The sequence below is a fragment of the Actinomycetospora soli genome (assembly GCF_021026295.1).
Classification (GTDB): domain Bacteria; phylum Actinomycetota; class Actinomycetes; order Mycobacteriales; family Pseudonocardiaceae; genus Actinomycetospora; species Actinomycetospora soli.
Genome location: NZ_JAJNDA010000008.1, coordinates 113478 through 170471, shown reverse-complemented (window position 1 = coordinate 170471; position 56994 = coordinate 113478). Strand labels below are relative to the sequence as shown.

54 protein-coding genes (2 of these 54 running past the window's edge) are annotated in these 56994 nt (G+C 73.8%); 31 read left to right on the top strand and 23 right to left on the bottom strand.

From position 1 onward, the window contains the following. The 3 genes in view from LN037_RS15205 to LN037_RS15195 are tightly spaced (at most 32 nt apart) and all read left to right on the top strand, a layout consistent with a single transcriptional unit that may run on beyond the window. Window positions 1–6 carry the end of a phosphatase PAP2 family protein gene (locus tag LN037_RS15205; protein ID WP_372460459.1) on the top strand. The gene continues 549 nt to the left of window position 1, outside the view, so only the last 6 of its 555 coding nucleotides appear in the window; its start codon lies beyond the left edge, outside the window; the stop codon is at window positions 4–6. Next, entirely contained in the window at window positions 3–1046 is a 1044-nt protein-coding gene (locus LN037_RS15200) for a decaprenyl-phosphate phosphoribosyltransferase (RefSeq protein ID WP_230754033.1), read from the top strand. Before LN037_RS15205 ends, LN037_RS15200 begins: the two co-directional genes overlap by 4 nt. A 32-nt stretch (window positions 1047–1078) precedes the next feature. Beyond that, on the top strand, window positions 1079–1579 hold the full coding sequence (locus LN037_RS15195) for a GtrA family protein (protein ID WP_230754031.1): 501 nt from the start codon (window positions 1079–1081) through the stop codon (window positions 1577–1579). On the opposite strand, the gene LN037_RS33640 is transcribed toward LN037_RS15195, so the two are convergent. The 4 genes from LN037_RS33640 to LN037_RS15175 all read right to left on the bottom strand — a co-directional run bounded on the left by LN037_RS33640 (window position 1539) and on the right by LN037_RS15175 (window position 4790). Beyond that, entirely contained in the window at window positions 1539–2006 is a 468-nt protein-coding gene (locus LN037_RS33640; protein ID WP_230754029.1) for an FHA domain-containing protein, read from the bottom strand. The genes LN037_RS15195 and LN037_RS33640 overlap by 41 nt on opposite strands. Continuing rightward, on the bottom strand, window positions 2003–3238 hold the full coding sequence (locus tag LN037_RS32610; RefSeq protein ID WP_230754028.1) for a PP2C family protein-serine/threonine phosphatase: 1236 nt from the start codon (window positions 3236–3238) through the stop codon (window positions 2003–2005). The genes LN037_RS33640 and LN037_RS32610 overlap by 4 nt, the downstream gene beginning before the upstream one ends. Further along, window positions 3235–4272, bottom strand: coding sequence for a protein kinase domain-containing protein (locus tag LN037_RS15180; RefSeq protein WP_230754026.1), 1038 nt, complete (start codon window positions 4270–4272; stop codon window positions 3235–3237). Before LN037_RS15180 ends, LN037_RS32610 begins: the two co-directional genes overlap by 4 nt. Window positions 4273–4352: 80 nt before the next feature. Further along, window positions 4353–4790, bottom strand: a complete 438-nt coding sequence (locus LN037_RS15175) for a VOC family protein (protein WP_230754024.1) — start codon at window positions 4788–4790, stop codon at window positions 4353–4355. A gap of 188 nt (window positions 4791–4978) precedes the next feature. Between LN037_RS15175 and LN037_RS15170 the strand changes: the two genes are divergently transcribed. From LN037_RS15170 to LN037_RS15160, 3 genes are all read left to right on the top strand, one after another. After that, window positions 4979–6970: a heparin lyase I family protein gene (locus LN037_RS15170; RefSeq protein ID WP_230754022.1), complete on the top strand. Its 1992-nt coding sequence runs from the start codon at window positions 4979–4981 to the stop codon at window positions 6968–6970. Between the two features lie 132 nt (window positions 6971–7102). Next, entirely contained in the window at window positions 7103–7471 is a 369-nt protein-coding gene (locus tag LN037_RS15165; protein ID WP_230754020.1) for a hypothetical protein, read from the top strand. Between the two features lie 52 nt (window positions 7472–7523). After that, window positions 7524–7901 carry a hypothetical protein gene (locus LN037_RS15160; RefSeq protein WP_230754018.1) on the top strand — a complete coding sequence of 126 codons (378 nt, stop codon included), beginning with the start codon at window positions 7524–7526 and terminating at the stop codon, window positions 7899–7901. A 38-nt stretch (window positions 7902–7939) separates the two neighbouring features. Here the strand turns inward: LN037_RS15160 and LN037_RS15155 are convergent, their stop codons facing one another. The 4 genes from LN037_RS15155 to LN037_RS15140 form a co-directional block, all read right to left on the bottom strand. Further along, window positions 7940–8791, bottom strand: coding sequence for a polysaccharide lyase family 20 protein (locus tag LN037_RS15155; protein ID WP_230754016.1), 852 nt, complete (start codon window positions 8789–8791; stop codon window positions 7940–7942). After that, window positions 8788–10404 carry a peptide chain release factor 3 gene (locus tag LN037_RS15150; RefSeq protein WP_230754014.1) on the bottom strand — a complete coding sequence of 539 codons (1617 nt, stop codon included), beginning with the start codon at window positions 10402–10404 and terminating at the stop codon, window positions 8788–8790. The genes LN037_RS15155 and LN037_RS15150 overlap by 4 nt, the downstream gene beginning before the upstream one ends. A gap of 271 nt (window positions 10405–10675) precedes the next feature. Further along, window positions 10676–11638, bottom strand: coding sequence for a TIGR03557 family F420-dependent LLM class oxidoreductase (locus LN037_RS15145; protein ID WP_230754012.1), 963 nt, complete (start codon window positions 11636–11638; stop codon window positions 10676–10678). Between the two features lie 19 nt (window positions 11639–11657). Beyond that, the gene (locus LN037_RS15140) at window positions 11658–11939 is read right to left on the bottom strand and encodes a PASTA domain-containing protein (protein WP_230754010.1); all 282 of its coding nucleotides are present in this window, start codon (window positions 11937–11939) and stop codon (window positions 11658–11660) included. A gap of 178 nt (window positions 11940–12117) precedes the next feature. On the opposite strand from LN037_RS15140, the gene LN037_RS15135 reads away from it, so the two are divergent. The 3 genes from LN037_RS15135 to LN037_RS15125 all read left to right on the top strand — a co-directional run bounded on the left by LN037_RS15135 (window position 12118) and on the right by LN037_RS15125 (window position 15513). Beyond that, entirely contained in the window at window positions 12118–13611 is a 1494-nt protein-coding gene (locus LN037_RS15135; protein WP_230754007.1) for an alpha/beta hydrolase, read from the top strand. A 199-nt stretch (window positions 13612–13810) separates the two neighbouring features. Then, window positions 13811–15082 carry a Na+/H+ antiporter NhaA gene (nhaA, locus tag LN037_RS15130; protein ID WP_372460458.1) on the top strand — a complete coding sequence of 424 codons (1272 nt, stop codon included), beginning with the start codon at window positions 13811–13813 and terminating at the stop codon, window positions 15080–15082. Beyond that, entirely contained in the window at window positions 15079–15513 is a 435-nt protein-coding gene (locus tag LN037_RS15125; RefSeq protein WP_230754006.1) for an Asp23/Gls24 family envelope stress response protein, read from the top strand. Before nhaA ends, LN037_RS15125 begins: the two co-directional genes overlap by 4 nt. On the opposite strand, the gene LN037_RS15120 is transcribed toward LN037_RS15125, so the two are convergent. Beyond that, window positions 15514–15678 (bottom strand): hypothetical protein, encoded by a 165-nt coding sequence (locus tag LN037_RS15120; protein ID WP_230754004.1) that lies wholly within the window; start codon window positions 15676–15678, stop codon window positions 15514–15516. 216 nt (window positions 15679–15894) lie between these two features. On the opposite strand from LN037_RS15120, the gene LN037_RS15115 reads away from it, so the two are divergent. Further along, window positions 15895–17094, top strand: coding sequence for a lipopolysaccharide biosynthesis protein (locus tag LN037_RS15115; RefSeq protein WP_230754002.1), 1200 nt, complete (start codon window positions 15895–15897; stop codon window positions 17092–17094). Continuing rightward, on the top strand, window positions 17091–17801 hold the full coding sequence (locus tag LN037_RS15110; RefSeq protein ID WP_230754000.1) for a class I SAM-dependent methyltransferase: 711 nt from the start codon (window positions 17091–17093) through the stop codon (window positions 17799–17801). The genes LN037_RS15115 and LN037_RS15110 overlap by 4 nt, the downstream gene beginning before the upstream one ends. Window position 17802: 1 nt before the next feature. Here LN037_RS15110 and LN037_RS15105 read toward each other — a convergent pair whose 3' ends face one another. Continuing rightward, window positions 17803–21291 (bottom strand): arabinosyltransferase domain-containing protein, encoded by a 3489-nt coding sequence (locus LN037_RS15105; protein WP_230753998.1) that lies wholly within the window; start codon window positions 21289–21291, stop codon window positions 17803–17805. A 206-nt stretch (window positions 21292–21497) separates the two neighbouring features. Here LN037_RS15105 and LN037_RS15100 point away from each other — a divergent pair, with 206 nt between their 5' ends. The 6 genes from LN037_RS15100 to LN037_RS15075 all read left to right on the top strand — a co-directional run bounded on the left by LN037_RS15100 (window position 21498) and on the right by LN037_RS15075 (window position 27181). Beyond that, window positions 21498–23198 carry a hypothetical protein gene (locus LN037_RS15100; protein ID WP_230753996.1) on the top strand — a complete coding sequence of 567 codons (1701 nt, stop codon included), beginning with the start codon at window positions 21498–21500 and terminating at the stop codon, window positions 23196–23198. A gap of 227 nt (window positions 23199–23425) precedes the next feature. Then, a complete protein-coding gene (locus tag LN037_RS15095) occupies window positions 23426–24532 on the top strand; it encodes a glycosyltransferase family 4 protein (RefSeq protein ID WP_230753994.1) in 1107 nt (368 codons plus the stop codon). A 25-nt stretch (window positions 24533–24557) separates the two neighbouring features. Then, window positions 24558–25283 (top strand): class I SAM-dependent methyltransferase, encoded by a 726-nt coding sequence (locus LN037_RS15090; protein ID WP_230753993.1) that lies wholly within the window; start codon window positions 24558–24560, stop codon window positions 25281–25283. 77 nt (window positions 25284–25360) lie between these two features. Further along, window positions 25361–25960, top strand: a complete 600-nt coding sequence (locus LN037_RS15085) for a class I SAM-dependent methyltransferase (protein WP_230753991.1) — start codon at window positions 25361–25363, stop codon at window positions 25958–25960. Next, window positions 25957–26736, top strand: a complete 780-nt coding sequence (locus LN037_RS15080) for a glycosyltransferase family 2 protein (RefSeq protein WP_230753988.1) — start codon at window positions 25957–25959, stop codon at window positions 26734–26736. Before LN037_RS15085 ends, LN037_RS15080 begins: the two co-directional genes overlap by 4 nt. A 1-nt stretch (window position 26737) precedes the next feature. Then, entirely contained in the window at window positions 26738–27181 is a 444-nt protein-coding gene (locus LN037_RS15075; protein ID WP_230753986.1) for a DUF2304 domain-containing protein, read from the top strand. Here LN037_RS15075 and LN037_RS33635 read toward each other — a convergent pair. The 3 genes from LN037_RS33635 to LN037_RS15060 are packed head-to-tail and all read right to left on the bottom strand — an operon-like array spanning window position 27110 to window position 31349. Then, on the bottom strand, window positions 27110–28123 hold the full coding sequence (locus LN037_RS33635) for a glycosyltransferase family 2 protein (RefSeq protein ID WP_230753984.1): 1014 nt from the start codon (window positions 28121–28123) through the stop codon (window positions 27110–27112). The genes LN037_RS15075 and LN037_RS33635 overlap by 72 nt on opposite strands. Then, window positions 28120–29376, bottom strand: a complete 1257-nt coding sequence (locus LN037_RS33630; protein WP_230753982.1) for a hypothetical protein — start codon at window positions 29374–29376, stop codon at window positions 28120–28122. Before LN037_RS33630 ends, LN037_RS33635 begins: the two co-directional genes overlap by 4 nt. Further along, the gene (locus tag LN037_RS15060) at window positions 29373–31349 is read right to left on the bottom strand and encodes a DUF6541 family protein (RefSeq protein WP_230753980.1); all 1977 of its coding nucleotides are present in this window, start codon (window positions 31347–31349) and stop codon (window positions 29373–29375) included. Before LN037_RS15060 ends, LN037_RS33630 begins: the two co-directional genes overlap by 4 nt. Window positions 31350–31574: 225 nt before the next feature. Between LN037_RS15060 and LN037_RS15055 the strand changes: the two genes are divergently transcribed. Continuing rightward, a complete protein-coding gene (locus LN037_RS15055; RefSeq protein WP_308286152.1) occupies window positions 31575–33422 on the top strand; it encodes an arabinofuranosyltransferase in 1848 nt (615 codons plus the stop codon). 54 nt (window positions 33423–33476) lie between these two features. Here the strand turns inward: LN037_RS15055 and LN037_RS15050 are convergent, their stop codons facing one another. From LN037_RS15050 to LN037_RS15040, 3 genes are all read right to left on the bottom strand, one after another. Next, entirely contained in the window at window positions 33477–35063 is a 1587-nt protein-coding gene (locus LN037_RS15050) for a hypothetical protein (RefSeq protein WP_230753976.1), read from the bottom strand. A 90-nt stretch (window positions 35064–35153) separates the two neighbouring features. Further along, window positions 35154–37031, bottom strand: a complete 1878-nt coding sequence (locus LN037_RS15045) for a glycosyltransferase (protein ID WP_230753974.1) — start codon at window positions 37029–37031, stop codon at window positions 35154–35156. 52 nt (window positions 37032–37083) lie between these two features. Next, window positions 37084–37920 (bottom strand): class I SAM-dependent methyltransferase, encoded by an 837-nt coding sequence (locus tag LN037_RS15040; protein ID WP_230753973.1) that lies wholly within the window; start codon window positions 37918–37920, stop codon window positions 37084–37086. 184 nt (window positions 37921–38104) lie between these two features. Between LN037_RS15040 and LN037_RS15035 the strand changes: the two genes are divergently transcribed. Genes LN037_RS15035 through LN037_RS15025 form a run of 3 tightly spaced genes read left to right on the top strand, consistent with a single transcriptional unit; the run spans window position 38105 to window position 40417 of the window. Further along, window positions 38105–39550, top strand: coding sequence for a class I SAM-dependent methyltransferase (locus tag LN037_RS15035; RefSeq protein ID WP_230753970.1), 1446 nt, complete (start codon window positions 38105–38107; stop codon window positions 39548–39550). Continuing rightward, a complete protein-coding gene (locus LN037_RS15030) occupies window positions 39547–39903 on the top strand; it encodes a DUF6752 domain-containing protein (protein WP_230753968.1) in 357 nt (118 codons plus the stop codon). Before LN037_RS15035 ends, LN037_RS15030 begins: the two co-directional genes overlap by 4 nt. A gap of 49 nt (window positions 39904–39952) precedes the next feature. Then, window positions 39953–40417 (top strand): hypothetical protein, encoded by a 465-nt coding sequence (locus tag LN037_RS15025; RefSeq protein ID WP_230753966.1) that lies wholly within the window; start codon window positions 39953–39955, stop codon window positions 40415–40417. Here the strand turns inward: LN037_RS15025 and LN037_RS15020 are convergent. Continuing rightward, complete coding sequence (locus LN037_RS15020) at window positions 40377–40988, bottom strand: hypothetical protein (protein WP_230753964.1); 612 nt, start codon at window positions 40986–40988, stop codon at window positions 40377–40379. The genes LN037_RS15025 and LN037_RS15020 overlap by 41 nt on opposite strands. 180 nt (window positions 40989–41168) lie before the next feature. Here LN037_RS15020 and LN037_RS15015 point away from each other — a divergent pair, with 180 nt between their 5' ends. Beyond that, window positions 41169–42461, top strand: coding sequence for a heparin lyase I family protein (locus tag LN037_RS15015; protein ID WP_230753963.1), 1293 nt, complete (start codon window positions 41169–41171; stop codon window positions 42459–42461). Here the strand turns inward: LN037_RS15015 and LN037_RS15010 are convergent. Further along, window positions 42458–43024 carry a TIGR03086 family metal-binding protein gene (locus LN037_RS15010; protein ID WP_230753961.1) on the bottom strand — a complete coding sequence of 189 codons (567 nt, stop codon included), beginning with the start codon at window positions 43022–43024 and terminating at the stop codon, window positions 42458–42460. The genes LN037_RS15015 and LN037_RS15010 overlap by 4 nt on opposite strands. Window positions 43025–43221: 197 nt before the next feature. Here LN037_RS15010 and LN037_RS15005 point away from each other — a divergent pair, with 197 nt between their 5' ends. Then, window positions 43222–44610 carry a heparin lyase I family protein gene (locus LN037_RS15005; protein WP_230753959.1) on the top strand — a complete coding sequence of 463 codons (1389 nt, stop codon included), beginning with the start codon at window positions 43222–43224 and terminating at the stop codon, window positions 44608–44610. 16 nt (window positions 44611–44626) lie between these two features. Here the strand turns inward: LN037_RS15005 and LN037_RS15000 are convergent, their stop codons facing one another. Further along, entirely contained in the window at window positions 44627–45070 is a 444-nt protein-coding gene (locus tag LN037_RS15000; RefSeq protein ID WP_255694184.1) for an SRPBCC family protein, read from the bottom strand. A gap of 43 nt (window positions 45071–45113) precedes the next feature. On the opposite strand from LN037_RS15000, the gene glf reads away from it, so the two are divergent. The 4 genes from glf to LN037_RS14980 are packed head-to-tail and all read left to right on the top strand — an operon-like array spanning window position 45114 to window position 49124. Continuing rightward, window positions 45114–46307: a UDP-galactopyranose mutase gene (gene glf / locus LN037_RS14995; RefSeq protein WP_230753955.1), complete on the top strand. Its 1194-nt coding sequence runs from the start codon at window positions 45114–45116 to the stop codon at window positions 46305–46307. 3 nt (window positions 46308–46310) lie between these two features. Beyond that, window positions 46311–47177, top strand: a complete 867-nt coding sequence (locus LN037_RS14990) for a DMT family transporter (protein WP_230753953.1) — start codon at window positions 46311–46313, stop codon at window positions 47175–47177. Further along, entirely contained in the window at window positions 47174–48373 is a 1200-nt protein-coding gene (locus tag LN037_RS33625) for an alpha/beta hydrolase (protein WP_230753951.1), read from the top strand. The genes LN037_RS14990 and LN037_RS33625 overlap by 4 nt, the downstream gene beginning before the upstream one ends. A 25-nt stretch (window positions 48374–48398) precedes the next feature. Beyond that, window positions 48399–49124 (top strand): hypothetical protein, encoded by a 726-nt coding sequence (locus tag LN037_RS14980; RefSeq protein ID WP_230753949.1) that lies wholly within the window; start codon window positions 48399–48401, stop codon window positions 49122–49124. Between the two features lie 18 nt (window positions 49125–49142). Here the strand turns inward: LN037_RS14980 and LN037_RS14975 are convergent, their stop codons facing one another. Continuing rightward, window positions 49143–50618, bottom strand: coding sequence for a hypothetical protein (locus tag LN037_RS14975; RefSeq protein ID WP_230753947.1), 1476 nt, complete (start codon window positions 50616–50618; stop codon window positions 49143–49145). Window positions 50619–50746: 128 nt separating this feature from the next. Here LN037_RS14975 and LN037_RS14970 point away from each other — a divergent pair, with 128 nt between their 5' ends. Then, on the top strand, window positions 50747–52750 hold the full coding sequence (locus LN037_RS14970) for a glycosyltransferase (protein WP_230753946.1): 2004 nt from the start codon (window positions 50747–50749) through the stop codon (window positions 52748–52750). Here LN037_RS14970 and LN037_RS14965 read toward each other — a convergent pair. Further along, the gene (locus tag LN037_RS14965; RefSeq protein WP_230753944.1) at window positions 52747–53214 is read right to left on the bottom strand and encodes a hypothetical protein; all 468 of its coding nucleotides are present in this window, start codon (window positions 53212–53214) and stop codon (window positions 52747–52749) included. The two genes, LN037_RS14970 and LN037_RS14965, sit on opposite strands and share 4 nt — an antisense overlap. Before the next feature lie 109 nt (window positions 53215–53323). On the opposite strand from LN037_RS14965, the gene LN037_RS14960 reads away from it, so the two are divergent. Next, window positions 53324–54004, top strand: coding sequence for a hypothetical protein (locus tag LN037_RS14960; protein WP_230753942.1), 681 nt, complete (start codon window positions 53324–53326; stop codon window positions 54002–54004). Window positions 54005–54116: 112 nt separating this feature from the next. On the opposite strand, the gene LN037_RS14955 is transcribed toward LN037_RS14960, so the two are convergent. After that, on the bottom strand, window positions 54117–55460 hold the full coding sequence (locus LN037_RS14955; protein WP_230753940.1) for an MFS transporter: 1344 nt from the start codon (window positions 55458–55460) through the stop codon (window positions 54117–54119). Window positions 55461–55822: 362 nt separating this feature from the next. Between LN037_RS14955 and LN037_RS14950 the strand changes: the two genes are divergently transcribed. Together LN037_RS14950 and mscL are read left to right on the top strand one after the other, a co-directional pair. Then, entirely contained in the window at window positions 55823–56131 is a 309-nt protein-coding gene (locus tag LN037_RS14950; protein WP_372460462.1) for a hypothetical protein, read from the top strand. Between the two features lie 151 nt (window positions 56132–56282). Continuing rightward, complete coding sequence (gene mscL, locus LN037_RS14945) at window positions 56283–56720, top strand: large conductance mechanosensitive channel protein MscL (RefSeq protein ID WP_230753936.1); 438 nt, start codon at window positions 56283–56285, stop codon at window positions 56718–56720. A gap of 59 nt (window positions 56721–56779) precedes the next feature. Here mscL and LN037_RS14940 read toward each other — a convergent pair whose 3' ends face one another. Next, window positions 56780–56994, bottom strand: the end of a protein-coding gene (locus LN037_RS14940; protein WP_230753934.1) for a DUF8728 domain-containing protein. 2011 nt of this gene lie beyond the right edge of the window; 215 of the gene's 2226 nt are visible here — the last part of the coding sequence; its start codon lies off the right edge, out of view — the gene reads right to left on this strand; its stop codon occupies window positions 56780–56782.

Sequence of the window (56994 nt, the reverse complement as noted above, 5' to 3'; positions counted from 1 at the left end):
CGATGACCACCTCGCAGGACACCCAGCGCAGCGGAGCGGGTCCCGACGAGCCCGAGGAGGCCGTCGAGGCCGTCCTCGAGGAGAACCGCGAGCCCGAGGACGCGCCGGAGGACACCGCCGTCCCGGTCCGGCGCACCGGCCCGCTGGCGATGCCGCTGGGGCTGCTCAAGACGATGCGGCCCAAGCAGTGGGTCAAGAACGTCCTCGTCTTCGCCGCGCCGTTCGCCGCGGGCCGGCTCGGCGAGGGCTCGGTCTGGGTCCAGGTCCTCGTCGCGTTCGCGGCGTTCTCGCTCGCCGCGTCCGGGGTGTACCTCGTCAACGACGCCCGCGACGTCGAGGCCGACCGGGCGCACCCGAAGAAGCGCTTCCGCCCGATCGCGGCCGGGATCGTCCCGCCCGCGGTGGCCTACGGGACCGCGGTGGTGCTGTTCGCCGGCGCGATCGCGCTGAGCTTCATCGCCACGCTGAACCTGGCGATCGTCGTGATCGTCTACGTGGTCGTCCAGCTGGCGTACTGCCTGTGGCTCAAGCACGAGCCGGTCATCGACGTGTGCATCGTCAGCTCCGGCTTCCTCATGCGCGCGATTGCCGGTGGTGCGGCCGCGTCGCTGTACCTCTCGCCGTGGTTCCTGCTGACGATGGCGTTCGGCTCGCTGTTCATGGCCTCGGGCAAGCGGTACGCGGAGATGCGGCTCGCCGAGCGCACCGGCGCGAAGATCCGCAAGTCGTTGGAGCGCTACTCCGCCTCGTACCTGCGGTTCGTGTGGTCGCTGTCGGCGACGATCGTGATCCTGGCGTACTCGCTGTGGGCCTTCCAGATCGGCGTGCAGCCGGTCCGCAACGCCCTGCCGACCCCGCCGAGCATGTGGGCGATCATCTCGGTGGTGCCTTTCGTGGTGGCGATCCTGCGCTACGCGGTCGACGTCGACGGCGGCAACGGCGGGGAGCCCGAGGAGATCGTCATCAACGACCGGGTGCTCCAGGTGCTCGGCCTCGCCTGGGCGGTCCTGCTCTTCCTCGCGGTGTCCACCTCGGCCGTGCACTGAACCGTGCGCGCCGCGGGTACGGACACGGCGACATGACCAGGACCCTCGCCGCCCTCGTGCGCTACGCCCTCGTCGGCGTGGTCAACGCGGCGACCTACTACGCGGTCTACCTGCTCGCCCTCGGCGAGGTCGGCTACCTGACCGCCCACGTCCTCGGGCTCGGCGTCGCCATGGTCGTCTCGTTCTTCCTGAACTGCCGCTTCACCTTCCGGCTCCGCCCGTCGTGGCGGCGGTTCGTGCTCTACCCGGCGTCCCAGGCGGTGAACATCGCCGCGACCACGGTCGGCGTCGTCGCGCTCGTGACCCTCGGGGTGGACGAACGCATCGCCCCGCTCGCCGCGTCCGTCGCCGCGGTACCGGCGAGCTTCCTCGCCGCGCGCTTCGTCCTCGCGCGGGGTCAGCGGCGCACGGTGCCGCCCGCCCCGGCCACCACGGTCGCCCCGTTCCCGGAGCCCGTCCCGTTCGCGGAGGCCGACCCGGCGACCCTGCGGCTCAGGCTCGATCCGCTGCGTCGTCCCGTCGCCGGACGGTGATCGTGGTCCACGCGCCGACGTGGATCGTGTCCCCCGAGGACAGCGGCACCGGCGTGCCCGGGGTCAGCGCCTCGGCGCCGTAGTTCACCGTGGTGCCGTTGGTGGACCCGGCGTCGAGGACCACCCAGCGGTCCTCGCCCACCGACAGCAGCACCGCGTGCAGGTGCGAGACGCCCGGGTCGCGCGGCGGACCGGTCAGGTCGATGCCGGGGTCGTCCGGCGACGGGGCGGGGCCGGCCCGGTCCGCGGCGCCGGCCTCGTCGGCCACCGGCCGGCGCCCGATCGCCACCTGCTCGCCCGTCAGCTCGACGGTGAACTCCCGCGGCTCGCGCGGGAACTCCGGCACCGGCGCCGACCCGTCCTCCCTCGCGCGCACCAGCTCGTAGTGGTCCCGGTCGGCCCGGACGCGCGCGGTCCAGCGCGTCACGCCGACCCGTCGGGCGGGTCCACCGTGGACTCGGCGGCCGGGTCGCGGCGGGCCTCGTCCTCGACGTCGAGCGGGATGAGGATGGGACCGGTGTCCTCCCCGCCGGCGCGGGGGTCCCACGCGTCGCCGTCGGCCGGGTCGAGGGGGAGCAGCGCGACGGTCGCGTTGTCGTACCCGCCGTCGGCCAGCGCCGCGTCGACGAGCGCCCGGGCGTCGCCGAGCACGTCGGCGGCCCCGCGCCCGGACGTCAGGACCGCGGCGAGCCGGTCGGCGTCGGGCACGTGGTTCCAGACGCCGTCGCTGCACAGCAGCAGGAAGCCGGGCCCGGCGGGCCGGAAGCGGCGGGCGCGGGCGGGGCCCTCGGGCGAGTCGTGCCCGAGCCAGCGGGTGAGCACGTGGGCCCGGCGGTCGGCGTGGGCCTGCTCGCGGCTCATCACCCCGGCGGCGGCGATCTCCTCGGCCCACGAGTCGTCGGTGGAGAGCAGCTGCGAGGTGCCGTCGCCGGCGAGCCAGTAGATGCGGCTGTCGCCGACCCAGGACACGACGGCCGAGCCGCCCCGGGTGACCGCCCCGGTGTAGGTGGTGGCCGGGGGGTCGGCCGGGTCGCCGTGGCGCACGAGGTCGGCCGCGGCCTCGGCCGCCGCGCCCGCCCCGGTCGCGGCGAGCTCGTCCAGGCCGAGCGACCCACGCGCGGTGATCCGCGTCAGCACCGCGGCGACGCAGGCCTCCGCGGCGGCCAGCGAGGCCTCGTCCCCGCGACGGGCGGAGGCGACCCCGTCGCACACCGACGCGACCAGCACCTCCCCGTCCGCGGTCGCGATCCGGCCCAGCGCGCACGCGTCCTCGTTGCGTCGGCGCCGCAGGCCGCGGTCGGTGACCGCCGCCGCCGGGCCGAGGCGGAACTCCACGTGGTCGCGCACCGCGGGACGGCGCGTCCCGCAGCGACCGCACACCACGTCCTGGGCCTCGTCGACGCTCGCGCCGCACTCCGGGCAGTCCGCCGTCTCGATCTGGGTGCGCGTCGCCTCCAGCACCGCCCGCAGGTCGGTGTGCTCCCCGGCGCTGCCCGCCGGTCCGACGGACTGCACGGGCACGCCCCCGGTGGGGTCCGGGTCGTCCGGATCCGCGGTCGCCGGGTCGTGCGTGGTGGCGTCGGGGTCGTGGTCCGGGCCGCCCCGAGCCGGGTCGCCGGGGCCGTTCGTCGGGGACGGCGGCGCGGAGGACTCGGTCACGGCGGGCAGGCTCCTGTCTCGGGCTGGGACGGGCGGGACGGCGGCAGGGGTGCGCGCAGGGAGCCATCTTGGTGCACGAGGTCCACGGCGTCCGGCACGCCCACGCCGTGATCGACGGGTTGCCCCGGGAGGGTGGTGCACGCCGGGGTCCGCTGCAGGGCGAGGACGAGGTCGCGGGCGAACTCCGCGACGTCGGGATGGCGCAGGCCGGGCTCGACCGCCGTCGCGCGGTGGACGACCGCGTCGAGCACCGACGACCCCCGCGGCGGCCCGAGGTGGGGCAGCACCGGCGCGCCCAGCAGCACGTCCAGCGACCGGCCGAGGGCGAAGACCTCGGAGGCCACGGACGGTCCGGCGCCGCCCGGGGCGATCTCCGGGGCGAGGAAGCCGTCCGTGCCCCACACCGCGCTGGTGCGGTCGTCCGCGCGGCGCAGCGAGCCGAGGTCGACGAGCACCGGGCCGCGCGGGGTGAGCAGGACGTTGGCCGGCTTGAGGTCGGCGTGCAGCAGCCCGAGCGCGTGCAGGTGGGCGACGGCCGGGGCGATCGCGTCGAGCACCCGGGCCGCGTCGGCCGGCGGCAGCGGCCCCCGGGCCGGGGTGCCGTGCAGCCGGTCGAGGACGAGCCGGGTGCCGGCGTGGTCGACGACGTCCCGCACCGCGACGAGCGCGGGGTGCGGGCGGCCCAGCAGGGCGGTGGCGGCGGTGCCGTCGTCGCGCACGCGGGCGAGCACCACCTCGTCGCCGCGGTCCTCGTCGTGGGCCGTGTAGAGCCAGGCGCCGCCGTGGGCGAGCACGTCGAGCACCCGGTAGCGGCCGGCCAGCACGGTGCCCGGGGCGAGATCGGGGCGCAGGTCGACGGTGCTCCGGCAGACGGGGCACGTGCCGGTGAGCCGGCCCGGCCGACCGTCGCGGCCGCGACCGACGGGGGCGTGGCAGTGCGGGCAGGTGCGCCGCGACTCGGGCAGCAGCGTCGCCGGCTCGGTCGGGAACGGCCCGGCGTCGCGGACCGGCGTCCGCAGACGGCTCGACCGCACTCGTCCGTCCACCGCGTACCTCGCTCACCCGACGCCACCCGCAGGCGGTCCGACGCACGATACCCCCGCCGTGCCGCGGGTCAGTCGAGGCAGAACTCGTTGCCCTCCGGATCCGCCATGACGATGTTGCCCCCGATCAGCGGCGGGTCCGGCTCGACGCGCAGCAGCCGGGTCGCACCGTGGCCCAGGAGACGCGCCGCCTCGGCCTCGAGCGCCGCCATCCGCTCCTCGCCGGCCAGTCCGGGGGCGGCGCGCAGGTCGAGGTGCACCCGGTTCTTCACCGTCTTGCCCTCCGGCACCCGCTGGAAGAACATCCGCGGCCCCCGGCCGTCCGGGTCGACCGCCGCGGACGCGTCGTTGCGCCGCTCCGGCGGGATGCCCCACGCCTCGAGCGCCTCGTCCCAGGACCCGAACGGCGGCGGCGGAGCCTGCACCACGTAGCCCAGCGCCGCCGCCCAGAACGTCGCGAGCGCGCCGGGATCCTCCGCGTCCACCGTGACCTGCACCTCGAGGCTCATGCGCCCATGGTGGCGCCCGCCCCGACGGCGGGAAAGCGTCGTCGTCGCCGCCCGGCGACCGCCACGACGCGTCCCCGCCACGAGGGGAGGGCCTGGCGCAGGGGGTCGCGGGCCGTGTGGCATCGTCGTCCGGCACCGCCCGATCGGGGGAACGGCGGTGGCCCCGCCGGTCGCCACCCGAGGAGCCCATGAGAACGCGCTGGGTCCTCCCGCTGCTGCTCGTCGCCGCGCTCCTCGGCACCGCCGCACCGGCGCTCGCCCAGCCCGCGCCACCCGCCCAGCCCGCACAGCCCGCTCCGCCCGCCCAGCCCGCTCCGCCCGCCCAGCCGGCCGCCGGGGCGGGCGCCTTCGTCCCCCTGCAGGCCGCGCGGCTGTTCGACTCGCGCGTGCCCGCGAAGGTCGTCGACCGGGGCTTCACGACGACGGGTCCGCTCGGCCCGGGCCAGACGGTCTCGATCCCGGTGGCCGGTCGCGGCGGGGTCCCCGACACCGGCGCGGGCACGGTCGTCCTCAACGTCACGGGCACCACGCTGTTCGGCTCGACCCACATGACGCTGTGGCCGCAGGACGCGCCGCGGCCGCCGACGTCCACGCTCTCCCTCGCGCCCGGGGTGCCGGTGACGACGACGATCGTCACCAAGCTCGGCGGCGGTGGCGCGGTCAGCCTGTTCAACGTCACGGGCCTCTCCGACGCGACCGTCGACGTCGTCGGGTGGTTCCCGGAGACCTCCCCGCTCGCCTCCGGGGTCCCGCAGCGGGTGCTCGACACGCGGGATCGGGCGAGCGGAGCGACCGGGGAGGGCGGCGGGGGTCCCCTGCAGCCCGGGGAGCAGCGCCGGGTCCAGGTGGACGGCCGCGGGTTCGCGCCCGCGCCGCCGGGGTCCTCGGTGCTGCTGTCCCTGACCGGCGCCGACGCCTCGCAGCCGACCACCGTCTCCGCCTGGGGGACCGGCGGCCCGCGGCCGTTCGCGCCGCAGCTCACGCTGGTCCCGGGCGACACGCTGCCGAACATGACCATCGTCCCGGTCGGCGACGACGGGTCGATCACGGTGGCGAACCAGGCCGGCACGGTCGACCTGCTCGCGGACCTGGTCGCGGTGGTCCCGGCGCCGGTCGGCCGGGCCGTGACGCCCGCGCGGCTCTACGACAGCCGCACGCCCGACCCGGCCACGGCCGCCGTCGGGACGGGGCCGCTGACGCCGGGTCAGATCCGCACGGTCCCCGTTCTCGGCCGCGCCGGGGTCCCCGCGACGGGCGTCTCGTCCGTCCTGCTCAACGTCACCGGGCTCGGGCCGACGGCGAACGGCGCGGTCGGGGTCTGGGGTGCGGGACCGCCCCCGACGACGTCGGCCGTGGTCGTGCCCGCGGGCGCGGTCCGGCCCGGCTTCGCGGTGGTACCGGTGAGCCCCCAGGGCACGATCCAGGTGGCCGACGCCGGGTCGGCGATGCACGTGGTGCTCGACGTCGTCGGGTTCCTCGCCGGCACGCCCGGCGCCGCCCCGGCCGCGCCGACGGCCGTGCCGGGCGGTCCGGCGCCGGACGGCGGGAAGCTGCTCTGGCAGGCCGACTACACCCGCGGGCTCGCGAACTACCGGTCCGCACCCTGGAACATGGTCGGCGCGGCGGCGCCGGGCGTGGTGGCGTCGGCTCTCGGCCCGGCCCTGCAGGTGACGATGCCCGGCGGCGGGCAGCGGGCCGAGCTGGAACCCAACTTCCGGTCGCTGCGCAACGGCGACGACCTGTTCTTCGGCTTCTCGGTGACGCTCGCCCCGGGCTTCCCGGCGGGCACCGACGACTGGCAGGTCATCACTCAGTGGAAGAACGAGGGGACGGGCTCGCCGCCGCTCTCGGTCAAGGTCGGTGGCGGGCAGTTCCAGCTCGACGGCGGGTTCGACCGCGGGGCGCCGTTCGAGATCCCCATGGGACCGGCGACGCCGGGTCGTGCGCAGCAGGTCGTGGTGCACGTCCGCTTCGCCGAGGGCGGCGGGTCGGTGGACACCTGGGTCGACGGGCGGCAGACGATCCGCGGCTTCCGTCCGCCCGCCGGCACGCTCTACCCGGGCACCACCAGCTACCTCAAGACCGGCATCTACCGGAGCACCGCCATCGGCCAACCGGGCACGCTGTTCTTCGACGACTGGCGGATCGGGACCAGTTACGCGGCGGCGTACCCGCGCTGAGCGGGGGGTGGCGTCGTCCCCGACGTCCCGGTTTGCCATGCTGGCCGGACGCGGGCCCGACCGGGTCTGGCCGCATCGCAATCGCTTGCGCGCCGGCCCGGGGGCCCGAGACGTCGGACGCACGGAGACGCAGTGACCTCATCGACCCCCGCACCGGGGAGCCCGTCGACCGGGAGCGCCCCGGCGGAGCCCACGCGCGGTCGCCACGGCAGCCCCGACACCTCCGGACCCCTGGACCGCAGCGAGCGCACGGACCGCACGGACCGCGGTGCTGCTGCCGACACGTCCACCGACGCCGCCTCGGGCGGCGCGAGCTCGGACCTGTCGCGGGCGGCCGACGAGGCCGAGCGCGCGCTCGCGGAGATGGCGAAGGCCGCCGAGCGGGCGGTCGCCGAGGCCCACGACGACGGCCACTCCGCCGTCGCGAAGGGCTACGAGGAGGCGCGGCAGGCGGCCGCGCAGGCCTACGAGCAGTCGTCGGTCCGGGCGGGTCGTCCGTAGTACTGCGCGACGGTGCGCGGGAGGGGGCCGCGGGGTGGGCGTCCACACCAGGGTGACCGAGCAGGGCGTCCTGCTCCGCTTCACCGGGCGTGATCGGTTCTACGCGTTCCGCGGTGGTCTCTTCCTGCCGATCGACCGGGTCCTCGGCGCGCGCACCCTCGGTCGCCGCGACGCGGTGGTGGCCAGCCCCCGGGTGCACCTGCCCGGCGTGAGCGTGCCCGGGCTGCTGCGGGCCGGCACCTACGGCGTCGGCGAGCGTCGGCAGCTGTGGATGGTGCACGCGGCGACCACGCTGCTGGCGATCTACCTGCGCGGCGAGCCGTACCACCGGGTGGTGCTGGAGGTCGACGACCCCGACACCCTCTCGAAGATCATCAACGACGCGATCCCGCCGCGCGGCCTGCCCGCCGGCCGCCGCCCGACGGTCTGAGCAGGCCCCACCGGACGGGACCCGCCGTCGGGAACGGGTCAGCCCCGCGGGCCGACCAGCGCGGAGGCGGACTCGTAGCTCGCCGCGACCCGGGCGTCGACGAGGAACAGGCTCGCGGTCTGGGAGATCGCGGAGTCCCGGTAGATGCCGGTCTTGAGGTACGAGTCGTCGCCCTCGTAGCGGGTACCGCCCGGCGGCTTGTACCCGGTCAGCCGCTGCTGGCCGTTCTGCCAGACGTCGACCGAGGCCTTCTGCGGGTCGGTGGAGAAGACGATGTGCACCACGATGTCGGTCTGGCGGCCGGTGAGGGCGGGCCCGATCGGCACCGAGAAGTAGTTGCCGCCCGGGTCGTCGCCGCCGGCGCCGCCGTCGAGCTTGAACTGGCCGCCCTCGACCTTGATCTCGATCGGCGGGCTGCCGTCGCCGGCGTTCTTCCACTGCGCCAGGACCTGCCAGCCCTCGGCGTTCACCGGGAAGTCGGTGGGGAGGTTCCACGCGAAACCGAACCAGGCCTCGTCGCCCTCGCGGTAGAACTTGATGTTGGGCTCGAGCTCGCTGCGTCGGCCGCCGCCCGGGACGGTGAACTCGAGGGCCTTCGCGCCGTCCACGCCCGGGGCGTCGACGAGCTGCGGCGCGGGCGCCCCGTCGTTGTTGTACGGCGTGTCGCGGAAGTTGCGCAGCGGGTCGGGCCCCGAGAGCGACGCCTGCCAGATCGGCGGCGGCACGGTGGCGGGGTCGGGTGCGCCGGTCAGGGGCGGGGGCTCGCCGGTCGCGGCGACGCCGGGGGCGGTGCTGCCGGAGCGGGACGGTTCGTCGGTCGAGCACCCCACGACGACACCGGCCACGAGCAGCAGGGAGACGGCCGCCCCGAGGAGTCCGTGGGCCCTCACTGGCCCGACCCCTCGGCGATGAGCGGCTCCAGCGTCAGCGACGGCTGGTTCTGCACGACCGCCTGCAGGCGCCACTTGTGCGGGAAGAGGGCGAGCAGCTCGCCGTCGGCCCGTCGGGTGAGCACCTCGATCCCGATCGCCCCCTTCAGGGCCTCGACGCCCGCCGCGTCGGTGCGGCGGGCGATCGTGTAGTCGAGACGTTCGAGCTTGATCGGCGCCGAGAACTCGTCCGCGAGCCGGGCGGCCACCACCTCGAACTGCAGCGGTCCGACCGCCGCCAGCACCGGGGCCTGGTCGCCGCGCAGGTCCGAGGAGAGGACCTGGATCACGCCCTCGGAGTCGAGCTGCTCGATGCCCTTGCGGAACTGCTTGGTCTTGGACGCGTCCGCCACTCTCGCCACGGAGAAGTGTTCGGGCGCGAAGCTCGGGATGGTCGGGAAGGTGACCGGCTTCTCGGCCCACAGGGTGTCGCCGGGACGCAGGGCGTTCGCGTTGACCAGCCCGACGATGTCGCCGGGGAAGGCCTCGTCGATGGTCGAGCGGTCGCGCCCGAACATGGCCTGGGCGTACTTCGTCGCGAACGGGCGGCCGGTGGCGTCGTGGGTCAGCACCATGCCGCGCTCGAAGCGCCCGGAGCAGACCCGGACGAAGGCGACCCGGTCGCGGTGCGACCTGTCCATCGACGCCTGGACCTTGAACACCAGACCGGAGAAGGGCGCGTCGATCGGCCGCTCCTCGCCGGCGGCCGAGGGCCGCGGAGCGGGCGGGGGCGCCAGCTCGACGAGCGCGTCGAGCAGGCGGGCGACGCCGATGTTCGAGAGCGCGGCCCCGAACATCACCGGCGTCGCCGTGCCGGCGTGGAAGTCGACCGGGTCGAAGTCGGCCCCGATCTCGCCGAGCAGCTCGAGCTCCTCGGTGGCCCGTTCCCAGTCCACGCCCTCCTCGGCGGCGGCCCGGTCGGCGTCGAGGATCTCCTCGGCGGCCTTCGAGGCCCCGTGGGCGGCGCGGGTGAAGCGGCGCATCGTCCCGTCGGCCCGCTCGACCAGGCCGTGGAAGTCGCCCGCGATGCCGACCGGCCAGGTGATCGGCATGGGCCGCAGCCCGATCCGCTGCTCGACCTCGTCGACCAGCTCCAGCGGCTCCCGGCCGGGGCGGTCCCACTTGTTGACGAAGGTCAGCACCGGCACGCCGCGGGCCCGGCAGACGTCGAAGAGCTTGAGGGTCTGCGGCTCGAGACCGCGGGCGGCGTCGAGCAGCATCACCGCGGCGTCGACGGCGGCGAGCACCCGATAGGTGTCCTCGGAGAAGTCGCCGTGGCCCGGGGTGTCGAGCAGGTTGATCACGTGGTCGCGGTAGGCGAACTGCAGGACGGCGCTGGTCACGGAGATGCCGCGCTCGCGCTCCATGTCCATCCAGTCGGACGTCACGCCCTTGCGGCCGCCCTTGCCGTGCACCGCGCCGGCTGCCGAGATGACCTCGGCGTGCAGGGCGAGCGCCTCGGTGAGCGTCGACTTCCCGGCGTCGGGGTGGGAGATGACGGCGAAGGTGCGCCGACGGCGGGCCTCCGCGCCCGGGGCGCCGTCCGGCCCGGCCTGCGGGGTCACGACGGTCATCGACCGACCCCTGGTCCTCGTCCCCCGACGCCCGTACCCATCGTCGATCAGGTTACGGGGAGGAGCCGTGTGGCCGTCGTTCGGGGGACTCGCCCGGCGGCCGTGCGCTCGGCGCGTCGCGGGAACCGTCGAGCGGATCACACCCGGGCACACTGGGAGTCGGCGTCTCCACCGGGCACACTGCTCACGGACGAACCGCCCGGTTTGTGGCGGGGTCCCGGCGGCCGGTCCTCCCGGGGGGAGAGGACCGGCCGTCGTCACGTCCGGGCGGTCACGTCCCCAGGGCGCGCACCTTCTCGATCAGCCCGTTCGCGGCGTGCTCGAAGAAGCCGTCCACGTCGGGGCCCGCGTTGATCAGCGCGAGGTGGTCGTACCCCGCCTCCGCGAACGGGCGCGCCGTCTCCACGTGGTGGTCCATGTCCGGCCCGCAGCCGAAGTTCTCCCGCATCACGTCCGCGGTGACGAGCGCGGTGGCCGCGTCGAAGTTGACCGGGTTGGGCAGCTCGGCCTGGACCTTCCAGCCGGTGATGCCGAAGCGGAAGAGCGCGCGGGCCGACTCGGCGGCCTCCTCCACGGTGCTCGCGTAGGACAGCGGCACCTCGGCGTAGGTCGGCCCGTCCCCGCCCTGCCCGCGGTAGGTCTCCACGAGGTCGGCGCGCGGCTCGGTGACGAACAGGCCGTCGCCCAGCTCGGCGGCGAGCGTCGCGGCACGCCGGCCGCCGGCGGCGACCACGATCTTCGGCAGCGTCTCGGGCAGGTCGAACACGCGCGCGTCCTCGAGGGTCAGGTGCCGACCCTCGTAGCTCTGGTACCCGCCCTGCCAGAGCAGCCGGATGATGTCCAGCGACTCCCGGAACATGCGGTGCCGCACGTGCACCGCGGGCCAGCCCTGCCCGACGACGTGCTCGTTGAGCCGCTCGCCCGCGCCGACGCCGAGGGTGAAGCGTCCCTCGGCGAGGATCTGCGTGGTGGCGGCGGCCTGCGCGATCACGGCCGGGTGGTAGCGGATGAAGGGGCAGGTCACGCCGGTCGCGAGCTCGATCCGCTCGGTCTTCGCGGCCATGGCGGCGAGCATCGACCACGCGAACCCCGAGTGCTGCTGCTCGGAGACCCAGGGGTGGAAGTGGTCCGAGATCTCGACGAAGTCGAATCCCGCCTGCTCGGCCAGTACGCACTGGCGGACCATCTCTTGGGGCCCGTAGGCCTCGGCGATGAGCTTGTATCCGATCCTCACGGGTCGGGGTGCCCGAAAATCAGGCGTTCGCCCCGGCTCCGTCCAGCGGCTTGTCGGGCTCGACCCGCGGCATGTTCCCGCCGCCGTCGTCGTCGGGCTCGACCCAGATCGTCACCGGTGCGCCCGCCGGGACCCGGAGGCCCGCCTTCGGGTCCTGGTCGGTGACCGTGCCGCTGACCGTCGGCGGCGTGTCCGGGTCGGGGTCGACCGCCACCACCCGCGAGGCGATGGCGAGCTCGTGCGCGTCGGTGGCGGGCAGCCCGACCAGCGCCGGGACCAGCACGAGATCGGGTTCACCCATACGCCGACCGTAGCGCCTGGTACCGGCCGTGCGTCACTGCTCGCACCGAACGCCGGGAAATCCGTACGGCTCGCGCCCGACGACGGGTCGCGCGGTCGGGGATGCGGGGGTGCGGTTGGATGCCGGGCAGCGTCGGCCCTGGCGGTGGTCGACCGGTCGGGGCACAAGGAGCGACGCGATGGCACCAGGACGCAGGACCACACGGGTCAAGCTGGTGGGCGCGCTGCTCGCCGGGGGGCTGGCGCTCGCGGGCTGCACGGGCGGGAGCCCGGGTGCGCCGCCGCTGCAGTCCCCGACGGCCCCGGCCCCGCCGACCTCGTCGGGCGCCCCCGCTGCGCCGGCCACCCCGCTCGGCGCGCCGGCGCAGTTCGTGCCGTGCGACGGCTCGTTCGAGTGCGCGCAGATCACGGTCCCGGTCGACTACCAGGTCCCGACCGGGCCGACGATCACGATCGGCATCGTCCGCCGGCCCGCGGCCGACCAGGCGAACAAGCTCGGCGTGCTGCTGGTCAACCCGGGCGGCCCGGGCGGGTCGGGGATCGAGACCGTGGAGAGCGGTCAGGTCCCGGCCGCGGCGGCGTCCCGGTTCGACGTCATCGGCTTCGACCCGCGCGGCGTCGGCCGCAGCGCGAACCTGGCGTGCCCGATCGGGCCCGACACCCCCTACTACGGCGACCCGGACCCGGGCGACCCCGCCGGCGAGGCGTCGACGGCCCAGGCGGTCGAGCGCTACGACCAGGCGTGCGGTGACGCCTACCGCCAGCTCCTGCCCCACCTCGGCACCCGCGACGTGGCCCGGGACATGGACGCCATCCGCAACGCCCTCGGCGAGCAGCAGATCTCCTACCTCGGCTACTCCTACGGCACGTCGATCGGCCAGGTCTACGGCGAGCAGTTCCCCCAGCGCGTCCGCGCGATGGTGCTCGACGGCGTCGTCGACGTGACCCTCCCCGGCCTCGACCCCAGCCAGGCCGAGAGCTTCGAGAACTCGCTGCGCCAGTTCGCCGCCGACTGCGCCTCCCGTCCCGACTGCGAGGCCGGGCCGGACGCGATCGGCATGCTCGACCGCGTCCGGGCGCGGGTGGAGGCGTCGCCCCTGCCGGTGCCGGGGATGTCACCGCTGTCGCCGGGCCTGCTCGAGCTCGGCGTCGTGCTGCCGCTGTACTCCAAGCAGAACTGGCCGACGCTCGCCAAGGCGCTGAAGGCGGCCGACTCCGGCGACGGCGCGCCCCTGCGCCGGCTCGCCGCGCGCTACTTCGAGGGGTCGAACTCCGACACCTACAACGCCGTGACCTGCCTGGACAACTCGTGGCCCCGCAACCGCGAGGACGTGTTCGCGCAGGCCCGTGCCGCCGAGCTCCGCGCACCGCACTTCAGCGGCAACGTGCTCGTCTCCGGCCTCACCTGCGCCGACTGGCCGGTGCCGCAGGACCCGCTGACCCCGCCCTCCGGTGCCGGACTGCCGCCGGTCCTGATCCTCGGCACCACCAACGACCCGGCGACCCCGTACGCCAACAGCCAGAACCTCGCGCGGCGTCTGCCCGGGTCGGCCCTGCTCACCTACCGCGGCGACGGGCACACCGTGTACGGCCAGGGCGTCACCTGCGTCGACGAGCAGGTCAACCGCTACCTGACGACGCTCGCGCTGCCGGCGCCGAACGCGGTCTGCTGAGGCCGGGCCGCGGGCCGCGCCCGGCGCTCGGTCGCGTGGTGTACAGCCGCGAGGTGCACGTGGGGCAGGTCCGGGGGCCTCGGCTCCTGCGTGGTGTGCCTCTCGCGGCGGTGAGGTGGGCGCCCCGGCGCCGGTAGGGTCGTGATCGGTGTGCCGGGAAGTCTGGTCGGCGTCCGCCGCCGCCTGCCCGGGAGCCTCCGTGACCCCACCCACCCGTCGTCGGGAACGCCTCCGCCGGACCCGCACCGGCCGCCTGTTCGTGCCGCCGTCGCCGGGGGAGTCCACCCGGATCGGCGAGATCCTCCGCAGGGAGACGGTCGGCGGAGCCCTGCTGATCGGCGCGGCCGCCCTGGCGTTGGTCTGGGCGAACTCGCCCTGGCGGGACGTCTACACGGCGCTGGGCGACCTGCGGCTCGGCCCCGCGGCCCTGCACCTCGATCTCGACCTCGCGACGTGGGCCGCCGACGGCCTGCTCGCGATCTTCTTCTTCGTCGCGGGGCTCGAGCTCAAGCGGGAGTTCGTGGCGGGTGACCTCCGCGAGCCGGCGCGCGCCGTCCTGCCGGTGGCCGCCGCGGTCGGGGGCATGGCGGTGCCGGCCGTCCTCTACACCGCGATCAACCTGAACCACCCCGGAGGTCTCGCCGGCTGGGCCGTCCCCACCGCGACCGACATCGCCTTCGCCCTCGCGATCCTCGCCGTCATCGGCCGGGGCCTGCCCACGGCCCTGCGGACCTTCCTGCTCACGCTCGCCGTGGTCGACGACCTGTTGGCCATCACGGTCATCGCGATCTTCTACACCGACGACCTCGCGGTCGGTCCGCTGCTGCTCGCGCTCGTCCCGCTGGCGCTGTTCACGCTCCTGGTCCAGCACCGGGTGCGCTCCTGGTGGCTGCTGCTCCCGCTCGCCGCGGTCACCTGGGTCCTGGTCCACGAGTCCGGCGTGCACGCCACGGTGGCCGGTGTCCTGCTCGGGTTCGCGGTCCCGGTGGTCCGGCGGGCGCCCGGCGAGGGTCCCGGCCTGGCCGAGCACTTCGAGCACCGTTGGCGCCCCCTCTCCGCCGGCGTGGCCGTGCCGGTGTTCGCCTTCTTCGCCGCGGGCGTCACCGTGGTCGGGCAGTCCGACCTCGCCGCGACGTTCGGCAACCCGATCACGCTCGGGGTGGTCGTCGGTCTCGTGGCCGGGAAGGCGATCGGGGTGACCGGGGCGGCCTGGCTCGTGCAGCGCTTCTCCCGCGCCCGGCTCGACGAGTCGCTGCGGTGGGTCGACGTGTTCGGCCTGGCGCTGCTCGCCGGGATCGGCTTCACGGTGTCGCTGCTCATCGGCGAGCTCGCGTTCGGCGGCGGCAGCGAGGCCGACGACCACGTGAAGGTCGGCATCGTCGTCGCGTCGGTCCTCGCCGCGCTGCTCGCCACGATCGTGCTGCGCGGCTCCGCACGACGACGGGCCCGAGCGGGTACACGGGGGGCATGACCGCAGCGACGCCCCCGCCCCTCAACCCCCTCGACCCGACCGGTGTCACCGGCACCACCGAGGTCCTGCCCGCCGTCGTCCAGAAGGTCGTCGCGTACGCCACGCGGGAGATCCCGGGCATCGCCGGCCTCGGCGGCACCACGGCGCGTGCGGTCGGCGCCGTGCGTCAGACCCTCACCGGGTCCGCGGAGAACGTCGCCGGAGTGCGGGTCGAGATGGACGGCGACACCGCCGTCGTCGGCCTGGACGTGGCCATCGAGTACGGCGCCGGGGCGCGCGAACTGACGCGGGCGCTGCGCCGGCACGTGCCGGAGGCGGTCGACCAGATCGCGGGTGTCCGCGTCTCCGAGCTGAACATCGTCGTCACCGACGTCGTCCTGCCGGGTGCCGACGTGGAGGACCCGGCGGCGCCGCCCGCCGCGACCGTCTGATCAGCCGGGCGCGACGCCGCGCAGGAACTGGATCAGCGAGTCCCCCGCCGAGGCGAGGCTGTCGAGAATCCCGTTCACGGTCCCGGCAGCCGTGCCCGGTGAGCTGATGATCCAGAAGACGACGAGGATCGCGACGAGCACGCCGACGACCTTCTGTACGTTCACAGCGTCACCGTACCCACACTCACGGTGGAGCACACAGGGGTCCCACGCCATCGTCACGCGGATGGTCGAGAGCGCGCCGAAGATCGGGCGAGGGGCGGGACGCAGGTGGACCACCGCTATCGTCCTCCCATCAGCACCACGACCGATCCGCCCCGTTCCCACCCTCGTGGAGGCCCCGGAGCGAAGCGTCTCGTCGGGTCGGCCGGGCTCGGAGTGGTGCTGTCCGGGCTCCTCGTCAACGTCTACCTCGCGGTGGTCGCGCGTGGCCTGACCCCCGCCGAGTACGCCACCTTCGGCGCCTTCTGGGCGCTCGCCCTGGTCCTCGGCTTCGGTCCGTTCCTGCCGCTGGAGCAGGAGCTCGCCCGCCGCCTCGCGATGCGGGAGTCCCGACGCCGGGTCCTGGTCGCCGGGGCGGGTACGGCCGCGCTCCTCGGCGGACTGGCGCTCGCCGTGCTCGCGGCGGCCTCCCCGCTGGTGTGGACCTCGCTCGACGCGCACGTCAACGCCTTCGGGGCGCTCGTGGCGCTCTGCATCGTCTCGGGCGGGCAGTTCCTGCTGCGCGGCATCCTCATCGGCACCGACCGCCTGGTGCGCCACGGCGCGGTGATGGTCCTCGACGCGCTCCTGCGGCTCGGCTTCGCCGTGGTGCTGGTGGTCCTGGGCACCGACCGGGCCGCGCTCTACTGCTGGGCGCTCGTGGCCGCCATCGCGCTGGCCCACCTGCCGCTGCTCCCCGCGGTGTGGCGGCGGGCCGAGCGGGAGTACCCCGAGCCGGGGTCGGGCGACCACTCCACCCGGGCGCTGGCCACCTCGGCGCTGCCGCTGCTCGTGGGCTCGGTCTGCGCCCAGTTGCTGCTCAACGGCCTGCCGGTCGTGGTCGTCGCCCTCGCCGAGGGTCCGGCGCAGGCCGCGGCGGGCGTGTTCGTGGCCGCCTTCACGATCGCGAAGGCGCCGCTGTCGATGGTCGTGCCGCTGCAGTCCGCGGTGGTGCCGACGCTCACCCGGCTCCTCGCCGCCGGTCGCCGCCGCGAGGTGGTCAGGCTGCTCAGCCGCGGCGCGGCCGGGCTGGTCGCGCTCGCCGTCGTCGGGGTGCCGCTGGCCTGGTGGATCGGGCCGCCGCTGGTCCGCCTGATCTTCGGGTCGGCCTACCGCATCGACGGCGTCGAGCTCGCGATCATCGTCGCGGGCGTGCTCGCGCACGTGGGTCTCGTCGTGATCACCCAGGTGCACGTCGCCCGGGCCCGCCACGTCGACGTGGCCCTGAGCTGGCTCGCGGGACTCGTCGTGGCCGGCGCGACGTTCTGGTTCGCGCCGGGCGTCGTCGTGGCCGGCGAGGTGGCGTTCGGGGTGGGCTCGCTGGTGGGCGCGGTGGTGAGCACGCTGTTGCTGGCACGGGGAACCGGGAGACGTCGATGACCTTCGAGCCCCATCAGGGGGAGGCCGAGCACTACGACGCGGCCTACTACGACGCCAACGGGCAGGCCGGCGACCGGCCCGCACTCGGCTACTACACCCGCCTCGTCGGCCGCTACTGCGACGGCGGGCCCTATCTCGACTTCGGCTGCGGCACCGGCCACCTCGTGCGTCGGCTCTCCGCTCTCGGCGAGGCCGCGGGCTTCGAGCTCTCCGACTGGTCGGCCGCGGCCGCGCGCCGCAACGCGCCCGGCTGCACCGTCACCACGGCGGTCGAGGACCTTCCCGACGACGGGTTCGGCGCGCTGACCGCGATCCACGTCCTCGAGCACCTCACCGACGACGTCGTCGAGGACGTCCTCGCGACCTGGCGGCGCATCCTGCGCCCGGGCGGGCAGGCGCTCGTCGTCATGCCGGACCCGGCGGGGCGAGGTCGCGCGCTCGCGGGCGCGGACTGGATGGGCTACGCCGACCCGACGCACATCAACCTCAAGCCGCACGCCGAGTGGCGCTCGGTGCTCGTCGACCACGGCTTCACCGTGGAGCGCGAGGGCACCGACGGCCTGTGGAACGTGCCCTACTCGCGCCTGCCGAAGCTGCTCGACGCGGCCCGGTACGCCGTCCCGGCCTTCGCGCAGTTCCTCTCGGGCCGGATGGTGCTGCGGCCGGGCGCGGGGGAGTCGTCGATGTTCGTGCTCCGCGCGCCCTGACCTACTGCGCCAGCCCCGACACCACCCGCGATCCCGGCTCCACCGTGTAGCGCTCGCTCGGATAGGGCTGCTCGAAGAGCATGAGCAGCACGTCGTCGTCGACGTCGGGGAAGTCGTGGAACCGCGTGCGGAGCTCGGTGACGTCCGCCTCGCGGTAGGCGTTCCCGACGATGCCGCCGTTGTCCGGCTTCGCGACGAAGTCGGCGAGGGCGAAGCCCCGGGTCTCGCCGTAGCCGAGGAAGCCGTCCATGGTCTGCGTGATGCCGTCCTGCTGGATCGGCTGCGTGATGCAGGGGAAGAGGAAGGCGTTCTCCCAGGCCACCGTGTAGACCCCGGTGCGGGGCAGGGCCGCCGCCATCGGCGCCCACCGCTGGAACAGCGGCGCCGAGAACGCGAGCCAGCCCCCGACGTCGGTGGCCCCGTCGGTCGCGGTGAGGCGGACGAGGGTCGCGTCCGCCGGCGCCGTCTGGGACTTCGTGACGTCGAGCGCCCGCCAGTCGGTCCCGTCGCTGGTCTCCTTCACCGGGCGGACGCCGAGCGACTCCACCCCGCCGGGGCCCTGCCGCCCGAACTCGACGGCCAGGGTGTTCCCCTCGCCGATCCGTCCGGAGATCTCGGTGGTGACGGCGATGTCGTCGGTGTTGCCGGGCGGGAGCCGGTACCAGCCGGTGGTGAACGAGCCGGTCCGCGCGTCGGGTGACCGGCCGGGGGAAGGAGCCTGGAAGCTGCCCCACACCGTCAGGTCCGGCGCGAGGTCGGCGGGCGGCGGGCTGCTCGTCAGGTAGGCGTCGCGGGGGAACGCGGTGTCACCGAACTCCTCGTCGGCGGGGGGCACGGGCACGAGCGGTGCCAGCGGGAAGCGCTCCGGGGTGAGCACGTCGATCGCCTGCTCGGCCCCGCAGCGGGTGGCTGCCGGATCGCGCCACGCGTCACCCGCGGGGGAGTACGTCGTCGCCGTCCGGTCCACCGCGAGGGCGAAGTCGGCGATCGTGCGGGTGGTCGTGGCCGCCATGGCCAGGACGCAGAGCAGGGGGATCGCGACGAGCAGCGACCACGGTCGCCACCCCTTGCCGCGGAAGGTCGTGACGAGCGCGACCAGGAGCGTCAGGACGACCAGCAGCACCGCCCAGTACTGCGGCTGGTCGAAGTAGAAGCCCTTCACCGAGGGGTAGTCGAGCCACGAGGGCTGGCCGAGCCCCCACATGAAGGCCCAGCGGTTGCGGCCGTGGCCGGAGAGCGCGATGACCGCGATGGCCGCCGCTGCCGCCGCGAGGATCGCCGGCACGGGGACGCGGCCCTTCCCGGCGCGCACCGAGTCGCGCACCAGGCCGGGGGCGGCGACCAGCAGGAGGGCGAGGAACGGGGCGCCGACCCCGACGATCGCGCCGAAGTGGTGCGACGGCTTGGAGGGGGTCGGCAGGAGCAGGGCGAACGCGAGGATCGTCGACCAGCCCACGAGCATGAGCCGGGACGGCACGGGGAGGTCCCGCACCCGCGCGACGACCGCCGTCACGAGGAACCAGACGATCGCGAGCAGGCAGAGCAGCACCGTGATGCGCTTGGTGTAGGTCCCGAAGCGGGAGGTCTCGTCGAGCAGCAGGGCGTACCGCTGGAACTCGAGGTACCAGGTCTGTGCCCGCTGGATCGGCGCGAAGATGGCCTGCGAGCGGGCGAAGTCGCCGAACGTCCCGTCCGCGAACCCGAACACGGCCCCGATCGCCCCGGGCGCGATGACCACCAGGAATCGCGGGGGGATCTCCCACCAGTGCGCGGAGCGCTCCCGGATCAGCCGCCACGCGGTGGGGGCCGCCGCGAGCAGCGGGGCGAGGCAGATGAACCCGGTCGGCGCCGTCATGAGCCCGATCGAGCCCACGCCGACCGCGACCGCCAGCAGGTCCAGCCGACGCCGCTCGATCCCCTCGGCGACGAGGGCGAGGGCACCGGCGGCGAAGACCGCGGTGTAGGGCTCCGGCCGCGTCCCGACGTCGTAGGCGAGCCACCACGCCAGGAAGGCGACGCACAGGGTCACCCGGGAGGCGAGGGCGAGCCAGCGGTGGTCCTTCCACGGGTGCGTCAGCCCCGGGCAGCGGGCGACGAAGGCCCGGATCGCGATCCAGGTCAGCAGCCCCGCCACCACCGACGGCACCCGCAGCGCCACCGGAGAGAAACCGGCCTGCTGCTGCCACCACGAGAGGAGGTAGTACGGCCAGGAGAACGGCGTGAAGCCCTGGTTGTAGAGCTGGTAGTAGTTCGCGACGTAGCCGGCGTGCGGCACGTTGGCCGCCATCGCCGAGTAGTACCCGTCGTCGTCGGTCAGCGGGGCCAGGTAGAGCCAGGACCAGAGCGCGACCACGACGACCGCGTCCACCAGACGGGGCCGCCAGGTCGAGAGCCGCGCGAGCAGGACGCGGTCGATCCGGGCCCACCACGGGGTCGGACGCAGCCCGTCCGGTGCCCGCTCCCGGCGCTTGCGGCGGGCCAGGAGGATCGAGGCGGTCGTCGCGAGCCCGCCGAGGACCACCGCGACGATCGCCGCGGTGATCAGGGCGTGCTTGAACGGGGTCGGGGTGCTGGCGTACCGGTCGTCGGCGGTGATGCTGACGGACAGGTCGTCGGGCCGGGCGCCGGGCAGGGCGGTGAGGGAGGTCGAGAGCGCGTCGACGTCGGGCAGGGCGCTGATCGGTTTCGGGGCGGGCCGCGAGTCGGGCGGGATGTTCCTGGTCTCGTCGGGGTCGGCCTCCCCGAACCGGGGGACGAGCCGACCGAGGTCCCGCCCGTCGCGGTCGACCTGGACGGCCGCCGCGTCGCCCCGTACCTGGTAGGAGCAGTCCCCGGCGGGCAGCGGCTCGGCCACGATGTCCTGGCCCGCGCTGCGCACGGTGAGGGTGTCGGCCCGGACCCGGATGGCGAGCGCCTTGTCGTCGAACCCGCCGGCGCCCGGGGACATGGTGGTCAGCACGTAGCCGTCGGGCGTCGCCCCGGCGTCCCGGGCGGTCCGGCAGCTGAACCGCACCGAGAACGACTCCGGCTGGTAGGCCGTGAGCATCAACATCGTCGACTCGGGCCGGTTCACGTCCAGCGGCCACCGGATCTCCGGGGAGTTCTGGACGACGGGCGCGAACGGTAGGAGCAGCCCGCACACGACGGCGACCAGGGCCGACACGACCGCGACCACCCGCGCCACCAGCAGGCCGTCGAGGCCCCACTCGGCCGGGCCCCACCGGTCGGGGCGCTCGTCGTCGGGGGTGAAGGCGTCACGCGCCGAGGTCGCCGAGGTCGCCCCGGAGTCGTCCGAGGTCCCGGGGTCCTCCGAGGTCCCGGAACGCCCGCTCTCCGGGGGCATGCGCTCGGTCTCTGCCTCGAGTGCGCCGCGACCGCCGCGCGGGACGAGCCGCACCGTCGCGAGCGTGCGTCGCAGCAGGCGCAGCGGGGTCGTCGTCGTGCTCCCCGATCGCGGCTCCTCGACACCCCGATCGGTGTCCTCGCCCACTGCTGCTCCGTCCCGCCGCCGCCCGGTCGCGGAAGACGCTAACAACCAGCGCGTCGGGCTCGTCGTGAAGCCACACGCGAGGCGTTCCTGACTACGCTCGCGGCGGACCGTGTCACCCGGAGGAGGGTCGGCTGACCACCACGAGGACCCCATCTGCGCCCCCCGTCGTCATCGATCCGCCGTCGGGACGGCGCACTCCCTGGGCGGTGCCCGCCGAGCTGGGCATCCTCCTCGGCTACCTCGCCGCCTCCGGGCTGCTGTTCCACCGCGTGCTCGGCGACCTCGCCGGGCGCGCGACCGGGGTGGTCGCCTCCGACTCCTCGTTGTTCACCTGGTGGCTGGGCTGGACCTGGTACGCGATCTCGCACGGCCTCGATCCCCTCGTGTCCACGTGGCAGAACGCGCCGGCGGGCGTCAACGGCATGTGGAACACCGGCGTGCCGGTGCTCGGGGTCCTCCTCGCGCCGGTGACCGCGACCGCCGGTCCGGTCGTGGCCGACAACGTCGCGATGCTCCTCGGGCCGGTCGCGTCGGCGTACCTCGCGCACCGCTGCCTCGTCGTGGTGGTCGGCCCACGCTGGATCCGGGCGCTCGCCGGCCTGGTCTACGGCTTCTCGCCGTTCGTGATCGCCCACGCGTGGGTGGGGCACGTCAACCTGGTGTGGTCGGTGTTCCCCCCGGTCGTGCTGTGGGCGTCGGTGCGGGTGCTGGCCGCGCCGCGCCGACCCTGGCTCGCCGGGGCGCTGCTCGGGCTCGCGTTCTCGCTGCAGATGGGTCTCTACACGCAGACGGTCGCCCTGGGTGCCCTCGCGCTGGTGGTGGTGGCGGTCGTGCTCGCGGTGTCCGCGCCACGGACGGCGTGGCGTCGGGTGCCGTCGGTGCTCCGGTCGCTGACCGCCCTCGGCGGGGTCGTCGCCGTGCTGTGCGCCTACCCAGTGTGGGTGCTGCTCGCCGGACCGTCCCGGCCGCGGGCGTCGATCCGCGAGGCGACCGAGACGGGTGCGGACGCCGCGAACCTGCTCATCCCGTCGCCGCTCACCGCGATCCGTCCGGGCACCGACGCCCTCGCCGCGCAGCTGCGCGTCTATCCCGGCGAGCAGGGCTCCTACCTCGGCGCGGCGATGGTGCTCGTCCTCCTCGCGGCCGTCGTGCTCGTGCGCTCGCGGGCGGTCCTGGTGACCTGCGTCGTGATCATGCTGCTCGCCGTGCTGTCGCTCGGCACCACGCTCGCGGTGCTCGACCAGGACACCGGGGTGTGGCTGCCCTGGCAGCTCCTCGTCGACGTGCCCCTCGTCGGCCAGGCCGAGGCGGGGCGGCTCGCGCCGTTCGTCGCGCTCGGCGTCGTCACGATCTGGGCGCTCGCGCTGCAGCACCTCGTCCGGCCCGTTCCCGACGGCCGGTGGCGCCGGCTGGGGCGCGCGACCGCTGCGGTCCTCGTGCTCGCAGCGGCCGTGACGTGGGTGCCCGGGGCCGACCACCAGGGGACCACCGACGCCTCCGCGCCGGCTTTCTTCCGCGCGGGCGCTCCGGGCATCGCGCCGGGAACGATCGTCGAGCTGGTCCCGCGGCCGTCCCAGGACTGGGTGCGCGACGGCGGGGTGCCGGTGCGCTGGCAGGCCGTGGCCGCGTTCTCCTACCGCCAGACCGGGGGCTACTTCATCGGCGGCAGCGAGCGGTTCCCCGTGCTCCACGACGGCGAGATCGGACCCTTCCAGCAGGGGATCCTCGACGGCGGACGCGGGGGCGTCGCCGCGGCCCGCGCGGACCTGGCGGCGAAGCAGGTCGGCGCGATCGTCGTCGTGCCCGACCACGTGCCGGACCCCGACCGGGCGCTCGCGTGGGCCCGGACCGTCGCGGGCGATCCGGGCCGACTCGTGGCGGGCAGCTGGGTCGTCCCGGTGCGATGACCGCGCGGTTCACGCCGGGTTCACCCGATGCAGCCGAGATCGCGATCGGTAACCGCCGGACGTCCGGATCGTGCTCGTCTGTCCGGCGGATCGCTGCGGGGCGTGACACCGACGATCTCTCTCGACCGATACCGTGGTCCCTGCACGGATGACATCGGCCGACCACGGCGGTCGCCCGCGAGTGGAGGCAGGGAGGCGCGGTCATCGCCCGCACCGGGACACCCGTCGTGAACGACGTCGTCATCGTGCTGACCTACTACTCGCCCTACGTCTCGGGACTGACCAACGTCGCCCGGGACGTCGCGGAGGGCCTGGCCGCGCGTGGGTGGCGGGTCTGCGTGGTGGCCAGCAAGCACGAGCCCTCGCTCCCGACACACGAGTACGTGAACGGCGTCCGGGTCGTCCGCGCGCCGGTCCTCGCCAAGGTCGGCAAGGGGACCGTCGGGGTCAACCTGACGCGGCTCGCCCTCCGCGAGATGCGACGCTCGCGGGTGGCGAACCTGCACCTGCCCCTCATCGAGGCGAGCCTGCTGACCCGGTTGGCCCCCATCCCCGTCGTCTCGACGTACCACTGCGACGTCAGCCTGCCGCCCGGCATGGTCAACGTGGCACAGCGCGAGGCGGTCGACCGCTCCAGCCGCGGCGGCCTGAAGCGATCGGTCGCCACCGTGGTGACCAGCGAGGACTACGCCCGGCAGAGCCGCCTGTGGCCGGAGATCGCGCCGCACATGGTGGCCATCCCGCCGCCGTGCGCGCCGGTGGCGCCGGCCGCGCCGACCTACCGGCGGGGCGGCGGCTTCCACGTGGGCTTCCTCGGGCGCCTCGTGGAGGAGAAGGGCGTCGAGCACCTCGTCGACGCCTTCCTGGCCCTGGACGACCCGGACGCCCGGCTGCTCATCGGCGGCGACCACAGCCGGGTCGCCGGGGGCAGCGTCGTCGACCGCGTCCGTGCGCACGCCGGTGACGACCCGCGGGTGGAGCTCCTCGGGTTCATCCCCGACGAGCGCCTGGGTGAGTTCTACGCCTCGATCGACGTGTTCGCGCTGCCGTCGGTGAACGCCTTCGAGGCGTTCGGCATCGTCCAGGTCGTGGGGATGCTCGCGGGGGTCCCGGCCCTCGCGAGCGACCTGCCCGGAGTGCGGCTGCCGGTGGAGCGCACCGGGTTCGGCAGGATCGTGGCCCCGGGCGACGCCCCGGGGCTGACCGCCGCGCTGGCGGAGCTGCGCGACGACCCGCCGGACGCCGAGCGCGGGCGGACCGCCGCCGCCGAGGCGTTCAGCGTCGAGTCCGTGCTCGACGCCTACGAGGCGGTCTTCACCAAGGCCGCCGGCTGATCACCGACCCCTGGAGAGCCCTGCTGTGACCACCGACCGCGACATCGACGACGTCTCGCGCACCTGGACGAAGCTCGGCGGCGAGGACCCGATGTGGGCGGTGCTCACCGACCGGGGCAAGTCGCGCAACCGGTGGAGCCCGGAGGACTTCCTCGCCACCGGCGTCGCCGAGATCGACTCGGTGCTCGAGCGCGTCGGTGCGCTCGGGCTGCAGCCGGGCCGGACGCGCGCGCTCGACTTCGGCTGCGGCGCGGGGCGGCTCTCGCACGGCCTGGCGCAGGCGGGCTTCGGCGAGGTCCTCGGCTGCGACATCTCGCCGACGATGCTCGCCAAGGCCCGCGAGATCGTCCCCGACGAGGCGTGCCGGTTCGTGCAGGTGACCGGCACCGACCTGGCGGCCGTCGAGACCGACTCGGTCGACCTCGTGTACTCCTGCCGGGTGCTCCAGCACATGCCGCCCGCCCTCGCGCACGGCTACGTCCGGGAGTTCTGGCGGGTCGCGCGTCCCGGTGCTGTGGTCGTGTTCCAGATGCCGACCCAGCCGTCGTCCTCGCTCGCCGGCCGGGTGCTCTCCGCCCTCCCGGTCGGCGTGGCCCGCCGGCTCCGGCGCGGGATGGAGATGCACGGCACCCCGGAGCCCGAGGTGCGGCGCCTGGTGGAGTCGCTCGGGGCCCGCGTGGTCGCCGCCGATCCGGACACCAGTGCCGGTCCGCGGTGGGACTCGCGGCTCTACATCACGACGAGCGCCTGACCTGCGCCTACGCCCTTCGGGTGACCTGTCCGGGGTGCCGGATTCGTCGGCGGGAACGACGTCACTACCCTCGCGGCGTGGCCTTGGACACCGGGGGAACCGAGGGGCGCACCTACACGGATCGTCTGGTGCGGCTCGAGGGAGCGCGCTGGAAGCGCGTTCTCGACGTGCAGGCGCCCTACCGGCGCAACCTCCGTGGGCTGCTTGGCGGCCGACGGGTCCTCGAAGTGGGCTGCGGGATCGGGCGCAACCTCGTCTCGCTCTCGGCGGAGAGCGTTGGTGTCGACCACAACGCGACATCGGTGGAGGCCTGCCGGCGCCGCGGGCTCCACGCGGTCACCGTTGACGAGCTCGACGACTCGGTCGGCACCTTCGACGGCATGCTCGCCGCCCACCTGCTCGAGCACCTGGAGCCGGGTACGGAGGCCGACGTGCTCCGGCCGTACACGCGCTACCTGCGGCCCGGCGCGCGGATCGTGCTGATCTGCCCGCAGCAGCGCGGCTTCCGGTCCGACGCGACGCACACGGTGTTCTTCGACGACGCCCGCCTCGCCGCGACTCTCCGCGCGATCGGTGCGGAGGTGGAGGCGCAGCGGTCGTTCCCGTTCCCGCGACCGGCCGGTCGGGTGTTCACCTACAACGAGTTCGTCACCGTGGGCCGTTGGGAGGGCGCGTGACCGTCACCGCGCCCGCGACCACGGCCGAGCGGCCGAGGCTGGCTCCGGTCCTGGTCGTCCTGCCCGCGCTGAACGAGGCGGAGTCGATCGCTCCGGTCATCGCGGAGGTGCGCTCGCACCAGCCGGCCGCGGACGTGCTCGTGGTCGACGACGGTTCCACCGACCGGACGGCCGACGTGGCGCGGGCCGCGGGTGCGCGGGTGATGTCCCTGCCGTTCAACCTGGGGGTCGGCGGCGCGATGCGCGCGGCCTACCGGTTCGCCTACGAGGAGGGCTACGACTGCGTCGTCCAGGTCGACGCGGACGGCCAGCACGATCCCTCGGACATCGGTCGGCTCCGGGAGGCGCTGGTCGGCGCGGACGTGGTGATCGGGGCGCGGTTCGCAGGGGTCGGCGACTACGCGGTCCGCGGTCCGCGTCGCTGGGCGATGCGGCTCCTCGCGTCGACGTTGTCGAGACTGGTCGGCACACCCATCACCGATCCCACCTCGGGCTTCCGCATGGTGAACGCGAACGCGCTCGCCCTGTTCGCGTTCGACTTCCCGGAGGAGTACCTCGGGGACACGGTCGAGGCGCTGGTGCTGGCGAGCCGGGCGCACCTGCGGATCGCCCAGGTGCCGGTCGCGATGCGCGAGCGGACGGCGGGGACGCCGAGCCAGAACGCCTTCCGCTCCTCGGCCTACCTGGCCCGCGTGGTGACCGCCATCGTCCTCGCGGTCGCGCGACGCGCGCCGATCGTGCGGCCGGGATCGACCGCCGAGGCGTCGGCAGCCTGACATGGCACGCCTCACGATCGTCACGATCGTCGTCGCGGTCCTGGCGTTCGTGCTGGTGTTCGAGCTGCTGCGGCGTCGCCGCCTGCGCCAGAAGTACGCCTTCCTGTGGGTGCTCGTCGCGGGCCTGACGGTGGTGCTGTCGGTGTTCCCGACGGTGCTCCAGCAGGCATCGGGCCTCCTCGGCATCGCCGTGCCGAGCAACCTGCTCTTCCTCGTCTCGCTGTTGATCCTCTTCGGCGTCTCGCTCCAGCTCTCGATCGAGGTGGGGGTGCTGGAGGAGCAGACGCGACGGCTCGCCGAGGAGATCGGCGCGCTGCGGCTCCGGATGGAGGACGTCGAGCAGCGTGGTCGGCAGGAGGCGGCCGTGCCCGTGTCAGAGGAAGCGTCGGACCTGACGCCAGTAGAGGCCCACGACCAGGTTGACCGGGCGCGCAGCCGCCGCTGACCCGACGACGTGGGGCGCCAGCGCGGGCGTGAGAACCGCTGTCCAGGTGCGGTCGTCGACGCGGCGCTCGGCCTGGAGGAGACGCCGCCGACGACGGACGTGCCGCAGGTGGGTCGCCATCCAGCGCCAACCGGCGACCTTCTCCCGGCCCCAACCCTGGGCACTCGCGAGCAGGAGGAGGGCGACCTCCAGGCCGAGCAGGAAGGGAGCGAGCAGGGCGAGCATGCGGCCGCTCCAGAGCGTCGCCACCAGCAGCAGGCGGTTCCGTTCGAGCAGGTACATCTTCGTCGGGTTCCGCGAGAACTCGTAGTGGTGCAGCGCCAGGGCGGTCGGCACGCACCGGGCGGACAGCCCGAGCCGCCAGCAGCGCAGACTCAGCTCGGTGTCCTCCAGATAGGCGAAGTACGAGTCGTCGAAGCCGCCGAGCCGGTCCCAGAGCGACCGCCGGATCGCGAGGCAGGCGCCGCTCGCGCTCGGCACGTCGAACGGCTCGGTCCGGTACTCGCGCTCCTCGATGTCCCCGGCCCAGCAGGTGCCCAGGACGTGGACCGGATTGCCCGCGCTGTTCAGGACGTCTGGACGGTCGGCGAACCGCACACTCGCCATCACCGGACCGACGTCCGGGCGGGCCGCCTCGTCGGCGATCCGGGACAACGTGTCCGGGGCGACCAGGCAGTCGGAGTTGACGAGCACGACGACGTCGCCGCTCGTCCGACCGACCCCCAGGTTGCAGCCGCCCGCGAAGCCGGTGTTCCGGCCCGGGGCCAGCACCCTGAGGTCGTCGCGCTCGAGCAGGGGCGCCAGGTGCTCCGGAGTGCAGCCGTTGTCCACGACCACGAGGTCGACCTCGACGTCCTTCGAGTCGAGAACGGCCTCCACGCACTCCGTCAGCCACGGCTCGTCGCCGTAGGCGAGCACGACCACGCCCACGTCGATCGTCACGACGTCGCTCCCGTCCGTCCGAGTCCGACCGTCTGCACCGTGAGCACCACCATCGACGCGGCGAGTTGCCCGCCGGCGGCGCCCACGATCCCGTTCCCGGCCGTCAGGGCCGCCACGACCAGCACCACCGTGCCGAGTGCCCAACCAACGGCGACGACGGCTGTGCGGTCGCGGGCGAGCAGGCGGGTCTGCGTGCCCTGCACGACCACCCCGACCGCGACCGACGCCGCGAGCATCACGAGGACCGTCCAGCTCACCGATTCGGAGAGCGCGAAGAACAAGCGCACCACCGGCGGCACGACGACGATGCTCACGAAGATCCAGACCACGAGGGCGGCGAGCCCCAACCCGACGATCCCCGGCCGCAGACGTCCGGAACGTCCGACCGTGCCGCCCACCTCGGCCTGCGCCGTGAGCCGCGGGAGGAGCAGAGCCTGGACGGCCGGGAAAGCCATGACGGGAGCGCGCAGGAGGACCGCGGACGCGGCGAATGCTGCGGCGAGAGCGGCGTCCGCCGTGCGGCCGTTCGCGATCACCGGGCCCAGGTTCCAGACGGCCTGCGAGAACAGGTAGAGCGAGGAACCGACGAGCAGGGAGGTGAGTCCGACCCGCGGACCGTTCCCCGCTCGACATGACCATCCGGTCGGCCGACGAAGGCGACCGGGCACGACGACGAGCGCTCCGACGAGCGGACCGATCGCGAGCAGGCCCATCCAGAGGAGGACGGACGTGGCCCCGAGGACGAGCAGGATCACCGCACCGAGGAGGTAGCACGCCGCCTCGACCGCGAGGGTGGCGGCGAAGGCGCCGTACCGTCCGGTGCCGGCCAGTGGTCCGCGGACGAACGAGGACAGGGCGAGGGTGAGCGCCGTGAGCAGGAGCAGGAGCACCGCGGACCACCCGCCGAGCACCCGGGCGAGCAGGCCGCCGAGGAGCAGGACGAGCACCCCGACGGCGACGGCGAGGAGGAGCCCGCCACGCGCGACGGCCGCCACCGCGCCCCCGGCGCTCTCACCTCGCGAGTGCGCCCGCGGAACGGCCCGGGTGAGCTCCAGCTCGAGGACGGCGAAAGTCCCGCGACCGACGGTGTTCGACAGAAGGTAAAAAGACGTCAGCGCGGCGAAGTCGATCGGTCCGAGCGTCCGCCCGGAGGCCATGAGCAGGAGGTAGCCCGTGCCGGCGACGAGGACCAGGGCCATGGGGACGCTCGCCTGGGCACCGAGGCTCCGCGCTCGGACGCTCCGGGTCGTCACGGAGACACCTGCGGCACTCGGTAGATGACGGCGTCGCGGTTCTCGAAGACCTTGGTCAGCGCGGGAACCGCCTGGAGATCCTGGAGGCCGGGCGCCCGCTCCAGCCCGTCGGAGATGAAGCCGTTGGCGACGATGACGTAACGAACGTCCATCCGCGCGATGGCGCTGCGCACGACCGGGTTCGTCTCCATCTGGTTGAACCCGTAGAGCAGAGCCCGCTGGTCGTCGTTCAGGGACGGGGTCTCGGTGGGGATCATGAGAGCGTGTCCGAACACCGGACGCACACCGGCATAGGCCCACATCCACGGCGAACCGTCCGCGGGGTCGTTCATCGTCACGCTGCCGGGCGGGGTGAGACGGGCGAGTTCGCGATAGGCGGCCAACTTGTCGGCGGTCACTGTCGGGCCGGACCCGTACAACTGTCGGACCCTGTCCACGTTCGCCGAGACGTAGAACAGGTGCGTCGCCACGCTCATCACGAGGAAGGCCACGACGACGCCGAGGCCGCGAACCAGTCGGCCGGTCCGATCATCGGCTGCGGCCCGGAAGAAGTTCAACACTGCGCCGAGACCGGCCGTCACGGTACGTGCGATGTTCGCGAGTCCGAAGCCGGCCACGAGGACGAGGCCGTGCGTGGCGAGGGCCAGCAGACGGTACTGATCGTTCCACCACGGTCGCGTCACTTCGGCGACGAGTGGCCCTTCGTACGAGGCCGCCGCGACGTAGAGACCCGCGAAGACGACGGCGCCCACGAGGTAGAAGGTCAGGACGCGCCGGCGCCGGACGCTCCACAGCCCGAGCAGGACGAGGATCAGGAGCCACCACTGCGGATGATCGCGGACGTGGTCCTGGAGCAGGAGGTGGCCGACGGCTTCTGCCGGGGGCGTCGTCCCGGGCCAGTCGACCGATGCGCCCCCCGCGCCCGCCAGGAAGCCTCGTAGCTGCGGGAAGCCCACGACGAGCAGCACCACGACGGCGACGGCGAGCGCTCCCCACGACCGGGCCTGAAGCTCCCTCGACACGACGAGCTGCGCCACGAGCAGGACACCGAGGACGGCGGCCGCAAAGGCGGCACCCGGATGGAGTGCGACGAGTCCGAGGCCTGAGAGTGCCACCGTGATCGAGCGGAGCGAGGCGCTCCCGTCGGTCCTGAGGCAACTGGCGAGTGCGACCAGGAAGCTCGGGATGACCGCGGTCCCGAGGACGTAGGGGAACAGCGGCCCCCAGACCATGATGTCGTAGAGAGCGCTCGCCGGGACGCACGCGATCAGAGCCACCGCGGCTGCGGTCAGCTTCTCCCCACCCAGTACGACGACCAGCGCGGCGAGCCCGAGCGCGAACACGCCGGTCGAAACGGCGTCCCCGACGTTGAGGACTGCCTCGATCGGGATCCCGGTCGCCCGGACCACCAGCGCCGACAGCGCGTGGTCGGCGGACGGGTAGTAGAAGCTCTCCAGCGACGGGAAGTTGATGATCCTCAGGGCTGACGGGTCGGCGTTGCCGGAGTCCGCGATGAACCTGATCGCGTTGGCGTGGAACGTGGTGTCCCACCACTGCGGGAACGCCTGGAAGCGTTGGCTGGCCCGCCAGACGACGTAGGCGCCCACCCCTGCGGACACCGCCACTGCGAGGGCGACGAGCGCTCCGCTCGAGGTGATCTGCGGTCTCGTCGGCTTCCAGGCCGGTCGCGAACCGACGACGAAGATTCGGAGGGCGAGCACGATGGCGCACAGGAGGACGGTCGACAGCGCCAGCGTGCCGATGTTCCACGCCAGCCAGCCGCCGTCGAGATAGGGACTGACAGCGCCGACGAGGCCGAAGGAGACGGCCGGCGCCGCTCCCCAGCGGGCCCATCCGCGGAGTCCGACGGAGGCGGAGACAGCGAGCCCCGGGACGAACAGCAGGATCAGGAACAACAGAGCGGCGACGGCGGACTGGGCGACGGGGACCGGGGACGTCGCTATTCCACCCATGCCCGGCCTCCGTCCCAGTGACCGGATCGTGCCGATATGAGGGCTGGCCACATGTCGCGACTGCCCTCGTCCACGAGGGCCTCGTTCCGCGATCGTAGAGCGCGACCGGACCGCTCCCGGAGGAGGTCCGCGCGACTCGCCGTCGTCACCCGACCGTGTGCGAGATCGTCACCCGGCGGTGCCTAGAGTCCTCATCCCGGGGGCCGCACGCGACGAGGGGAGCCACTGATCAGCTCGCGACTCGGGCGTCCCGTCCTGCTCCTCGGAGGGCTCGTCGTCTCGGGCGCGACGTGTCTCGTGCTGCTCGTCGTCCTCAGCAGGCTCCGGCTCCCGTTCCCCACCTATGCCGCGTCGGCGATCGCCGCGACGGTCGGGGCGCTCGTCGTCGCGGCCCTGGTCTGGATCGCGGCCTCGGAGCGACGGGCAGGCAGTACGTGGGCCGCGCTCGTCGTGCCGGGCCTCCTCGCCGCGCTGCCGACCCTCTGGCTCGGCCTGCTGCTGCAGGGCACCCGGTGGTTCCTCGGTGGCATCTCGATCGACCAGAGCTTCCGCACCCAGATCCTCGCGCGCTTCGCGGCCACACCCGCGCTGGTCGACATGAACTACCTCGACCTGCCCTCGTACTACCCGGCCGCCTGGTTCTGGCTGGGCGGACGACTCGCCGACCTCGCCGGGGTCGCGGCCTGGGCGTTCTACAAGCCGTGGGCGATCCTCACCCTCGCGGTCGCCTCCTGGACGGCCTTCGTGGCGTGGCGATTCGTCGTCACCCCGGCGCGGGCGGTCCTCGTCACCACCGCGACCACCGTCATCGGGCTCGGGGTCTCGTCCACCGAGCCGTACGCGTGGATCCTCGTGGCGGCCATGCCGGCCGTCGCGATCCTGCTCTGGCGGGCCGTCCGTGACGACGACGTGCGGCGTCGCGCCCCGACCCTCGTGGCGGTCGGGCTCTACCTCGGCGTCGCGGCCATGACGTACTCGCTCCACGCCGGGTTCTTCGGAGCGTTCGTGGTGCTCACCGCGCTCGTCCCCACCCGCGGTCGACGTCTCGGCGACCTGGCTCCCCGGCTGGCCCGTGCGGGGCTCGTGATCGGCCTCGGTCTCGTTCTCGCGCTCGTCGTCTGGACCCCGTACGTGCTCGCGGTGCTGGGCGGGGATCCGACACGCAGTTATGCCCAGCGCTACCTGCCGTCGAACGGTGCGTTCTGGTCCTTCCCGATGCTCCAGCCGTCCTCGGTGGGAGCGATGTGCCTGGTCGGGGTGATCGGCATCGTTCTCGGGTGGACCTCCTCGGCCCGGCTCGCCCGTCCGCTCGGGGTGCTCGGCCTGCTCGTCCTCGGGTGGTACGCGCTCACGGTTCCGCTGCTGCTCCTCGGACAGTCGAGTCTGGCCTTCCGGCTCGAGCCGGTGATCGAGCTCGTCCTGGTCTGCGCCGGGGTGTTGACGGCCGTGGAGGCCGTGCGTCTGCTGCGCGTGCGCGTCCCAGGGGTCCGCGTGCTGGCCGCGGTGCTGGGGGCCGTCGTCCTCGCCGCGTGTGCGCAGGGCGCGATCTCGCCCGACCAGCAGGTGGTCACGGAGGCCTACGCCGACCCGTACCCGACCGGGACCACCCCGACCGGCGGGTTCCGCCCGGACCGGATCGACGCCTGGACCCCGCAACTCCTGGCGGCCGTCCGCGACGCCACACCGACCGCCCCGGCGGACCTGGTGACGCTCGGCGGCCCGACGCAGTTCTACGTCGCCGAGCCCTTCCACGGCTTCCAGCAGTCGACGCCGCACTACGCGAACCCGCTCGCCCAGTACGGGGCGCGCAACGACGCCGTCCGCTCCTGGGCCGCCTCGTCCGATGCCGCCGACCTCGTCCGGCGGCTCGACGCCTCGCCCTGGCCGGCGCCGCGGGTGTTCGTCCTGCTCCGCCAGCCCGACGGGTCGGGCACGACGAGGCTCGTGGAGGACGCGTTCCCGGCGACGCCGAACGTCGTCTTCGAGTCGGTCACCTTCCCGTCGCGCCTCTTCGCCTCGCCGGCGTTCGTGGTCCGCGAGGTCGGGCCGTACCTCGTGGCCGTCCGCCGGTGAGTGCCGGCGCCGGGCGGGCGAGGGCCTGAGCCAGGCTGGAGCGTCTGCCGCCGGTCAGCTCGCCGCGACGAGCACGATGCGGAACGGCAGCCCGGTCTGCGGGCTGATCGCCCACCAGGTCCGCACCACCTCGGAGGGCATGGGATCGTCACCGCGTACGTAGCGCAGCTTGTAGGCGGGCACGGGTGCGGGGACGTCGGGCCGGTGCCGGGCGTTGAGGCGCAGGACCGCGCGGCTCAGGGGCCCGCCGAGGTCGTAGCGGTGGTCGAGCAGCGGCCGGGCGTTCCCCCGGGCGGAGAACTGGTCGACGATGTCGCAGCGGCAACCCCAGGCCAACGCACCGATCTCGCCGGGCGAGGCCACCGGGGCGGACCCCACGACGGCGGAGACATCGCGGCCGATGGCGAGGTAGGTGGCGGCGTCGGTGAAGTTCGAGTTCATGTCGGCCGCCCGCCACGGCACCCCGCCCTGCCCCGCGACGAGTCCGGCGATGACGCAGTAGACGGCGACCCCCGTGAGCACGGCCCGATGGCTGCGCATCCCCAGCGCTACCGCCGTCGCGAGCGTGCAGCCCGCGACCAGGGGGCCGTAGTACCAGGCCTGCGGATAGGCGTTGATCACCATGAGGGCGACGATGTGTGCGGTGCCCGACGCCGCGAACGCCACGATCACCGCGGCGGGGGACGAGGGTGCACCGAGCACGGCGCGGGGTGCACGCCGGAGGCCGACCGCGACCGACCCGAGGGCCACCGTCCACCCGGCGAGCACCAACACGCCGACCACCACGACGGCCACCGGGGTGCGCGACCAGTACAGGCTGTCGAACATCGCGATGAGCGACGGCACGTGGCCGCCCGCCGGGTTCGTCTTGAAGGAGAACGTGTCCGGGACGAAGCCGCCGAGCTCGAACCACGCCCACAGGTGCCACGGCAGGGCCACGGTCCCGGCGACGATCGCGACGGTCGCGGTCCGACGCAGCCAGGCGAGCGGCCCCCGCGCCCGCAGGAGCAGCAGGACGACGACCGCCACCGGCACGAGGTAGTCGGGTCGGACCAGGACCGCGAGCCCGCACCCGACCCCGACGAGCACGGGACGGTCCTCGAGGGCGGCCACGGCGACGGCCACGACCACCGCGACGCCCAGGTAGGTCTCCAGGCCCACGGTGGAGGCCAGCAGCGGTGACGTGGCCAGCAGGGCGAGGCTGACGACCGGCAGCAGCGGCGAGGCGCCGATCGCCCGCCCGATCCGGCTCATCCCGGCGCCGACGACCGCGAAGGCCGCCGCGAGGACGCCCCACACCGCGCCGGTCACGGTGCCGGTGGCCCCGAGACCCAGGGCGAGCAGCCACACGTTGAGCGGACTCGTCGCCGTGTTCGCGCCCCGACCGGGGACGAGGCCCCACTGCCGGTGCTCCACGAGGGTCCGGGCGTAGTCGAGCGAGATGTAGGAGTCGTCGCCGAGGCCCCGCACGGCCACCGCGGTGAGCGCGGTGGCGGCCAGGAGCCCGAGGACCGCGGACCCACCCGGCGATGCCCACCAGGATGACCGGCCCGGCGGACCGGGGACCTGCTCGAGGTCCGGTACCCGACGTGGGGCGGGAACGACCAGCGTCCCGGCCGACCGCGGAGTCACACTCGTCACACGAGTAACACTGGCCCCAACTGCACCGAACGGGACGACGACGCGCCGGTGACCGGCCGAGATGGGGCCCCATGGCCCCGATCGGCGGAGCTAGTCGGTGCCGAAGAGGCGACGCCAGTTGTCGGCGCCGGTCAGGCGCGGCGTCGCCGCACGCCACCGTGCCGCCACCTCGTCGCCCTCGCGGACGAGGCGCCAGAGCACCTTCGCGCCCTCGCGTCCGAGGCGCCTGAGGTGCTCCGGGTCGCGCTGCCGCACGCGGACGCCGGCCTGGCCGGCGTCGGTGACGGCGACCCGGTCGAAGAGGGCGACGTGCCACCAGTGCGCCTCACCGGCACCCACGAGGCCCTCGTGGAACGGGACCCGGCCGGACACCTGCTGCACGATGCGCTTCGCCCACACCGCCTTGATCCGGGTCGGCTTCCCGCCCGCGCGGACCACCGGCATCTGGGCGGCCCCGAGCTCGGGTGCGGCGGAGACCGGGTGCATGACGGTCTCGGGGTAGGCCGACCGCTCGGCCCGGATGCGCGCGGTCGCGCTGACCCCGCCGTCCTCCAGGACGCCGGGACCGGCGAGGAAGTCCTCGACGGCCCGGATCAGGGTCGCGGCCAGCCCGTAGTTCATCGAGAGCAGGTACCGTCCCAGCAGCTCGCCGAGGGTGGCGGCCACGTGCCGGACCGGGAATCCGCTGTGCAGTGCCGAGGTGATCATGGCGTTGCGCAGGTTGAAGTACCGGTGCCAGTCGTCCCAGTCCTTCCACGGGAAGTCGGCGTGCCACAGGCCCGCGCCGGGCAGGGTCACGGTCGGGAAGCCGAAGGCGCGTCCGCGGTAGCTGTACTCGACGTCGTCCCACTGGAAGAACAGCGGCAGGGGGTAGCCCATGGCGCGTGTGACCTCGACCGGGATCAGGCACGACCACCAGCCGGTGTATCCCGCGTCGACCCGCCGGTCCTGCACGTTCTTGGTGCCGTCGGGGAAGTACGCGGTCACGTCGGACTCGCCGACGGCGCCGTCAGCGACGTGGCCGTTGGTCAGATCCTCGAGCACCGCGTACTCGGCGCCGGCGAGCACCTGCGTCGGGTGGAGCAGGTTGAGCATCTGCGCGCCCACGATCGTGGGGTGGCTCGTGTACTGCGCGAAGGTCGACATCCGGACAACGACCTCGGGCTCGCACCGGACGTCGTCGTCCATGAAGAGGGCGTCGGTGGGCACGTCGCCCGCCGCGGTGACGACCTCGTGCAGGCCGCGGGTGAACCCGCCCGACCCGCCGAGGTTCGGCTGCCTGATGTACCGGAGCTGACCGCCGAGGACCTCACGGACCTCGGTGAAGGCCGGGCGGGACTCGACCGGGTCGGTGCCCTGGTCGACGACGATGATCTCGTCGACGAGCCCGCTCGCCTCGGGATCGTCCGCGAGGGCCGTGAGCGTGGCCGCGCAGTCGTCCGCCCGGTTGTGGGTGCAGATCACGATGCTGGTGCGACGACGGACCGCCGGGCTCGCGACGGTCCACCGCACGTCGTCGAGCACCAGCTCGGCGTCGTCGGTGACGATCTCGACCCAGAGGCCACCGCCGTCGAGGAACCGGTCCAGCCGGGCCTCGAGGCGGACGTCCTCGGTCTGCGCGTCGTGCACCGCGACGGTGCGCGGTACCCCGTTGGTGTCGGAGGCCCGCAGCATGACGCGGCCGGCCCCGCGGACGCGGCCGTCGAACCGGACCGTGGTCGCCGTCGTCCAGCGCTGCCAGTACGCGGCGGGGAAGCGCCCGAAGTAGGTGTTGGTCGACACCCGCCCGTACGCCCCGACCCGGACGCTCCGCCGACGACGTTCGGCGTGGCCCGCGAGGACCTCGACGTACATCTCGTCCGGGACGTCCGCGCTCGGCCCGGTGAACAGGCCTCGCTGCACCACCGTCCGGTCGGCCGTCGCCGGGGTGCCGATCTCGGCCGTCGTCCTCGTCTGCAGGTCCGTCACTCGCTCGCCCTCTCCCCCGACGGTGCTGTCCGCAGGGTAGGAGACGACCGGGTCAGCTCCACCCGCCGGTGCCGGAGGCGTGTCGCGCCGACGGCGTGTCCACGCTGCTCCTGGTCCCGGTGATCACGACGACGACCTGCTCGTTGTCGTGGGTGAACGCCTCGTAGACGAACTCGACGTCGTGGGCGGCGACGAATTCGCGCCACGCGCGGTGTTCGCCGTCCTGCCACCCCGGGTGGTTGAGGTACTCGTCGAAGACCACGACCGAGCCGGGCCGCAGGCGGGGGCCCACCAGGTCGAGGACGGTCGCCGTCGAGGAGTAGAGATCGGCGTCGAGATGGAGCAGGTCGACCGGACCCGGGTGGGCCTCGAGGAAGCCCGGCAGCGTCTCGGAGAACCAGCCGACGACCAGCTCGGCGCCCTCGACCTCGGGGATCGTGTCGACTGCGAACGTCCCGGCCCGGAACCCCGCGCGCCAGTCCTCGGGCAGGCCCTCGAACGAGTCGAATCCGTAGACCGCACCAGGGCGGCGGTCGGCGATCTGACGCAACGTCGTCCCGCTGTAGACCCCGAACTCCAGCGCCATCCCGCCGGTCGGGGCGAGCGAGAGCGCGTGCGCGAGCGTGTCCGTCGGCGCGGGGAAGGTGCGTGCGCCGGTCATCGCGTCGCGGACGAAGCGGGCGCTCGACTCCACCGCCTCGCGCTCACCGGCGGCCAGCATGTCGCGACGGTCCCGCACCTCGCGCGCGTGCAGGGCGGCACGCAGGTCCTCCACCTGGGCGGAGAGTTCCGCGAGGCGCCGCTGCTGGTCGCGCCGCAGGTGCTCGACCTGCTCGGTGATCACCGGTCGGACGGCGTCGCGCAGAGCGTCGAGCAGCCGGACGCGCACCGCGTGACGGAGCCGGCGTGCCGCGGGAGGCCTGACCATGAGCCCATCGAACCCTGTCGGCCACGCCTCGTCGATGGGGCGTCGATCATGTGACGGACGGTCGCGAGCCGTCCACGGGGCGTTCGTGTCGGCCGACGGGGAGGTGAACGGACGGCGACGAACGGCGGTCCGTACCGTGTCTCGTATGGGGGACGAGACGTGCGTCACTGCTCCCGAGATCGTCGGGGTGGATCGGGACGCGATCGCGGCGCGCGTCCGGCCGCTCGGGGGGCCCGTGGACGTCCTCCTCGACGGCCGCCGACTCTTCTCCGTCCGCCTCGAGGACCATCCGGCGGGACGCATCCCGTGGCCGGACGCCCTCCGGCCGCATCTCCACGGGACGGCGACCATCGCGCTGCGCCGACCGGACGGACCTCCGGGGGCGGCGGTCGACGTCGACCTGGGCGGGAGCGGCCGGTTCGCCGTGACCGACGCGTCGGGTCGTGATCTCGTCGTCAACAAGTGGGGCCGGCTGGGTCGTGCCCTCGGGGACAGCGACCCCCGGGTGACCGAGCGACTCCTCGACCACGCCGAGGCGGTCACGGCCGTGCTCGAGCGCGAGCTCGGTCTGGAGCCCTTCGTCACCGGAGGCACACTGCTCGGGGCGGTGCGGGAGCGACGGTTGCTCGGACACGACGACGACGTCGACCTCGGCTACGTGAGCGGGCACGAGGACCCCGTCGAGGTGGCCCGCGAGGGCTTCGAGGTCGGTCGGGTGCTCCGGCGTGCCGGCTTCGACGTCCTGCGGCACTCCGCGGGACACCTGCAGATGCACTTCGAGCACGAGGGCGTGTCCGACCACTACGTGGACGTGTTCGCCGGTTTCGTGCGCGAGGGCCACTGGCACCAGCTGTTCTGCATCCGGCACCCGGCCCGGCGGGCCGACCTGCTGCCACGATCGAGCGTCACGATCGCGGGACGGCCGATGCCGGCCCCGGCCGACGTCGAACTCGCGCTCGAGGCCAACTACGGGCCGGGCTGGCGGGTGCCCGACCCGGCCTTCCGCTTCGAGACGCCGCGAGCGACCCGGCGTCGGCTGGATCTCTGGTTCCCCGGGATGCACGTCGACCGCGAGGACTGGGCGTCCCGGACGGACCGTCGCGAGGTGAGCGCGCGCGCCCGGCGCCTGGTCGACGCCGATCCCGGACTTCCCGCCCTCGATCTGGGCTGTGGTGCGGGCGCCGACACCGCGTTCCTCGCCGACCACCTGGGGCGGGCCGTCGGGGTGGACTGGAACGCGCCCGCCCTCGAGAGCGCCCGGGCGGCCGTGCAGGGGCGCGACGCGGACATCCACTCGGTCAACCTGCGCGATCTCCGCGCGGTCGTGCGTCTCGGCGCGCAACTCGCAGCGGAGGACCACGGCTGGGTCGTCCTCGTCGGCCGCGTCCTGGACCACCTCGACGAGGCGGGCCGCGAGAACGTGCTCCGCCTCCTCGGCATGGTGCTGCGACGGGGCGGCCACGCGCAGGTGGACGTGACCGACGACCGCGAGGACCTGGAGCGGATGGCCGTCCGCCACGGGCTCGTGCTCGGACGCAACGGCGGCGACCTGGAGCTGCGGCGGGCGCCGGTCGTCGTGAGCGCCGCATGAGGAACCCGGTGAGGGTCGTCGGCGCGGCTGCGCGGCGGGTCCTCGTGCCCGAGTGGACCGCCATCCTCCGCGACGTGGCGGAGCTGCGGTCCGACCGCGACAACCTGCTGACCGACGTCGGCGTGCTCCGGTCCGAGCTCGCGGACGCCCGTCGTCGGTACGACGTCGAGGCCGCGGAGACGGCGGTGCTGCGCGCGCGGGTGGAGGCACTCGAGGCGGACATCGACGAGAACCGACGGCTGTCGGCCCGGGTCGCGGAGGTGACCGACCTGGTGACCGAGGTGGTCCTGCCGCTGCACGACCGCGAGATCGACGCCACGCGCCTCCGCCCGCGCGGCACCGAACCCGAGTGAGCGCTCCTCCCGCTTGAAGCGGACACCACCGACTGGTCTGATTCCGCCCATGCTGGAGGCCCACCGGGTGTCGTCGCTGCGCTCCCGTTGGGAGGTCCGCGAGGACGACACGCCCCTGCTCGTCCTGGAGGCGCGGGGGTGGCGCTCGGCCGTGCGCTACACGCTGGACGGGATCGCGTACGAGGTGCAGTCGAGCTGGACGGGCACCCAGTACACGCTGACCCGCGACGGCGACGAGCTCGCGCGGGCCGAGCGGATCGGGCGCAAGCGCTGGACGATCGTGACGCCGGAGGACACGTTCCACTTCCGGCGCCGGTCGATCTGGAAGGCCGATCAGGAGTGGGTGGCCGACCCCGGCTCCGAGGAACCGGTGGGCAGCATCCGGCGCACCGGGACCTGGCGCGGTGACGCGGAAGCCGACCTCCCCGGTATGCCGACGCCGCTCGCCGTCTTCACCCTCGCCGTCGTCCTGCTCATGTGGGAACAGGCTGCCGCCGCCGCGGCGACGACCTGACCGGACGCGGCACCACCGCCGCCAGCGCGGTCCAGCCCACCGCGAGCACCACCATCGTCAGCACCCCGACGGGGTAGTAGATGTGGCTCGTCAGGAACGAGTACGCCCCGCCGACGACCAGCACGGTCCCGACGACCGCCACGACCCGCCCGACGCCCGGCGTCACCAGGATCGCCGTGACGCCACCGATCACCGCGGTGGCGAGGTAGGCGTAGACGCCGGGGACGACGAGCTGGTCGGCGATCCCGAACAGGGACGCGACCCACGGTCCCGGCCCGAGCGTCATCGTCTGGTGGCCACCGCCGATGCCGGCGAGCACGTCGAGCGCGGTGTAGAAGCACGCGTACACGAGGCCGAGCACGATCACGACGCCCTCGAGCAGCAGGCCGCGCCCCCGCACCACCACCCACGGCCCGAGGGCGAGCAGCGGGAAGGCCACCAGGCCGATCACGTGCAGGTCACGCCACCAGGGCGCCGACTCCGGCGTGAGCACCAGCGGATGGGTCAGTCCGACCGCCGCGAGCAGCAACGGAGGCAGTGCGGCGGCGGCCAGGGCGGCCGGGCGAGGCATCGTCGTGAACCTTCCCCTGCCGTGACCATCCCGTGATCACCCGGTCGTGTAGTCCGTTCGGACTAATACACCGCAGGCCCCGAGCGACACCCGGAGCGAACGGTCACGCAACGGAGGAGCGGGATGACGGACAGTGAGATCGGGCGGGAGCGGGCGCCACACCGTCGCACAGCGGCCCTCGTGTCCGTGTTGGGTGCCCTGGCCCTGCTCGTCGGAGTGCTCGCCACCGGGGTGACGCCCGGGCAGGCGGAGGCCGCGGTGGTCACCGGCCGGGTCGCGAACACGGCCGGCGGCTGCCTGGAGAACGCGAACAACGTGGCCGCGGTGAACAACCCGCTGTGGCTCAACAACTGCGGCACCAACGCCGGTCAGCAGTGGTCGCGCTGGAGCGACGGCACCCTGCGCGTGCAGGGCCTGTGCTCCGACACCGCGGGCGGGGCGACCGCGTCCGGCACCCGCGTGGTGCTGGCGACCTGCAACGCCGCGTCCACCTCGCAGCGCTGGAACTTCTACGCCGCGGGCTACGTGCAGAACCAGAAGTCGAACCTCTGCCTGGCGCCGCTGTCCAACCGGATCGCCGCGAAGGTCGTCATGACGATCGTCGCCTGCGCGAACGTGGCCGCCCACAAGTGGACGGTGCCCGCGCTCTCCACCACGCCGACCACCACCACGCCGCCGCCCACGACCACCACGACGCCGCCGCGGACCACCACCACCACGACGCCGCCGCGGACCACGACGACCACGGCACCGCCGACCACGACGACCACCACGACGACCTCGCTGCCGGGTCAGACTCGTCAGGTGTGGGACTCGAACTTCACCGGCGCCGGGTTCGGCAACTTCGACGACACCCCGTGGAACAACGTCGGCGCGAGCGCGCCGGTGCTCGTGAACTCCCCGGTCACCTCCGGCGCGAAGGCCGCCCGCTTCACCATGCCCGGCGGCGGGACCCGCTCCGAGATCGTCCCGACGACCGCGTCGTTCACCGAGGGCCAGGACCGCTGGTTCCGGTTCTCCTTCTACCTGCCCACCGGCTTCCCGACCCAGGTCACGTCCTGGCAGCTGCTCACGCAGTGGAAGAACGACGGGACCGGTTCCCCGCCGCTGGAGCTGACGGTCGGCAACGGCAACCTGAACCTCTCCGGCGGCTACGGCCACCCGGCCGGTCCGCGCACCTTCTCCAGGGTCATCGCGCCGGCGACGACGGGCCAGCGGATCGACCTGGTCGTCCACGTGTTCTTCTCCCGGGACCCGGGCAAGGGCGTCGTCGACGTCTGGCGCAACGGCACGCAGGTGATCGCCGGCCTCAAGCCCCCGGGTGGGACGCTCTACCCGACGAACACCGCCGCCACGGCGAGCCTGAGCTCCTACTGGAAGATGGGCCTCTACCGGGACTCGGCGATCACCCAGACCGCCCAGTACACGATCGAGAGCGCGAAGGTCGGCAACACCTCCTCGCAGGTGGGCTAGGGACGGCGGCGCGGGTCCCGGCCGATGAACGCCATCAGCCGGGACACCGGGTCGGCGTCCGGGCCCACCTCGACCTTCGGTCCGAACTGACCGGACGCCCGCAGCATCTCGTCCATCGGGGTCATGCCCTCGAGGGTCGCGGCGCAGCGGTCGGGGTCCAGCCCGTGCTCCTGACCGGTGGCGCGGGCGAGATCCCAGCTGTGCAGGAACACGTCGGTGGTGAAGAACCGTGACACCGCCTCCGGCAGCGGCACGGTGCCGATGTGCGGGTTCTCGAGCTGTCGTCCGGCGGTCGCCGGATCGTCGAGCAGGGCCTGCACCCCGTCGCTCATCGTCCGCCAGGCCCCGGCCGGGTCCGTCCCGACGTCGGGTCCCGACGGCAGGTCCACGCCGGCTCCACCGGCGAGGAAGGGCGGGAACCACCCGACGAGGTGCCCGACGACGTCGCGCGCCGTCCACGCGGGCACCGGTGAGGGCCGCTCCCACGTGGCGTCGTCCGGCACGCCGTCCACGAGCTCGGTGAACCGTGCCGCGGTCTCGCGGTACTCCTGCGCTGCGTCCATCGTCAGCCCTCTCCTCGGTGTCGCCCGTGGTCGATCCCGCGCCCGCATTCTCGACAGCGCGGGACGGTGCGTTATCGAATTGCGACCATCCGGGTGAGGAGCTGCCGGTAATGCTTCCCGAGATCCGCGCGACATGACCACCGGACGTGAACCTGGGGGGCAGCGTGGGTCGACGGGTGTGTGCGGGGATCGGGGCGTTGGCGCTCCTGGTCGGCCTGCTGGTGGGTCTGGGCGCGCCGGCGTCCGCGGCGACGGTGACGGGGCGGATCACCAACCTCGCCGGCGGCTGCCTCGAGAACTCGAACAACTCGACCGCGACGAACAACCCGCAGTGGCTCAACGTCTGCGGCACCAACCTCGGGCAGCAGTGGTCGCGCTGGGGTGACGGCACCCTCCGCGTGCAGGGCCGCTGCATCGACACCCTGAGCGGCGGCACCGCGAACGGCACCCGCGTCGTGCTCGTCGCGTGCTCGACGACGTCGACCTCGCAGAAGTGGTCGCTCTACTCCACCGGCTTCATCCAGAACCAGAAGTCGAAGCTGTGCCTCGCGCCGCAGGGCAACCGGATCGCCGCGAAGGTCGTCATCACCATCGCCACCTGCGTGAACACGAACGCGCAGAAGTGGACGGTGCCCGCGCTCTCGACGCCGGACACGACCACGACCCCGCCGCCCACCACCACGACCGCCCCGCCGGTGACCACGACGACCACGGCGCCGCCGGTTACCACGACCACGACCGCCCCGCCGGTCACGACGACGACCACGACGGCCCCGCCGGTCACGACGACGACCACGGCGCCGCCCGTCGCCACGACCACGACGACCACGGCACCGCCCGCCACCACGACCACCACGGCGCCGCCGACGACCACCACGACGACGTCGACCAGCCTCCCGCCCCAGACCACGCAGTCCTGGGACTCGAGCTTCACCTCGTCGGGCTTCGGCAAGTTCGACGACACCCCGTGGAACAACGTGGGAGCGAGCGCGCCGGTGATCGTCGACTCGCCGGTCACGTCGGGAGCGAAGGCGGCGCAGTTCACGATGCCGGGCGGCGGGACGCGCACGGAGATCGTCCCGACCACCGCGACCTTCACCGAGGGCCAGGACCGCTGGTTCCGCTTCTCCTTCTACCTGCCCACGGACTTCCCGACGCAGGTGAACACGTGGCAGCTGATCACGCAGTGGAAGAACGACGGGACGGGCTCGCCGCCGCTGGAGATCACCGTGCGCGACGGCAACCTCAACCTCTCCGGCGGCTACGGTTACCCGGGCGGGTCCCGGCTCTTCGGTCAGGTGCTCGGGCCGGCCACCACGGGCCAGCGGACCGACCTGATCGTCCACATCCTGTTCTCGCGGGACCCGGCCGTCGGCACCGTCGACATCTGGCGCGACGGCGCCCAGGTGCTCGCCGGCTACAAGCCTGCGGGCGGGACGCTGTACCCGACGGACAAGAAGTCGACCGCCACGGTGGCCTCCTACTGGAAGATGGGCCTCTACCGCGACTCGGCGATCACGCAGCCGGCGACCTACACGATCGAGAGTGCGCGGGTCGGCAACACCCGGGCGCAGGTGGGCGGCTGAGCCGCGCCACCCGCCGTCAGGACGTGGGCAGCTTCACCAGCGCGTCGTGCAGCGAGCGCTCGGCGTCGTCACCCAGCTTCTGCAGCGCCGGGATCAGCAGCGGCGTGGCGAGCTTCGCCGCGCCGTGGAAGGTGAACGTCGCGGTGTAGCGGACGGTGGTGACGGTGCCGAGGTAGGAGAGCTCGATCTCGTCCTCGCTGGTCACCGTCTTGTTCCGCCCGACGATGCGGATCCGCTCCGGCTCGTCGGCCTCGAGCGTGTAGGTCAGCGTCGTCCGCCGCCCGCGGAACTCGGAGACGTTGGTCCACTGCTTGCCGACGCCCACCGGGGTCGACGGGTCGACCGGCTCGCAGGTGATCGTGCCCGCGTCCCACTCGGGGGCGTTCGCGAAGTCGCGCAGGTAGTCCCGGACGGTCTCCAGCGGGGCGGGAGTGGTCACGGTCCGCGTCACGGTCGGCATGCCCCCGGCATACCCCGCCGGCGTCCCGACTACCGTGAGCTGCATGGCCCAGCCTGACCTGGTCGTCGTCGGCTCCGGTTTCTTCGGCCTGACGGTCGCCGAGCGTGCCGCCACCGAGCTCGACAAGCGCGTGCTCGTGGTCGAGCGCCGGTCCCACCTCGGCGGCAACGCCTACTCCGAGCCGGACCCCGAGACCGGGATCGAGGTGCACCGCTACGGCGCGCACCTGTTCCACACCTCCAACGAGCGGGTGTGGGCCTACGTCAACCGGTTCACCGCGTTCACGAACTACCAGCACCGGGTCTTCACGATCTTCCGCGGCCGCGTCTACCCGCTGCCGGTCAACCTCGCGACGATCTGCGAGTTCGCCGGGAAGGCGATGACGCCCGACGAGGCGCGCGCCTGGGTCGCCGAGCACGCCGCCGAGATCGACGTGGACGACGCGCAGAACTTCGAGGAGAAGGGCGTCGCGCTCGTCGGCCGCCCGCTCTACGAGGCGTTCTTCGAGGGCTACACCGCCAAGCAGTGGCAGACCGACCCGAAGAACCTGCCCGCCTCGATCGTCAGCCGCCTGCCGGTCCGCTACACGTTCGACAACCGGTACTTCAACGACACCCACGAGGGACTCCCGGTCGACGGCTACACCGCCTGGCTGGAGCGGATGGCCGACCACCCGAACATCGAGGTCCGCCTCGACACCGACTGGTTCGACCTGCGCGACTCGCTGCCGGAGGACGTGCCGACGGTCTACACCGGCCCGCTCGACCGCTACTTCGACTTCAGCGAGGGCGAGCTCGGCTGGCGCACCCTCGACTTCGAGTCCGAGGTCGTCACGACGACGGGTGACTTCCAGGGCACGCCGGTCATGAACTACGCCGACCGCGACGTCCCCTTCACCCGCATCCACGAGTTCCGGCACTTCCACCCGGAGCGGACGACCTACCCCACCGACCGCACGGTCATCGTGCGGGAGTACTCGCGCTTCGCCGAGTCCGGCGACGAGCCGTACTACCCGATCAACACCCCCGAGGACCGCGCCAAGCTCGAGCGCTACCGCGAGCTCGCCCGCAAGGAGGCGACGAACCGCAAGGTCCTCTTCGGTGGTCGGCTCGGCACGTACAAGTACCTCGACATGCACATGGCGATCGGGTCGGCGCTGACGATGTTCGACAACCGGATCGCCCCCTGGTTCACCGACGGGACCGACTTCGACGGCGCGGACCCGCTCGAGGGCTGACCGGTGACCGGCCTGGCGGTGACGCTGGCGCTGTTCGCGGCGCTGCTGCTCGCGGTCGGGTCGGTCGCCCAGCGGCGCGCGGCGGGGGAGGTCCCCGACGACGAGGCCGGTGGGCTCGGGCTGCTGCGCCGGCTCGTCCGGTCGCCGGTCTGGTGGGCGGGCAGCGTCGGCGACGCGGGCGGCTTCGTCGTCCAGGCCGCCGCCCTCGGGGTCGGCTCGCTGCTGCTGGTCCAGCCCCTGCTGGTGACCACCCTCCTGTTCGCGCTGCCGCTCGAGGCGTGGACCGGTGGGCGCCGGATCACGGCGCGCGACGCGGTGTGGGCCCTCGTGCTGGCGGCCGCCCTCGCGCTGTTCCTCGTGATCGGCGAGCCCACCGCCGGCGAGGACCGCGCGCCGTTCGCCGCGTGGGTGCCGACGGGCTCGGTGCTCCTCGTCGTCCTGGCGGCCTGTCTGCTCCTCGCCGCCCGTCGCCACGGCCGGGTCCGGGCGGCGGCGCTCGCCGTGGCGACCGGGATCGCCTACGGCGTGCTCGCCGCCCTGACCAAGTCGGTGGTCGACCTGCTGACCGACGGGGTCCTGCCGCTGCTGCTCGGGTGGGAGACCTGGGTGCTGGTGGTGGCCGCCGTCGGCGGGACCTACCTGCAGCAGGCGGCCTTCCAGGCCGGCGACCTCGCCACGACGCTGCCCGCGATCACCGTCGCCGAGCCCCTCGTCGCGGCCCTGCTCGGCCTGACCGTCCTGGGCGAGCAGGTCCGGGCCGACGGCGCGGAGTGGGTCCTCATCGGCGTGCTGGTGGTGGTCACGGTGGTGGCCACGACCGTGCTCGCGCGGTCCAGCGCGGCCCGCACGCCCGACCCGGCGCCGGCGTGAGCACCCGGACCCGACCCGTCGTCGGGACGGGCAGGGTGATCGCGGCGCTCGCCGTGGTGGTCGCGGTGCTGGTGGTGGTGCTGCTCGCCGAGGCGGACGGCGACCCGCGCGACGTCGAGGTGACCGGCTGGGCCTTCCACGCGCTGCTCGGTGTGCTGCTGCTGCTCGTCGTCGTCGGGGCCGTCCGCGCCCGCCGCCGTGCGAGCCGGGCGCTCGGGGTGCTCGCCGCGGTGGTGCTCCTGCTGGTCACCGTGGCCGCCGGGGTGAACACCTACGTCGACTACGACCGCACGCTCGGCGCCGTGTTCGGCGTCGAGCCCGCCGACGAGGAGCCGCTGGCGCGCCTGCTGCGCCAGACCACCGTCCCCGCGGCCGGGGAGATCGCGCCGGTGACGATCCCGCCGCGGCGCTCCGGGTTCGCCGCGCGGCCCGCCCTGGTCTACGTGCCGCCCGCCTGGTTCGCGCGGCCGCGCCCGCGGCTGCCGGTGGTCGTCCTGCTGCACGGCACGCCGGGGACGCCGTCGGACTGGTTCGGGCCGGGACGCGCCGCCGCCACGGCCGACGCCTTCGCGGCGGCGCACGGCGGCACCGCCCCGATCCTGGTGGCGCCCGACGTCAACGGCACCGAGGACGCCGACACCGAGTGCGTCGACTCGTCGCTGGGGCGGGTCGAGACGGCGCTGACCGAGGACCTGCCGGCGTTCGTGACCTCGACCTTCCGCACGCAGCCGACCGGGCGGGCGTGGGCGGTCGCGGGCCTGTCCGAGGGCGGTTCGTGCGCGGCGATGCTGGCGCTGCGCCACCCCACGCTGTTCGGGACCTTCGGCGACTATGCCGGGCTGGCGGGACCCCGCGTCGGGGACACGAACGCCGACACCGCCTCGACCGTGTCCGGCCTGTTCGGCGGCTCGGCCCAGGCCTTCCGCGCCCACGAGCCCGCGTCGCTGCTGGCGGCGCGGCGCTTCCCCCGGCTCGGCGGCTGGTTCGAGGTCGGTGACGGCGACGGCGAGCCCTACGCCGCCCAGCAGACGCTGGTGCCGCTCGCGCGCCGGGTCGGGATCACCGTCTGCTCCGTGGTGGTGCCGGGCGGCGGCCACACCTTCGACGTGTTCTCGGAGGCGTTCGCCGACTCCCTGCCGTGGATCGCCACACGCGTCGGCATCCCCTCGGCGGAGGTGAGCTGCCCGCAGCAGTGAGTGGGTACCAGCCCGCGTGATCACCATGACCGTGTCCGGGAACCGGCCCGGCTACCTCGCCGAGACGCTCGACTCCTGGTCCGCCGTGCGGGGCCTCTCCGCGTGGGACGTCCGGATCGTCGTCGAGCCGGGCACCGAGCTCGCGGCCTGCCGGGCGGTGCTCGAGGAGTTCTCCCGACGACGGGTCGCGCGGTCGGTCGCGGTCGAGGTCAACCCCGAGTGCCGCGGGGTCCGGGCCAACCCGCACCACGCGCTGGACGCCGCCTTCGGATCCGGGGCGGGGTTCGTGGTGCTGTGCGAGGAGGACATCGTCGTGGCCGACGACGTCCTCGAGTGCCTCGCCGCCGTCCCCGACGAGCCCGACGTGCTCGCCGCCTGCGCCTTCTCCGACCGCCCCGCGCCGCAGCCGACGGACGTGCTCGCCGACACCGGCTTCAGCGCCTGGGTGTGGGGCACGTGGGCCGACCGGTGGGAGACCTGCCTGCGCGACGACTGGTTCCCCGCCGCCCGCGCGCCGTGGGACGGCGCGGGGGCGGGCTGGGACTTCGGGGTGGAGCGCATCGCCGCCGCCCGCGGGATGCGCTTCGTCGGCCCGCTCGCCAGCCGCAGCGACAACATCGGACGCGACGGCGGGGTCCACGCCCTGCCCGAGGAGTTCGAGGAGAGCCGGGCGGCGACGTTCGCCGCGCACCGGGACCCGGTGGCGTGGTGCTCCCTCCTCCCCGCGCGAGGGGAACCCTCGCACCACTAGAGCGCCCGGATCCTCCCCTCAGCGCGCGGACCGGCGACCGGCCCAGGTGTTCACCCCGAGCGCGGCGAGGGCCGCGAGCGTGACGGGCGCGTTCGTGCGCCCGGTGAGCCCCACCAGCGACGAGGTGAGGGCGATCGGCGCGCCGACGAGGGACCCGGTGAGCGCGAGCACGGCCGCGCGCCACGAGGCCGCCCGCGCCCCCGCGACGGCGAGCAGCACGGCCCGGGCCTGCTCGACGTCGCCGCAGCGCAGGTCGGCACTCCACGGGACGGTGGTGCCGACGCCGATCCCGACGTCGGCCTGCGCCAGGCCCTCGACGTCCTCGGCGCTGACCAGGACGACGCCGTGGCCGGCGGCCTGCAGCCGTGTCACCGCGGTCGCCGTCGCCTCCTCGTCGACCACCACGAGCCGACCCACCGCGGCGGCCGCGTCGCCGAGCCGGTCGACGAGACCCTCGCCGATCACGACCATGTCGACGCGGTCGGCACGACGCAGCGCGTCCGGGTCCATGCTGACCACGCCGAGGTCGGACACGGCCCGGTGCGCGGCCGCGGCGTAGGCCTCGCGGCCCCAACGGGCGGCCTTCGGGACGCCGGCGAGCAGCACCGCGGCGGCCCGCTCCGGCACCAGCGCCGCGACCGTGCCGAAGGCGGCGATGGCGGTGGCACCGGAGATGTCGCCGACGACGTCGACCGGTCCGCGGGGCAGCGTGCCGGGCCGCGCCGTCGCGTCCAGCGGCTCCGCGGTGTGCGTGTGCAGCGGGGTCCGGGTGTCCCAGGCCGTCCACGCCGCGGTGCGGGCGGCGGCCTCGTCGGCGCGGACCACGCGGTAGCAGGCGTCGACGACGAGCCCGATCGGGCCGCGGCCGAGGGCCTGCAGGGTGGAGCTGCCGAGCGAGAACCACGACTCGGTGGTGGCGCCCCCGGCGGTCCGCTCCGCCGCCGTGCGGGTCGACGGCACGGCGTCGACCAGGGAGAGCGTCGCGGTGAGCACCGGCGGGATGGAACGGGTGAGTGGCACGAGGCCGAGGACGCGCTCCACCCCGGCGAGCCCGAGCCCGGCGAGGTCGACCCCGAGCGCGAGGACCTGCCGGGCCCACGGCGTGACGTCGACGGGGTGCTTGCCGGAGGTGTCGGCGGGCGCACGGTCGAGCCCGTGCCGGCGCTCGACCTCCTCCACCACCGCGACCAGCTGCGCGAGCGCGACGTCGGGGGCGTGGTCGACGACCACCCGCCCGACCACCGCGTTGACCACCGCGCCCTCCACCCCGGGCACCGCGAGCAGCTCCTCGACGAGGTCCTTGCGGGCCGACGCCTCGCCGGGCGTGGCCACCCCGCGCACCTCCACGTGGGTGCGTCCCGGGCGGCCGCTGCTGCGCCGGGACGGGGCGAGGCCCAGGCCCCGGACGACGGGCCCGACGAGATCGCCGAGCAGGCCCCCGGACGAGCCGGCGGGGCGGGACGCGGTGGTGGCGACGGGCGCAGACGACGGCATGGCGCGAACTTCCCGTCGTCGGGAACGGAGGAAACGGACAATCCCCAGCAGAACGACGGGTTGCGCCGACCGGCGGCACGCCGCGGGGTCGGACGGGTGCGCGCGGAGGTGGGCGCTACCGTCGGTCCATGACGAGCACGCAGGAGGCGCCCGCGCCGCTGAGCGCGCGTGAGCTGGAGTCCGCGCTGCTCCAACGGATCATCCTGCCGCGCCCGGCGGACCCCACCACCGTGCGCGCGCTCTACCTCGACGAGGGCACCGCGACGTCGCTGCGCTCGGCGGCGCCGACCGCGGAGCGGCCCGGCACGGTGAACGAGGAGCAGGACGAGTTCGTGCTGCACCTGACGACCGCGGGCGGCCGCCGCGCGGAGGTGCTCTCCCGGACGTCCGTGCGGGTGCCCGAGCACACCGAGACGTCCTTCGCGGCCTACTTCAACGCGTTCCCGGCGTCGTACTGGCGGCGCTGGTCGGTGCTCGACGCCGTGCACCTGCGGCTGCGGCTGCGGGGCGCCGGCCGGATCGACGTGTACCGCTCCACCGCCCGCGGCGTGCCGGTGCACGTCCACGGCGAGGCGATCACCGGCGAGGGCACGGTCGACGTGCCGGTCCCGCTGCGCCCGTTCGAGGACGGCGGGTGGGTCTGGTTCGACCTGTCCAGCGGCACCGAACCCCTCGACCTGCTCGAGGGCGGGTGGTACGCCGACCGGCCCGCGCCCGGGCGCGCGGCCGTCACGGTCGGGATGCCCACCTTCAACCGCCCGTCGGACTGCGTGAACACCCTGCGCGCCCTCGGCGAGGATCCCCTGGTGCGCGGCGTGCTCACCGCGGTCGTCATCCCCGACCAGGGCACCTCGAAGGTGCGCGACCAGGACGGGTTCGACGAGGCCGCGGCGCTGCTGGGCGACCGGCTGCGGGTCATCGACCAGCCGAACCTCGGCGGGTCCGGCGGCTACAGCCGGATCATGTACGAGGCGCTCGAGCACACCGACGCCGAGTTCATCCTGTTCATGGACGACGACGTCGTCCTCGAGCCCGACTCGGTGCTGCGTGCGCTGGCCTTCGCCCGTTTCGCGCGCTCCCCGATGCTGATCGGCGGGCAGATGCTCTCGCTGCAGGCCCGCTCCCACCTGCACGTCATGGGCGAGGTGGTCGACCGGCACACCTTCTTCTGGCAGCTCGCGCCCAACACCGAGGACGACCATGACTTCGCGGTCGACTCGCTGCGCGAGACGCTGTGGATGCACCGGCGCACCGACGTCGACTACAACGCCTGGTGGATGTGCCTGATCCCGCGGGTCGTCGCCGAGCAGGTCGGCCAGCCGCTGCCGCTGTTTATCAAGTGGGACGACTGCGAGTACGGCCTGCGTGCCGGCGCCCACGGGTTCCCGACGGCGACGGTGCCCGGCGTCGCGATCTGGCACATGAGCTTCGTCGAGAAGGACGACAGCTCCGACTGGCAGGCCTACTTCCACGCCCGCAACCGTCTCGTCGTCGCCGCCCTGCACGGGCCGGACGACCCGAAGGCGATGCTGCTCGACTCGCTCAAGCGCACGCTGCGGCACCTGTTCCTGCTCGAGTACTCGGCCATCGCGCTGCACCAGATGGCGATGCGGGACTTCCTGTCCGGGCCGAAGGCGCTGTTCGGGTCGCTGCCCACGGCGCTGGGCGAGGTCCGGGCGCTGCGGGCGCGCTACCCCGACGGGAAGGTCGTGACGAGCGCCCGGGAGCTGCCCGAGCCGCCGATCGGCGCGCTCGCGGCGCAGCTGTGGCCCGAGCCGCCGCGCGGGAAGGTCGCCCAGGTGAAGGCGCTGGCCGGGGCCCTGCGCCACCAGCTGCGCCCCACCAACACCGCGGCGGCGGAGCGTCCGCAGCGCAACGTGCCCGCCGAGCACGGGACGTGGTTCCTGCTGTCCCGGCTCGACGGGGTCACGGTGTCCACCTCCGACGGCACCGGCGTCACCTTCCGGCACCGTGACCGCACCGAGTTCCTCCGGCTGCTGCGCACCTCGCTCGCCCTGCACCGCGAGGTCCAGCGGACCTGGTCCTCGCTGCGTCGCCGCTACCGCGACGACATGGGCGAGCTCGTCAGCCGCGACGCGTGGGAGGCCCAGGTCTTCTCGCGGTTCCGCTAGGTGTCGTGGGCGAGCAGGTCGTCGAGCAGCAGGTCGCGCAGCACCACATCGGCCCGGTCGAACCCGGTGGTCCGCCACCGGGCGACGTCCAGCCCGAGCGACGGCTCGACGACCTCGGCGCCGCGGGTGCCCAGAACCTCCCGCGCGTCCGCCAGGGCGTGCCGGGCCCGGGTCCGGCCGGCGTAGCCGACCAGGCCCACCGGACGGCCCGCCCACCGCCGGTCGGCCAGGGCCGCGATCAGCGAGCGCGGTGCGCCGCGCAGGTACTCCGGCACGATCACGACGACGGGTGTGCCCCGCCGGTCGTGCGGGGTCGGCCCCGACCGTGCGGCGATGCCCTCGCGGAGCCAGTCGGCGAGTGCGTCGGCGAACGGGGTGCGGGGCAGGCCGGGGCGGATGACGGCCACGGGCGGGACGGTCCGGGTCGCGGTCACGGTGTCCTCCTCGGCCTCGGCGCGCTTCACGGGTGCTTCACCGTGGTCGAGACGGGCCGACCGGCTCAACCGATTTCGCTCGGAGCGTCGGCGTCCGGACCGCGCGGAACCGCGCGGCAGGCGGTGCCAAGATTGGCGGATGGCGCAGCAGGGGACCGAGGAGCAGACGTCGTCCGAGCAGTCGTCGTCGGAGGAGGCGAGCGGCCGACACCGCGCTCCGGACGAGGGGGCCACCGACCGGGAGTCCACCGACCAGGAGTCCACCGAGACGTCCTCGGAGAAGTCCACCGAGACGTCCTCGGAGTCGTCGTCCGGCGAGAAGCCCTCGGACGCGACGACGGAGAAGCAGTCGGCTCCGGCGGACGCGAAGACCGAGAAGCAGTCGGCTCCGGCGGACGCGAAGACCGAGAAGCAGTCCGCTCCTGCGGACGCGAGGACCGAGAAGCACGAGCGCGGTGCGGCCGACACCTCGTGGGCAGAGCCCGAGTCGTCGCAGCGCCGCCACGTCGACGTCGGCGAGATCGTCTGGCGCGCGGGCAACGTGGTCGCCACCGTCCTGCGCACCCTCGCGCTGCTGTTCGCGCTGGTGCTGATCGTGAACCTCGTGCTCGTGCTGGTCGGGGTGAACCCGGCGAACGGGGTCGCCCAGTTCATCGGCGGTCTCGCGAACCTGGTGATCCTCGGGTTCCGTGACCTCTTCGTGCCCGCCGACCCGACGATCGCGCTCATCGTCAACTCGCTCGTCGCGGCCGTGTTCTGGGTGTTCGTCGGCGAGCTGCTCTCCCGCCTGATCCGGTTCCTCGCGGCACGGGTGAAGTAGCCCGCGCGCGAGGTGTGCGTGGGGCGGGTCGCGGGCGCCGCGAACCTGCGTGGTGTGGACCTCGGCGCAGCGACCACCCGCCGACCCGCCCCCACCCGCCGTCGGGACGGGGTCAGCTCCCGGCGGCCGCACTCCCGGCGCCGAGGGGGCCGGGGACACCCCGGACCGGGACGAGGGCGAGCAGGCCGAGGAGCAGCACGATCCCGATGCCGAGGATGCCCCACCGCTGCTCGCCGAACAGCGTGATGAACAGCCCGAACAGGGCCGGCGCGAGGAAGCTGACGGCCCGCCCCGTCGTGGCGTACAGGCCGAAGATCTCGCCCTCGCGGCCGGGCGGGACGAGGCGGGCGAGGTAGCTGCGCGAGCACGCCTGCGCCGGCCCGACGAACAGGCAGAGGAACAGCCCGCCGATCCAGAACGCCGTCTTCCCCGACGCCGGGAGCAGCGCCGCGGCGACCACGACGAGCGCCCCGAGGGACACGAGGATCACCGGCTTCGGGCCGATCCGGTCGTCGAGGCGCCCCCCGACGACGGCGCCGACCGCGGAGACCACGTTCGCCACGATCGCGAAGACGATCACCTCCGACGGGTCGAGGCCGAACGTCCCGGCCGCGAGGACGCCGCCGAAGGTGAACACGGCGGTGAGGCCGTCGCGGTAGATCGCGCTGGCGACGAGGAAGCCGAGCAGGTGCGGGTCCGTGCGGTAGAGCCGGACCAGCCGCCGGACCAGCAGCTTGTAGGAGCCGAGCCAGCTCACCGTCGCCGCCTCGGCGTCCCCGGGCGGGGGCGGGTAGGGGAAGCGCATGAACAGCACCGGGATCGCGAAGATCCCGAACCACACGGCGGCGAGCAGGGCCACGACCCGGGGCGCGAGGTCCGCGGACCCGAACGTGATCGCGCCGACCGGCGGGATCAGCAGGAACAGACACAGCGCGAGCAGGACGATCCCGCCGAGGTAGCCGGCCGACCAGCCGACGCCCGAGACCCAGCCGGTCCGACCGGGCGGGGCGAGCCGGTAGATCATCGCGTTGTACTCGACCTGGGCGAGCTCGTAGGCGAAGGTCCCGACGCCGAGCAGGATCAGTCCGAGGAGCAGGTACTCCGGGGCGCCCTGCACCAGGAACATCAGGGCGCTGGCCACCACGATGATCGCGGTGAGGACGCCGAGGCGGCGCTGCCGGCCCTGCTCGGCGCCCGCCGCGTCGCTGCGCTGCCCGTAGACCGGCGCGGTCAGGGCGACGAGGACGCCGGCGATCGCGATCGTGTTCGCCAGGGCCGCGGACCCGCTCGCCTCGTCGGCCGCCACGCCGCTGGTGAGGTAGACGGTGAAGACGAAGGTCGTGATGACCGCGTTGAACGCGGCGGAGCCCCAGTCCCACGCCGCCCAGCGGACGAGGGCCCCGGTGGTGCTCGGGGTGGGCGTGGGGGAGAGCGGCGCGGCCGACCCGGTGGACACGGCACGGACGCTAGCCCACGGTCGGGACGATTCCGCCTTCTCGACGTCGGGTGACACGAGTTGCGCCGTCCGGCGCCACATGTCAGCCGTTCGGCGCAGCTCGTCGAGGAAGGCCCGGAACGGTCGTGTGCACGGCGTGACAACGCGCTGAGCACTGTCGGAGTGAGGTGTCCGGAAAGAAGCCCGTCCGGGCCACGCTCCGGCTTCGTCGTCACGGGAACGGGGGCGTCGATCCGTGCACGGACGGGTGTCCGACCGGTGCCGCCCCGATTCCGACACGTTTCGTGCACGTGTGATGACGTTCCGCTCACGCGATCGACCTGGTCGCCGACGAGGAAGACCGAGAGGACAAGACCGTGGGAATGATCCGCAAGGCCGTGCTGGCGACGTCGCTGATCGGCGCCGGTCTCGCGAGCACGACGGGTGCCGCCTTCGCGCACGAGAGCGACTGGGACGGGGCCACCGTGCAGAAGGGCCTGATCAACTCCAGCGACTTCGCGCCCAACACCCCGATCAACGTCTGCAACAACGACGTGCCGGTGAACGTCCTGGGCGTCCAGGTCCCGGTGCAGGACAACGCCGGCTCGATCCCCTTCCTCTCGGACGCGAAGAAGGGCAACTCGGCGGGCATCGCGAAGTCCTGCTCGAACCCGATCGACGCCGTCAACTAAGAGGGCCTCGGCCGCGCCCTGCGTCGGCGCGCCGACGACCGACGCGCCCGTCCCGCCGGCTCCCCCACCGGCGTGGCGGGCGCGTCCGTGTGTGCGACCCGGTTACGCTCGGTGCGCATCTGTGGCGAACGAGCGAGACGGAGGACCTCGGGTGCTGAAGGGGTTCAAGGACTTCCTGCTCCGCGGCAACGTGGTCGACCTCGCGGTGGCCGTGGTGATCGGTGCGGCGTTCACCGCCGTGGTCACCGCGTTCACCAGCGCCTTCCTCAAGCCGCTGATCCAGCTCGCCACCGGCGGCGGAGGACAGCTGGCGGGGACGTTCACGGTCAACGGGGTCGTGTTCGACTACGCCTCGTTCATCAACGCCGTGATCACGTTCCTGATCACGGCGGCCGTCATCTACTTCCTCGTCGTCCTGCCGCTCAAGATCGTCCAGGAGCGCCGCAAGCGGGGCGAGGAGGCCGGCCCGGCCGAGCCGACCGACGTCGAACTCCTCGCCGAGATCCGTGACCTCCTGCGCGAGCAGGCGCGGGGCCCCCGCCGCGACGACGGCGGCACCGCGGGGCGGATCCCGCACCAGGACAGGTGAACACCTGTGAGTAGTCGTCGCGGCTATCGCCGTCACAACTACTCACGAGGCGAAGCCACCTACTGCACGGCCCAGTACGAGAAGGCGCGGTAGTCGGGGTAGGGCGCGAGGAACGGCTGCCGCGGACCGAGGGTGACCGTGAGGTCCGGTGCGGTCACCGCCTCCGCGGGGATCGTGAACGACGACTGGGCCCACGAGTGCTCGGCGCCCGGCGGCAGACCCGGCACCGTCGTCCCGAACTCCCACGTCCCCAGGCCGCGCCCGTTCGCGGCGA

Coding starts and splice junctions, on each gene's coding strand:
- LN037_RS15200 (WP_230754033.1), top strand. CDS start 3: ATGACCACCTCGCAGGACACCCAGCGCAGCGGAGCGGGTCCCGACGAG.
- LN037_RS15195 (WP_230754031.1), top strand. CDS start 1,079: ATGACCAGGACCCTCGCCGCCCTCGTGCGCTACGCCCTCGTCGGCGTG.
- LN037_RS15175 (WP_230754024.1), bottom strand. CDS start 4,790: ATGAGCCTCGAGGTGCAGGTCACGGTGGACGCGGAGGATCCCGGCGCG.
- LN037_RS15170 (WP_230754022.1), top strand. CDS start 4,979: ATGAGAACGCGCTGGGTCCTCCCGCTGCTGCTCGTCGCCGCGCTCCTC.
- LN037_RS15150 (WP_230754014.1), bottom strand. CDS start 10,404: ATGACCGTCGTGACCCCGCAGGCCGGGCCGGACGGCGCCCCGGGCGCG.
- LN037_RS15140 (WP_230754010.1), bottom strand. CDS start 11,939: ATGGGTGAACCCGATCTCGTGCTGGTCCCGGCGCTGGTCGGGCTGCCC.
- LN037_RS15135 (WP_230754007.1), top strand. CDS start 12,118: ATGGCACCAGGACGCAGGACCACACGGGTCAAGCTGGTGGGCGCGCTG.
- LN037_RS15125 (WP_230754006.1), top strand. CDS start 15,079: ATGACCGCAGCGACGCCCCCGCCCCTCAACCCCCTCGACCCGACCGGT.
- LN037_RS15110 (WP_230754000.1), top strand. CDS start 17,091: ATGACCTTCGAGCCCCATCAGGGGGAGGCCGAGCACTACGACGCGGCC.
- LN037_RS15075 (WP_230753986.1), top strand. CDS start 26,738: ATGGCACGCCTCACGATCGTCACGATCGTCGTCGCGGTCCTGGCGTTC.
- LN037_RS15060 (WP_230753980.1), bottom strand. CDS start 31,349: ATGGGTGGAATAGCGACGTCCCCGGTCCCCGTCGCCCAGTCCGCCGTC.
- LN037_RS15035 (WP_230753970.1), top strand. CDS start 38,105: ATGGGGGACGAGACGTGCGTCACTGCTCCCGAGATCGTCGGGGTGGAT.
- LN037_RS15030 (WP_230753968.1), top strand. CDS start 39,547: ATGAGGAACCCGGTGAGGGTCGTCGGCGCGGCTGCGCGGCGGGTCCTC.
- LN037_RS15025 (WP_230753966.1), top strand. CDS start 39,953: ATGCTGGAGGCCCACCGGGTGTCGTCGCTGCGCTCCCGTTGGGAGGTC.
- LN037_RS15020 (WP_230753964.1), bottom strand. CDS start 40,988: ATGCCTCGCCCGGCCGCCCTGGCCGCCGCCGCACTGCCTCCGTTGCTG.
- LN037_RS15010 (WP_230753961.1), bottom strand. CDS start 43,024: ATGGACGCAGCGCAGGAGTACCGCGAGACCGCGGCACGGTTCACCGAG.
- LN037_RS15000 (WP_255694184.1), bottom strand. CDS start 45,070: ATGCCGACCGTGACGCGGACCGTGACCACTCCCGCCCCGCTGGAGACC.
- glf (WP_230753955.1), top strand. CDS start 45,114: ATGGCCCAGCCTGACCTGGTCGTCGTCGGCTCCGGTTTCTTCGGCCTG.
- LN037_RS14980 (WP_230753949.1), top strand. CDS start 48,399: ATGACCGTGTCCGGGAACCGGCCCGGCTACCTCGCCGAGACGCTCGAC.
- LN037_RS14975 (WP_230753947.1), bottom strand. CDS start 50,618: ATGCCGTCGTCTGCGCCCGTCGCCACCACCGCGTCCCGCCCCGCCGGC.
- LN037_RS14970 (WP_230753946.1), top strand. CDS start 50,747: ATGACGAGCACGCAGGAGGCGCCCGCGCCGCTGAGCGCGCGTGAGCTG.
- LN037_RS14960 (WP_230753942.1), top strand. CDS start 53,324: ATGGCGCAGCAGGGGACCGAGGAGCAGACGTCGTCCGAGCAGTCGTCG.
- LN037_RS14950 (WP_372460462.1), top strand. CDS start 55,823: ATGATCCGCAAGGCCGTGCTGGCGACGTCGCTGATCGGCGCCGGTCTC.